Here is a 56,718-nt window from a genome sequence, read left to right as displayed (position 1 = left end):
CTTTAATTCCCATAGCTGAAGCCGTCACGCCACGCGCGAACACTCTCCCCATCGACCAGAGCCCCTGTTAGTGGCTTTAAAAGCGTGGGTGGGGCAGGTGGTGCGATGTTCAGCGCACGCGAGGGCGCCAGCATCGTAGCTCGCGCCAGAACGTCGGCTCCCACGCCTGCGTGAAGCAACTGTGACACCTGCCGACCGAGTGTCGTTCCACCGCCGGCGATGGTCGACGTGCCAGTCAATGTGGCCGTTCCATCGATCATCGTCACCGCCATGCCACCCAGCACGTAGTCGCCGTTCGGCATCCCCGCGCACGCGAGAGCATCGGTCACGAGTGCCGCACCAGGTTCGGTTGGATGGTCCAGGTAGGTGAGCAGATCGGCAACCAGGTCGGTTGCCACATGAATGCCGTCGCCAATGATCTCGACCACGAGGTCGCCCCGCTTGGCGGCGTGGAGGAACTCCCGCACGGGACCGGGTTGACGATGGTTCAGTCCCGGCATCGCATTGAACAGGTGGGTTGCGGTCTGGGCCGGCCGATGCCCTGCGGTCTCGACGGCGGATGAGATTGCCGAAGTGGTCTGCTCACTCGACGCGTTCGTATGCCCCCACGAAGGGATCGCACCATTCTCGAGGAGCAGCTCCGCGGCTCTCGATGCGTTCTCACGTTCCGGGGCAAGAGTCATGGTCTTGATCCAGCCACGCCCCTCGCTTAGCCACGCCCGTAGTTCATCCAGGTCGATGGGCCGGATCGCGGCAGGGTTCTGCGCACCCGCCTTACTGGGGCTGATGTAAGGCCCCTCGAGGTGAATGCCGATGAACGTGCCTCGCTCGCACGCCTCCGCGAGCGCCCGAATCGCAGGAATCGGATCAACCGCGGACACGAGGGACGCAACCAGATGGGTTGTTCCTTCCCTGTGGTGGGTGAGAGCCCCACGATCGATGTCGTCGGCATCGAGATCGTCGGGGAAGGAGACTCCCCCACCGCCGTGGCAGTGCAGGTCAACAAATCCCGGGAAGAAAAATGGGGCACACAGCGCGCCCTGACCATGGGGCGGGCCGATCTCGACGACGAGCCCGTTCTCGATCGTGATGCTGGAGCCAATGACGGTGCCGGTAGCGTCCACCACCGTGGCGGTCAGTGTTTCCATTCTTCTCTTCGCCTTCAAAAAAAGGGGATCAGGCCCATGGGTGGTGAGAAAGGATCACGCGCACGTGTTCTTTGCTCTGGCGGAGCAGATTCGGCGTGAAGGAGCGACTATCCGCTGATCGAACGGTAGTAGTCGAGCAGCTCGAGGTTAGCGACTGCCGCTTCGTCCGCGTAGACGGTGACGCTGGAGTGGTGCTGGAGGATGGTGGCGGGCCAGCGCTGGCTGACTCCTCCCTCCATGAGCTGGTGCAGTGCCTCAGCTTTGTTCTCACCGAAGGCGAGGACGACGATGTCCTTGGCTGACATGATCGTGCCCAGTCCCTGCGTGATGCACTGGGTGGGAACCAGGTCCATGTTGTTCTCGAAGAACCGCGCATTGTCCTGTCGTGTGGTGTCGGTCAGGACATCGACGTGAGTGCGGGAGGACAGGGAACTGAGGGGCTCGTTGAACCCAATGTGGCCGTTCTGTCCCACCCCGAGGATCTGAATGTCGACACCCGCGCCGATTTCGCGGTCGTATTCGGCGGCCGCAGCGTCCGAGTGCTCCGCAAGACCGTTCGGGGTGTGGAGATCTTCGTCGAACAATCCGGTTGCTTCGTCTCCAACGAGTTCGCGGTGGAGGACGTTGCGGTAGCGCTCGGGGTGGTCCTCGGCAATGCCGACGTACTCATCGAGTGCCCACGCGGTGCACCCGCGCAGGGAGAAGGTCTCCGCCTTGCGTGCCTCACGCAGGTACTTGTAGAGCGGGAGCGGGCTGGAGCCGGTGGCCACACCCAGCTTCATGCCCGGGGTGGCGCGCTCGATGATGTGGTCTGCTGCGATCTTCGACGCCTCATCGGCGCTTTCCCGAATAACAATCTTCATAGGTCTTTTCTATCGCCCCAAGCCCCCGCGAACCAAGAGGCGGCCATGCTCGGATCGGCGCGCCTCGTCTGACCCGCCATTCGCAACGCCCCATTACTCGATGCCGAACGCGCTGAGGAACAAGATCCCGCGGTCAGTGAGGTCGGTGACTCCGAGAGTTTCTGTACTCCCTTGTGGGATGCTCGCACCTCTTCTCCGCGCTCTTGCACCACTTCCCTCTGAGCGGAATTGGGTTTTCCAGTTTAATTTTTGTCTCGTCTGGTAAACAATGGAGTCATGAGTATCATCACAGCATTGGCCCGACCCCTACTTGCCGCTCCGTTCATCGCTTCCGGTGTGGACGCTGTTCGCAACGCCCCCGATCACGTCGAAACCGTCGAGCGCGTTAACCCGACTCTCGAGCAGGTCGGAGTTGGCGCTCTATCTGCCGGCACGATCACGACCCTGACACGTGCAGTTGGCGCCGTCCGCATTGTCGCGGGCGTCGGCATGGCTCTCGGTAAGAAGCCCCGCGTTGCCGCACTGACGCTGGCCGCAACCGAGCTCGCCATTGGCGCGGTGAAGAACCCCGTGTGGCTTTCCGAGGGTGACGAGCGCAAGCAGCACCTCGCCGGTATCGTTGGTTCCATTGGTCTCGCGGGCGGCGCACTCGTTGCCGCAGGTGACCGCCGCGGCAAGCCGTCACTGGGATGGCGCCTCGAGAACAACCGTGCACACAAGGAAGACCTCCACGCTCTCGCGGATGACTACGAACTCCGCCTCGATGAGCAAAAGGCTAAACTTGAGGAAAAGATTGCCAAGGCCAAGGAGAAGGCAAAGTCCTAAGCACCAATTCTTCACTGCACGACCCGTGGCCGGCCCCTCACAGGGAATCACCGGTTCACGGGCTCGTTGCTGTTCCCGGGTCTAAGTCGCTGACGGCCCGACAGCTTGTGATCTCAGCACTTGCAGCGGAGCCCTCCACGATCGAGGGCGCGTTGCGCTCACGCGACACCGATCTCATGATCACAGCCTTGCAGAGCATGGGAGTGGAGATCGCGGGTGACAGCAGCACCCTGTCGATCACTCCCGGCCCCCTGCACGGAACAAGCATCGATGTTGGTCTCGCCGGCACCGTCTATCGGTTCCTTGTGGCGGCCTCCGTGCTTGCCGATTGTCCCGTCAGCTTCGATGGCGACAAGGCCATGTACGCGCGCCCGATTGAGCCCGTGCTTGACGCTCTTGAGCAACTCGGCGCCACCATCGAGGCGGGCCAGGGCTCGAAGGGCCGCACCCTGCCGCTCACGGTCACGGGTCCCGTCACAGGCAACTCCGTCACGATCGACTCCTCGGGTTCGTCCCAGTTCATCACGGCACTCCTGCTCGTCGGATCCCAGCTCCCCGCGGGGCTGACCATCAACCTGACGGGCAACGAGGTCCCCTCGCTGCCGCACGTGGAGATGACGATCGGTGCTCTGCGCCGCGCTGGCGCCACCATCGAGACCACGTCGGATCCCATCTCGTTCACGGTCGCTCCCGCCAGCTTGCACCCCGGTCACGTCGTGATCGAACCGGATCTGTCGAACGCCTCCCCGTTCCTCGCGGCCGCAGCCGTGACGGGTGGTAGCGTGTCCGTTCCTCACTGGCCCAACACAACCACTCAGGGCGGTGCACACATCATTCCGATTCTGGAGCAGATGGGTGCCACGAGTTCCCTCGAGGATGGTGTCATGACCGTGACTGGAACCGGCAAGCTGCGCGGCATCGACCTGGACATGTCGGAATGTGGCGAGCTAGCTCCCACGGTTGCGGCCATCGCCGCGCTCGCGGATAGCCCGACCCGCCTCAGCGGGATCGCGCACCTGCGCGGGCACGAGACCGACCGCCTTGCCGCCATCTCCACCGAGATCACCAAGCTCGGTGGCAGGTGCGTTGAGACCCGCGACGGACTCTACATTGAGCCCGCCCCGTTGCACGGTGGCGTTGTCGAATCCTACGAGGACCACCGGATGGCGACCTTCGGCGCGATCCTGGGTTTGAAGGTCCCGGGCATCTCCGTCCGCGACATCGCCTGCACCTCAAAGACCCTTCCCGAGTTCCCGACCATGTGGGCTGACCTCGTATGAGAGATACCGGAACGGATGATCCTCGGGTCAAGGTCCGCCCCAACAGGCGCGGCTCTCGACCCCGGACAAAGATTCGTCCCGACTTTGGGAACGCCCTCACCGCTCGCGTCTATCGGGTCGACCGCGGCCGCTATCACCTCGTTCTTGAGGAGGCAGGTACGGCCGTGGTCGCGGTCAAGGCACGCGAGCTTGGTCGTGGCGCCATCGCCGTTGGCGACCGCGTCTCGGTCGTCGGTGACACCTCCGGCAAGAAGGACACCCTCGCCCGCATCGTCCGCGTTCTCGACCGCACCTCCTCGCTGAGAAGAACCGCTGAGGAAGGCGAAGCCGCCGGAAATGAGCGGGTCATCGTTGCGAACGCCGACAAGCTCCTCATCATTACGGCTCTGGCGCAGCCGGAGCCCCGCACCGGCATGATCGACCGGTGCCTCGTCGCGGCCTACGACGGCGGGATGGAGCCGGTCCTGGTGCTGACGAAGTCGGATCTGGCCGACCCCGCTCCCCTGCTCGACCACTACCGGGACCTCAACCTCAAGGTGCTTGCCACCTCGATCAACGAGGAAACCGGCCACGATGGCGTCGACATCGTGGCCGAGGAGGTCACCGACTCCATTTCCGTTCTCGTTGGCCACTCGGGAGTTGGCAAGTCCACCCTCATCAACGCCCTCGTGCCCGACGCCGATCGCGCAACCGGTTCCGTCAATGCCGTGACCGGCCGGGGCCGCCACACGTCCTCCTCCGCGATCGCCTTCGATCTTGAGGACGGCGGAATCATTGTTGACACCCCGGGCGTGCGTTCCTTCGGGCTCGCCCACGTTGAACCCAACACCCTGATCAAGGCGTTCCCGGATCTCATGGAGCTCGCCGAGGAGTGCCCGCGCGGGTGCACCCACGCTGAAACGGAACCCGAGTGCGAGCTCGACACCGCTACTGGTAGCACCGCACTTCGAGTCGCCTCCTACCGCAGGCTTCTCGAGGCCCGCCACAACGCCGAGCAGTTCTAGCTCGAAGGTCCGCGTCACGTGCGGGCCTTTGCCTCATCCCTTTCTTTAGTCGCGCCACCGGGCCGCATATCGCTCACAGTCGGGCCACATCCTTTCGTGCGCGACCGGGGCGTTTCACGACCCTTCTGATCTTGGTATGGCGCATTGGCTCGTGTTCTGCACCTTCGTGTTTCGTCCCTTGGCGTTGGGCTCTGCTGGCGGGTTTCTGACGTAATGTAGTGGCATGCCATCTCTTAACCGCATCGGCGACGATCTGAGTTTCGCCACCGCCATCATCGATCAGGTGGATGCACTGACGCTCCCCCGGTTCCAGGCTCAGGACTTCACGGTCCGCACGAAGCCGGACAACACGGAAGTAACCGAGATCGATGTTGCTGCCGAACAGATGATTCGTTCCATGCTTGGTCGCTCCCGGTCCCGGGACGCCATCCTCGGTGAGGAGGAGGGTGAGTCCGGCACGGCGTCGAGGCGCTGGATCATTGACCCGATTGACGGGACCCGCAACTTCGTTCGTGGCGTGCCCGTGTGGGCAACCCTCCTGGCCCTGGAGGAAGAGGGCGAGATCGTCATGGGTATCGTCTCAGCCCCCGCTCTGCACAGGCGCTGGTGGGCCGGCAAGGGACTTGGCGCCTTCACGGGCCGCAACTGGACGAACGCGAAACAGATCCACGTGTCCGAAGTCAGCAAGGTCGAGGATGCGTCCCTGTCCTACTCGTCGATGAGCGGATGGGCGGAACGAGGCCAGCTGCGCGGTTTCCTTCGCCTCGCACAAGAATGCTGGAGGAACAGGGCCTACGGTGACTTCTGGTCCTACATGCTCCTCGCCGAGGGCGCAGTCGACATTGCCTGCGAGCCCGATCTTGAACTGTACGACATGGCGGCGCTGGTGCCGATCGTCCAGGAGGCCGGAGGCACGTTCACCTCGGTTGATGGCGCACCCGGCCCCGGCGGCGGCAACGCCTTCGCTACCAATGGCATGCTTCACGACGAGGCACTATCGCTCCTCCACTCTGTGACCGATGGTGAGGGCGAGGCACGAGCCTAGGCCCTGGCGACTCCCCAAATCCCAATCCCTTGATTCCGCCCCAGTGGGTCACGGCCAGAACGGGATTCACAGACTAAACGAGGATCACGGACTAAGCGGGGATCACAAACTGAGCACTGATCACAGACTGAAGGTGTGGCGACTTCGAGGCCGCCACACCTTTCCTTTTAACCATCGCCCCGAGCGTTAGCCTCCCCCTACGGGTAGCTCGACGCGGGCCAATTCCTACCGATAGCTACTCAGAACAGTTCGACCGGGAACTATGCGAGATCCTCTGCTAGCTTCGTGCGCTCGCTAGGGTGGTACCAGAGCATCTCCCAGCCCGCACAAGCGTCCCAGGCCGCCTCGTCGCCCGTACGTGCCCTCAGGACATCATCTGCAGCCTCCGGCGCGTCAGCAAAGATCGCAGCAACCTTCGCCCACGCGATTGGTTCACGGACTGTGACAAGCGATGGATCCTCATCGCTGCCCGCGGGTTCGACTTCGGCATCTGCCGCGACCACGAGTCGCGACCGCTCGTTGCTCACGGTGCGGAGGTTGTCGTCCGCGGCTGCGAGCTGGACAATGAGGTCGAGCTCCTCATCCCCCTCATCAGCAAACGCCGCTGTCAGTCCCGCCGTCACGGCGTGGGCGAGTAGCGGGGAGAGCTGAGGTTCGATAAGGTTTTGCCGTTCGATTGAAAAGAAGACTCGGCTCGTTGCCATTTTGCCCCGCTTTGGTCAAGGTTTGGCAATCGACGCACATAAAACCTTAATCGACCCTGTTAGTTGCATGCCATACAATTTACTCCGATACTAGCAAGATGTACTGTTAAGTATCCGAATGCACTTTGCCGACCATCCAGGTCGGCAAATTCAAAGAAAATAATCTCTTCAGTGCCTTTGAACCAGCCAGGCTTAAAGTGTGCATGAGGGTAACGAAGCGGAGATCGCATACTATGGCCACAAAATTTATGACGATTGCCGATGTCGCTGAAACACTCAACGTTTCGACGGCTCAGGTCAGATCACTTATTCATACGGGCACACTCCCAGCAATCCAGGTCGGTGGACGCGGGCAGTGGCGTATTGAGCAGTCAATCCTCGATAAGTACATTGAGGAAGGCTACGAAGCTACCCGGCGACGGGTTCAAGGTCAGTAACGACACTGACTACATGGGGTCACCATTGGTGGCCCCATCTTTTTGTCCACAAGACCGGTTGTAACCGGTTGATGACTCTCTCACATGCACTAATAATGACGTGAACAACATCAATACTTGAGAACACAGACAATATCGGACAAATAACTATCGGTAGCTCATCATGAATAAGATACTCGACAAAACGACACTGAGAGAACCAATGATCGCTTCTCCCGCCCCGAACGAGGTTGAAGATGAGGCTGCACCATTGCCCGACCCCCAACCCATCGCCGAACGCATTGCCCTTGCGGCTGTCGAGGTTCTCTCGGGGCACCGGTCCGTCCGCCAATTGCAACGCTGGCTCGCTCCCCACATCTACATGGAACTCGCTCAGGCCGCGGGCATGAGAGCACGGATGAAGAAGGTGACGGGGCTTCCCGGGCGGATCATGAGTTCCCGGACCTGCGCTCCCGCGCACGGCGTGTGCGAAGCCAGTGTCGTCGTGTGGGACATGACTCGGCCCCGAGCATGTGCCGTGAGGCTGGAAATGCATCGGGGCCGGTGGCGGGCGAACGCGCTCGACGTCATCTGACGGACGGGCGGCTCACCCGTTGAGTGTTGGTTAGCGGTTGCGCTTCTTGGCTGCGCGGCGCTGTGCACGGTTCTGGCCGGTCGCAGCGGGCTTCACGGCACCGGACTCGTCCTTGTTCGTGCGGATCTTGGACTGCGGGCGCTGGATGGAGAGCACCTTGTCGGCGGCCTCCTGCCTGCGGGCCATCGCCACAACATCATCGTCGGATTCGACGGATGAGATCGCGGCCTTGGCTTCCTCCTCCTGCTGGGAGGGGAGCTTCAGTCCGAAGAGGTAACGGACGGTCTCTTCCTTGATGGAGACGGACATGGCCTTGAACATGTCGTAGCCCTCGCGCTTGTACTCGACGAGCGGGTTGCGCTGGGCCATGGCGCGCAGGCCGATGCCTTCCTTCAGGTAGTCCATCTCGTACAGGTGCTCACGCCACTTGCGGTCGAGAACCGTGAGGAGGACGCGACGCTCAATCTCCCGCATCTGCTCCTCGCCGAACTCTTCTTCGCGATCCTCGTACTGGGCGTGAATGTCGTCGTCGAACTCCGCTTCGAGACGCTCCACGGTCAGCCTGTTTTTCGCGCCAACGTCTTCGAGGAGTTCATCGGCGGTGAAGGAGGGGCGGAACACGGTCTTCATGTCGTTCCACAGCTCGTCCAGGTCCCAGTCGGTTGGGTCGCCCGCGGTGTGGCCGGCAACGACATCCGACACGACCTGGGTGAGGTAGGACTGAATCGAATCGGCCAGATCCTCCCCCTCCAGGATCTCGCGGCGTTCCTTGTAGACGGCGGTGCGCTGATCGTTCATGACGTCGTCGTACTTGAGGACGTTCTTACGAATGTCGGCGTTGCGTGCCTCGAGAGTGGTCTGAGCGGACTCGATGGACTTGGCGAGGTTGCGGAACTCGAGCGGCTGATCATCAGGCTGGCTGTCGGAGTTCAGGAGCCTCGTGGCCGCGTTGTTCGCGAACAGACGCATGAGCTCATCGTCGAGGGACAGGTAGAACCTGGACTCGCCCGGGTCGCCCTGACGTCCGGAACGACCACGCAGCTGATTGTCGATACGGCGCGACTCGTGACGCTCAGAACCGAGCACGTAAAGCCCACCCAGTTCCTTCACCTCGTCGTGCTCGAGAGCAACGGCTTCCTTCGCGGCCTCAAGAACCTTGGGCCACGCCTCCTCGTAGGCCTCCGCGTTCTCGTTCGGGTCGAGACCCTTCTGCTCCATCTGCTCGACGGCGAGGAACTCGGCGTTGCCGCCGAGCATGATGTCGGTACCACGACCGGCCATGTTCGTTGCGACCGTGACGGCGCCCTTGCGGCCCGCCATGGCAACCACGGCGGCCTCACGCTTGTGCTGCTTCGCGTTGAGGACCTCGTGCTTGATCTTCGCCTTCGTCAGGAGGCGGGAGATCACCTCGGACTTCTCCACGGACGTGGTGCCAACGAGGACGGGCTGCCCCTTCTCGTGCCGCTCCTGAATGTCCTTGATGATGGCTTTGAGCTTGCCCTGCTCCGAGGGGTACACGACGTCGATCTGGTCGATGCGGATCATGTCGCGGTTCGTGGGGATGGGGACCACGCCAATGTCGTAGGTGGAGGCGAACTCCTCGGCCTCGGTCTCTGCCGTACCGGTCATGCCCGAGATCTTCTCGTACAGGCGGAAGTAGTTCTGGAGGGTGATGGTGGCGAGAGTCTGGTTCTCGGCCTTGATCTTCACGCCTTCCTTCGCCTCGATGGCCTGGTGCATGCCCTCGTTGTACCGACGGCCAGGAAGCACACGACCCGTGTGCTCATCGACGATGAGGACCTCCCCGTCCATGACGATGTAGTCCTTGTCGCGCTTGAACAGTTCCTTCGCCTTGATCGCGTTGTTGATGTAACCAATGAGGGGTGTATTCGAGGTCTCGTAGAGGTTCTCGATGCCGAGCTGATCCTCGATCTTGTCGATGCCGGGCTCGAGGATGCCGACGTTGCGCTTCTTCTCGTCGACCTCGTAGTCGGTGTCGCGGTGCAGGGAGTTGATGATGCGGGCGAACTCCGTGTACCACTTGTTCGCATCCCCCTCGGCGGGGCCGGAAATGATGAGCGGGGTACGGGCCTCGTCAATGAGGATCGAGTCGACCTCATCGATGATGGTGAAGTAGTGATCGCGCTGCACGAGCTCGTCGACCTTCCATGCCATGTTGTCGCGCAGGTAGTCGAAACCGAACTCGTTGTTCGTGCCGTAGGTGATGTCGGCGGCGTACTGCTCGCGGCGCTGGGCAGGAGTCATGCCGGAGGTGATACAGCCCGTCGTCATTCCGAGGAAACGGAACACGCGTCCCATGAGGTCGGACTGGTAGGTCGCCAGGTAGTCGTTCACGGTGATGACGTGGACGCCCTTGCCGGTGAGTGCGTTGAGGTAGGCCGGGAGCGTCGCAACAAGGGTCTTGCCTTCACCGGTCTTCATTTCGGCGATGTTCCCCATGTGCAGGGCCGCACCACCCATGATCTGAACCGGGTAGTGGCGCTGTCCGAGGGTGCGCCTCGATGCCTCGCGGACCACCGCGAAAGCTTCCGGGAGGAGTGCGTCGAGAGTCTCGCCGTCTTCCAAACGCGCCTTGAACTCGTCGGTCATGCCGCGCAGTTCATCATCGGAGAGTTCGAGGAACGAATCCTCCAGCTCGTCGACGTGCTTAGCAATCGACTGCAACTTCTTCAGCGTGCGGCCTTCACCGGCACGAAGAATCTTATTGAGAAACTTTGACACGAAACTTATCTCCTGCGAATGGACAACTGAAAACATTGTACGGCGTAAATAGTAATCCGCCCGTGTTCGCGTAGAACCCGGGCGGATATTCGGCGCTCAGCTTATGCGATCAACCATGAGCCGCGCGAAGGCGATAAGACCGTCTTTCACTTCCCCATCGGGAATGACCTCGAGGGAGGCAACCGCGTCTTCGGACCAGTCGTGAGCGAGCTGACGGACGTCGTCCATGACCCCGTGTCCACGGAGCAGCTGGACCGACCTCTCGACCTGTGCATCGTCGCGCTCTCCGGCAAGCAGATCGAGGATCTCCTGGCCTTCGGCGTCGATCGTGCCCGCGTCCTTCCGCTCCTTCAGGAGCAGGATCGGCATGGTCTCCACGCCCTCACGAAGGTCCGTGCCGGGAGTCTTGCCCGTAACGTCGCCATCGGACATGATGTCGATGACATCGTCGGCAAGCTGGAAGGCAACGCCCACCTTCTCGCCAAAGTCGGCGACGGCCTCGGCAATGTCGGGGGCTCCCCCGGACGCGTTGACGCCGTAGCGCGCCGAGGCGGCAATGAGGGAACCGGTCTTCTCGGCGAGGACGTGAATGTAGTTGTCACGCGGGCTCACGTTGTCCGGAGCGCCCAGGGTCTCCCGGAGCTGACCGAAGCAGAGCCTCTCGAAGGTGACGGCGTGGAGGCGGACTGCCTCCGGTCCGAGGCCTGCGACCATTGCGGAGGCCTTTGCGAAGAGAACGTCACCGGCGAGGATGGCGGCCGAGTTCCCAGCGATCTGCTGGGCCGAAGGCACTCCCCTCCTCATCGGCGCATCGTCCATGACATCGTCGTGGTACAGGGTTGCCAGGTGGGTGAGCTCAACAACTGTTGCTGAGATCTCTGCCTCCTCGTTGCCCGGGTTGGGACCCAGGAACGAGGTGAGGAGGCACAGGGCAGGCCGGAGGCGCTTACCGCCAGCAGCCGCCAAGTGCTTCGTCAAGGCATCAATGTCTGGCTCAGGTGAGCGCACGGCGTCCTGGAGACGGTCCTCCACGGACACCATGAGCTCGTTTAGCCTCTCGTTGAGGCTACCCGTAGCGTTGACGAGTTCTTCGATCACGGGAGAAGCACCGCCGCCTGTTCAAATAGTTCGAGTACGGGGCCGGGAACGACACCGAGAGCAATAGTAGCAACTGCACACAGGACAATGGCAACCAGGCTCATGCCCTCGGAGCCAACCGTGGTCGTACCCTCCGCGGGCTCCTCGAAGAACATGAGGACGATGAGACGGAAGTAGAAGAACGCGGTGGCAGCGGATGCGAGAACCGCGATGAGAACCAGCGGCCATGCTCCGCCCTCGATACCGGCTGCGAAGGCCGAGAACTTACCGACGAAACCACCCGTGAGCGGGATGCCGGCGAAGGAGAGGAGGAAGATGAGCATCGCAACAGCGAGACCGGGGTTGGTCTTGCCGAGTCCGGCCCACGCCTTGAGGTTCGTTGCCTCACCGGTCACGTTGCCAAGGCTGTCCTTCTCGCGAACGAGGGTGACAACCGCGAAGGCGCCGATCGTGGCGACCGCGTACGCGAGCAGGTAGAACAGGGTGGCGGAGATGCCGGAGGCCTCAAACGAGGTGACCGCGATGAGGACGAAGCCCGCGTGCGCGATCGACGAGTAGGCCAGCATGCGCTTGATGTCGGTCTGGACGATACCCATGACGGTACCAACCAGCATCGTGAGAATGATGATGGTCCAGAGCAGGACCTCCAGGTCCGCCTCCATGCCCGGGGCGATGACGTAGAGGAACCGGATCATTGCGGCGAAGGCCGCAACCTTGGTGCCCGCTGCCATGAAGCCCGTGATCGGGGTCGGGGCGCCCTGGTAGACGTCCGGGGTCCACGCGTGGAACGGAACGGCACCCACCTTGAACAGGAGGCCGATGAGGACGAGGACGATGCCGCCAATGAGGAGCCAGTCCATGCCCACCGTCTGCGTCGTGACGGACGCAACCTCGGAGAAGCGTACCGAGCCGGAGAATCCGTACAGGAGCACGAGGCCCATGAGGAAGAACGCGGACGAGAACGCACCAAGCAGGAAGTACTTGAGTGCAGCTTCCTGGGAGATGAGGCGCTTGCGGCGTGCCATTCCCGACAGGATGTAGAGCGGCAGGGAAAGAACTTCGAGCGCGATGAACAGGGTCAGCAGATCGCCCGCTGCCGGGAAGGCCAGCATGCCGGTGACGGAGAACAGGACGAGGGGGTAGACCTCTGTCTGTGCGATACCTGCGCGGGTCAGCTCGCGTTCCTCGGGGGAACCGGGGCGTGCCGCAGCGGAGGACGCGAACGCGCCCTCCTTCGTCTGGGTGCGATCCGCGATGACGAAGATGGCGAGCAGGGCGGCCACGAGGACCACGCCCTGCGCGATCAGGGTGAAGGGGTCCTCGATGAACTGTCCGCCCACGACCTCCTGGGCGCCGTCGCTATCGACAACGGTCCAGCGCCACACGACCGCCACGAGCGCGCCAGAGAGAGCCAGCGACGTGATGGTCACCTGGGTGGCGCGGCGTGTGCTACGGGGCGCGAAGGCCTCAACGAGGACACCGAGTACGGCTGCTCCCATGACCACGAGGATCGGGGTGAGCGCAGCCCAGTCAATATCTGGGGTCACAAAGTTTGTCACGCGAGGTTCCCTTCGATGAGCGCGGGCGCAGCCGAGATGGTCTCGGATACGAACGCGACGGACTGCTGAGCAACCGGCTCAACCAGCTCGATGATCGGGCCGGGGAAGAAACCGAGTGCCAGCATGGCTGCCACGAGAACACCGGCAACGGTCTTCTCAGCGCCAGTCAGGTCGGGAACCTGGATGGCGGGGCGAGGTCCGGTGAAGACCCGCTGGTAGGGCAGCAGAATGTAGAGAGCTGCAAGAATCACGCCAATGACGGCGATTCCGGCAATGACCTTCGATACTTCGAAAGTGCCGACCAGGACCATGAACTCTGGGACGAAGCCCGACAGGCCCGGGAGGGACAGGGTGGCGAGACCCGCGATGAGGAACGTGCCAGCAAGGAGCGGGGTGACCCGCTGCCAGCCACCGTAGCCGGTGACGAGCTGGCTGCCGCCCCTCTTGGCGAGGTAGCCAACAACGAGGAACAGGGCCGCGGTGCCAACACCGTGGGCAACCATGTAGAGGATTGCGCCGGTCATGGCGGTCTCGGATCCGGAGAAGATACCCATGACCATGAAGCCGAAGTGCGACACGGAGGTGAAGGCGATGAGGCGCATGAGGTCGCGCGAAGCGATCGCCATGAAGCCGCCCCAGATGATCGAGACGAGAGCAAGAACCATGATAACGGTGCCCGCGCTCTGGATGGCGCCCGGGAAGAGTGGCAGACACAGCGCAATCATGCCGTAGGTGCCGACTTTGTCGAGAACGCCAACGAGCAGAGCGGAGGTGCCTGCGGGTGCCTGTTCCGTGGTGTCCGGGAGCCACGTGTGGACCGGGAACATCGGGGCCTTGACCGCGAACGCGATGAAGAACGACAGGAACATGAGCATCTGTGCCGTCTCGGAACCGGTGACTGCTCCCGCGAGGTTCGCGATGAGGAAGCCTTCCGGTCCGCCGGGACCCGCCACGTAAACCGCGACCACGCCAACGAGCATGATGAGACCACCTGCGAGCGAGTACAGCAGGAACTTCAGTGCAGCCGCCTTGCGGTTCGGACCACCGTAGTTACCGATGAGGAAGTAGACCGGGATAAGCATCGCTTCGAACAGCACATAGAACAGGAACACGTCCTGTGCCGCGAAGATCGCGATCATGACGGACTCGAGTGCGAGCACCCAGGTCACGTAACCAGCATCCCTGCGGCCGCTCTCGGCCTCGTGGGGACGCAGGTAGCGGTCGGAGTCGGCGGTCAGGATGACGAGCGGGACAAGCAGGACGGACAGTCCGATCATGACCGCGCTCATGCCGTTCGCGCCCCACGCGATGGACACGCCAATGGACGGGATCCACGAGTAGGTCTCTGCCAGCTGAACCGTGCCGGCCGAAGCCGCATCGAATTCGCTGGCGAACGCGACAACTGCGCCGATGAGAACCAGGACAGAAACGATGACGCCGTACGCCTTCGCTTGACGGTGCAACGACTTGGTGAAAGCCAGAATGATGGCTGCTACCAGCGGCACCAGGATTAGGACAGTCAGCCAGGGAAAGGCTGCCGTTTGTGGGGTATCCATGTAACCTCTATTCCTCCAGTCCCGGTCAGATCCGCGCCAAGAAGGCGAGTGCGATGACGACGACGACACCGAGGGTCATGAGACCCGCGTAGCTTCGTGCGTAACCGTTCTGGATCTTACCGACGCTCCGTCCCACGGCGCCGAAGCCCCGTGCGATAGCCATGACGAGGCCATCGATGATGCCCCGGTCGGTGCCGTCCACTCCGCGCGTCAGCCACTGGCCGGGGCGCATGAACAGGCTTTCGTTGATGGTGTCCTGGTGCAGGTCGTTGCGAGCCGCAGTGACCAGAACATTTGCGGCGGGTGCCTCGACGGGCACGTCACGACGGACGTACATGAGGTAGGCAACTGCCACGCCCACGGCCACGAGGGTCAGGGTGAGGGCGATGATCACGGGGACCGGGATCACCGGGTCGTGATGCTCGACTGCGCCAGTGACGGGCTCGAGGAACGTGATGAAGCGGTCACCCGAATCCAGGAAGAAGCCGAGTCCGACTGAACCGATCGCGAGGATGATCATCGGGATGGTCATGAGGGAAGGCGACTCGTGCGGATGCTTCGCGTCCGGTCCTTCACTTGACCAGCGGGGCTTGCCGTGAAAGATCATGAAGAACATGCGGGACATGTAGAACGCGGTCAGGCCCGCAACGAGCAGAGTTGCGGTACCGAACACCCAGGGCTGCCAGCCCTCGCCAACGAACGCGGCCTCGATGATGTAGTCCTTCGAGTAGAAGCCCGAGAGGAACGGGAAGCCGATGATCGCGAGGAAGCCAAGACCGAACGTGACCCACGTGATCTTCATGTGCTTCCACAGGCCACCAAACTTGCGCATGTCGACTTCGTCGCCCATGGCGTGCATGACCGAACCTGCTCCGAGGAACATGCCGGCCTTGAAGAAGCCGTGGGTGACGAGGTGGAAGATGGCGAAGGCTGCACCGACCGGGCCGAGGCCCGCTGCCAGCATCATGTAACCGATCTGGGACATGGTCGAAGCTGCGAGCACCTTCTTCATGTCGTCCTTCGCGGCACCGACAATGGCACCGAAGATCAGGGTGATGACACCGATGATCGCGACTATGAGCTGAGCGGTGGGGGCACCCTCGTAGATGAAGCCGGAGCGCACCATGAGGTAGACGCCGGCGGTCACCATGGTGGCGGCGTGGATGAGGGCCGAGACCGGGGTCGGGCCCGCCATGGCGTCACCGAGCCATGCCTGCAACGGGAACTGCGCGGACTTACCGCAGGCAGCGAGAAGCAGGAACAGGCCGATCGCGGTGAGGATGCCCTCGGATGCCCCGCTTGCTCCAGCGGCAACACCATCGAAAGTGACGGTGCCGAAGGAGGCAAACATGACCATCATGGCGAGCAGCATGCCCATGTCACCGACACGGTTCATGACGAAGGCCTTCTTGCCCGCGGTGGCGTTCTCGGGAACCTGGTTCCAGAAACCGATGAGCAGGTAGGAAGCAAGACCCACGCCTTCCCAGCCCACGAACAGGACCAGGTAGGAGTTGCCCAGCACGAGGAGCAGCATCGCTGCGACGAACAGGTTGAGGTAGGCGAAGAACCGACGACGATCCTGGTCCTTCTCCATGTAGCTCACCGAGTACAGGTGAATGAGTGTGCCGACGAAGGTGACAAGCAGAACGAAGGTGATGGACAGCGGGTCAACCCGGAAGCCCAAGGACACGTTCAGGTCGGATCCGGGGATCCACTCGTACAGGTTCAGATTCTGAACTCGCTCAGAAGCGTCACGACCAAGCAGCTCGAGGGCGGCAAGAATACCGATCGCGAGGGAGCTCGTGGAGGCGAGGATGCCGAGCCAGTGGCCCCACTTGTTCGCGGACTTGCCGAGAAGCAGGAGGAAGCCGGCGGAAACCAGCGGGATAGCTACGGCGAGCCAAATCAACGACACGTTGCCGGTCGCTTCGATTGCGCTTGTGTTCACAATCTACCCCCGTCAGTTCTTGAGCAGGTTCGGTGCGTCAATCGACGCGGACCTGCGGGTTCGGAAGATGGACACGATGATGGCGAGGCCGATAACAACTTCGGCTGCCGCCACAACCATGACGAAGAAGGCCACGGTCTGTCCCGTGATATCCCCGTGCATGCGGGCGAACGTCACGATCGCAAGGTTGCATGAGTTGAGCATGAGCTCGACACCCATGAGGGCGATGATGGCGTTACGCCGTGTCAGGACCGCTACTGCACCGATGGCAAACAGGATGAATGCCAACAGCACGTAGTTCATGAGGCTCACTTGTTCTCCTCCTTAGAAGAATCTGGCTTGACCTCTTCGGCAGCCTGAGTTTCAGCGGCGGTGGGCACGTCGTCAGACTGTGCCTCCTCATCGAAGGCAGGGGCGGGCTTCACAGCCTCAGTCGACTGGGTGGGCGCGAGCGGCGCAGGAGTGCCGGGCATGCCCGGGAGTCCAGCTGTACCGGTCTTGCCGTACGTGGTGGGTCCGTCCAGACCGGGGCTGGTCTCGCTGGCGCGAGCAATTCGCTCGACGGTCTTGGGCGAGATCTCGCCGACGGTGCGGGCCTGACCACGGATGCGAAGAATGCGGGACACGGACTCCTCGACGGGCTTGCCTCCAGCCGTGAGAGCCGGGTTGGTCGACGAATTCGACTCGGCGTACACACCGGCGTTGGGCAGCTGGCCCGGGTGCGCGCCGGACTCGGCGTACGCCATCATCTTCTCGTTCGCCACATCGAGCTGCGTCTTGCGCGGCTTCAGGCGTTCGCGGTGCGTCAACACCATCGCGCCCATGGCGGCCGTGATGAGCAGGGCGCCGGATAGCTCCATGCCAAGCACGTGGTTGCCGAAGATGTCGGAGGCGACCGCAACGGGGTTCGACTCCGCGTTGACCTGCTCCATACCAACCGGGGTCGGCATGTCGGTGGAGGCGAACAGTGCGCCACCGAGGACGATGAGGAGGCCGAGTCCGCCGAGGCCCGCGATCCAGCGCTGACCCCTGATCGACTCGACGTTCGAGTCGGAGGAGTCGACGCCCACGAGCATGAGGACGAACAGGAACAGCATCATGATGGCGCCCGTGTACACGATCACCTGTACGACACCGAGGAACGGTGCCTCGAGAGCGACGTAGAGGAACGCGAGCATGATCATGACGGCCACGACCGAGACCGTGGCGAACACGGCCTTCTTAGCGAAGAGCAGTCCGAGGGCAGCGATCACCATGAGCGGTGCGAGCACCCAGAAAAGAATGGTCTCTCCCGTGGTCACTGTCCCGGTAACCGGATCAATTCCGGTGCTCAGGAACGGGTTCACTTCCTTGCCTCCTCAACGGGACGGACCGACTGCAGGGTCGGATCTTCGGGGCGACGTGCCGAAACCCAGTCGATCTGCTCCTTGGTGGGGCCGGTGACTTCGTTCCGGTAGTAGTCATCATCCGTGGTGCCTTCCACCATCGGGTGGGGTGCGGCCAGCATGCCGTCCAGCATCGGAGCAAGCAGATCCTGCTTCTCGAAGATGAGGGATTCGCGAGTGGGACCCACGAGGGAATCGAACTCGTTCGTCATCGTCAGCGCGCGCGTCGGGCACGCTTGGATGCACAGGCCGCAGAGAATGCAGCGCAGGTAGTTGATCTGGTACACCTTGCCGTAGCGTTCACCCGGTGCGTACTGCTCATCCGGAGTGTTGGCACCGGCCTCGACGTAAATGGCGTCGGCCGGGCACGCCCACGCGCACAGCTCGCAGCCAATGCATCGCTCCAGGCCGTCCGCGTAGCGATTCAGCTGGTGGCGGCCGTGGAAGCGCGGCTGGGTTGGTGTGCGCTTGAACGGGTACTCTTCGGTCACGTGCGGACGGAACATTGTCGAGAACGTGACACCGAAGCCGGCGACGGGTGCGAAGAACTTGCCAATGGCACCTTTCTTCTTCGGGGTGTAGAGTGCCGGGTCAATCGGGCGGCGTTCCTTCGAGTTCTCACTCATCAGAATCTGCCTCCTTTGCGGTAGACGAGTAGGCGGGTGCGCGCTTGGCTCTGGGCGACGGCGGGAGCTGTTGTCCCGGCAGCGGCGGGACGGGGAAGCCGCCCGCGTATGCATCGAAGTCGTCCTTCGGATCGGAGATGCTGCCATCGGCGGCAACTTCCTTCGGATCCGACTTGTCCTCGATGAACCAGAGGACGGCGAAGATGACGAGGAAGATCGCTGCGAGAACGATGAGGATCATCTGGGTGTCGATGTCGGTGAAGGAACCGATGCCCTGGATGATGGCGACGGCAACGAGCCAACCAAGAGCAACCGGGATCAGAACCTTCCAACCCAGCTTCATGAAGTGGTCGTAGCGCATGCGCAGCAGGGTGCCGCGGATCCAGACGAGGCAGAACATGAGGACCCAGGTCTTGAGGAAGAACCAGAGCATGGGCCACCAGCCCTCGTTGAACATGCCGTCGTTGATGGCGGACAGAGGCCACGGGGTGCGCCAGCCGCCGAGGAACACGACGACGGCCACGGACGACACGTTCAGCATGTTGATGTACTCAGACAGGTAGAACCAGCCGAACTTCATGGCGGAGTACTCGGTCGTGTGACCGGCAACGAGCTCGCCCTCAGCCTCGGGAAGGTCGAAGGGCAGGCGGTTGACTTCGCCCACCATGGAGATGAAGTAGGTGACGAACGCGGGGAGGCAGATGAAGACGTTCCACAGGTCCGTCTGTCCCTCCACCAGCGACGAGGTCGACATGGTGCCGGCCACGAGGAACACGGACAGGAGGGAAAGACCCATCGCGAGTTCGTAGGAGATGACCTGGGCTGCGGAGCGAACGCCACCGAGCAGCGGGTAGGTCGAGTTCGAAGCCCAACCACCGAGCACGAGACCGTACACACCGAGCGAAGCAACCGCGAGGATGTAGAGCAGTGCAACCGAGGAGTCGGCCAGCTGCAACGGCGTCTCGATGCCGAACATCGACACCTGCGGACCGAAGGGCATGACCGCGTAGATCGAGAACGCACACAGTGCGGAGATCGCGGGAGCAACGAAGTAAATGACCTTCTCTGCTCCCTTGAGGGAAATATCTTCCTTCAGCATGAGCTTGATGGCGTCGGCGAATGCCTGACCGAAACCGAGGAAACCAACAACGTTGGGGCCGAGGCGGTTCTGCATGCGACCGAGCGCGCGACGCTCCACCCAGAGGGCAAGGATCACGGAAAGGATGAGGTACAGGACAATGAAGACGGCCTTAATGAGCCAGATCCACCAGGTGTCCTGCGAGAAGTCCGCTACCGGTTCCGCCATGGCGGCAGGAAATGAGGTGAGCATTAGTTAACCTCCGCTGCTAGTGACACGATGCCGCCGGGAGCGGCACCCAGGTCTGCCACGTGGCAGGCCGGGGACTTCTTGGGAAGCCACACGACACGATCGGGCATGTGCGAAAGCACAACCGGGACCGTGATGGAACCGGCGGGACCCGTGACGGTGATCTTCGAATCCCTGCCAACACCGAGAGCCTCGGCGGTGGCGGGAGAGATGCGTGCGATGGCGCGGTGCGCAGTACCGGCCAGGTGCGGCTCGAAGTCCTGCAGGCGACCATCGTCGATCATGAGGTTCCAGGTCGACAGAACAGCTTCCGTCTCCCCCGGTGCCGGAGTCTCGCCTGCGGCTACGCGCGGGCGCTCGATCCGGGCACCATCCCAGTCGACCAGCTCACGGTATTCCGCGTGCACGGCCTCGAGGGTGGGCAGGCCAAGGTCGACACCGAGTTCCTCGGCGATTTCGGCAAGGACCTGGCGGTCGGTGAGAGCGGTCGAGGTGAGAACCTGACCGAAGGGGCGTTCGCGACCCTCCCAGTTAATGAAGGTGCCGCCCTTCTCAACAGGAGGAGCAACCGGGAACACAACATCGGCCTGGGCCGTGATGTTGGAGCGGCGCACCTCAAGGGAGATGACGACCGGTGCGTTCTCGAACGCTTCCTTGGCTCCGGCCGGAAGATCGGCTAGTTCCACGCCGGCGGTGATGAGTGCGAGCTGACCGGCGCGGGCCTGCTCGAGCATGCCGACCGTGTTGAGGCCAGGTTCGTCAGCCTTCGAATCCGTCCACGTGATGCCAAGGTCAACGCGTGCCTGGCTGTCGGTGACGGGGCGACCTGCGGGAAGCAGGAACGGCAGTGCGCCAACCTCGACGGCTGCGCGGTCACCTGCTCGCCTCGGAACCCAAGCAATGCGTGCGTTCGTGCGCTCCGCGAGATCCAGGACAGCGGACAGCGTGCCCGGGGTTTCGGCGGCGCGTTCGCCCACGAGGATGACACCATCGGTGAGGCGCTCGTGCAGTGCCTTGAGGTGCTCGGCGGGGGAATCTGCTGTGACGGCGGCGAGGACCGAGGGTTCGGTACCCGGTGCTGCGGTCACAAGCGTTCCCGACATCTTCAGCGTGCCGCGGGTTGCGAACGGCGCGAGGACCGAGACCGAGGTGGTCTTGGCCAGGACGCCCTTGCGCAGGCGGAGGAAGATGGAGCCGCATTCCTCTTCCGGCTCGAGGCCGACGAGGAGAACGTGGTTTGCCTTCTCAATTTCCTTGTAGGTGACACCAAGGCCCGTGCCAACCACGCTGGAGGCAAGGAACTGGTCCTCTTCCTCGGTGGTGACGCGGGTGCGGAAGTCAATGTTGTTGGTCTTAAGGACGGTGCGGGCGAACTTCGAGTACGCGTACACATCCTCAAGGGGAAGGCGGCCACCGGTGAGGACGCCGGTGGCGCCCGCGGCCTCGAGGCCGCGGGCCGCAACGTCAACGGCGTCCGCCCAGGAGGTGGGAACCAGCTGACCGGACTCGTCACGTACGTGGGGAACGGTGATGCGATCGTCGCCGTTCTGCCAGCGGAACGCGAAACGGTCCTTGTCGGTGATCCACTCTTCGTTGACCTCGGGGTCGTTGCCTGCGAGCCGGCGAAGGACGGTGCCGCGGCGGAAGTCGACGCGAATGTCGGAGCCGGAGGCATCGTGCTCGGTCACGGACGGGACGGACACCAGGTCGAAGGGGCGCGAACGGAACCGGTAGGTTGCCGAAGTGAGCGCACCGACGGGGCAGATCTGGATGGTGTTGCCGGAGAAGTAGGAGGAGAAGGGGCGACCCGACTCGTCCAGTTCGGCCTCACCGATCGGTCCGGGAGTCATGCCAACAACGAGGCCGGCTTCGCCGTGGGGTCCGGAGTTCTCGAAGTCCTCGACCTGGGTGGTCACACCCTCGCCGGAATCGAATCCGAGAACCGCAGCATCGAAGTTGCCGATCTGGGAGCCGTGGAGGCCGTGCACGTCGTAGCCGACGCTACCGCCGCCACGACCCTGGAGCTGGATGAACGCGTCACCGGCGATCTCCGACTGGAAGCGCGTGCAGCGCTGGCAGAGGATGCAACGGTCGCGGTCGAGCAGGATCTGGGAGGAGACCTTGATCGGCTTCGGGAAGGTGCGCTTGATGTCGGTGAAGCGGGAGGTGCCGCGACCCTCCGACATTGCCTGGTTCTGGAGGGGGCATTCGCCACCCTTATCGCAGATGGGGCAGTCGAGCGGGTGGTTAATCAGCAGGAACTCCATGATTCCGTGCTGCGCCTTCTCGGACACCTCGGAGGTGTTCTGGGTGTAGACCTCCATGCCGGGGCTGACTGCCTCAGCGCAGGACGCCACGGGCTTCGGGCCCTTCGCTAGGTTGCCGTCGCGTCCGGGGCGAGCCACCTCGACGAGGCACTGGCGGCAGGCGCCAGCGGGCTTCAGGAGGGGGTGGTCGCAGAAGCGAGGAATGCGGATGCCGGCCTGCTCGGCGGCACGGATGATGAGCGTTCCCTGCGGAACAGCTACATCCTGACCGTCAACCTTGATGTTGACAAGATCGGTTTCGGTCGCTGTCATGAGACACCTACTTCAGTGAAGAGTGCGGACTTTTCGTACGGGAACAGTTCCCAAGCGGGCGTCGTGAGACCTGCTTCGAATTCCTCCCGGAACTTCGTGATTCCGGACTGGACCGGAGTTGCGGCGGCGTCGCCGAGTGCGCAGAACGAGCGGCCGGCAATGTTGCCTGCGATCTCGTACAGCATGTCGACGTCGGTGGGCAGGCCCTTACCGGCTTCGAGGCGGTGCATGACTTGACGCATCCAGAACGTGCCCTCGCGGCACGGGGTGCACTTGCCGCACGACTCGTGCTGGTAGAAGTCAATCCAGCCGCGGATGACGCGCACAACGGAGGTGGTTTCGTCGAAGACCTGGAGCGCACGGGTTGCAAGCATGGAACCGGCCTGGACGATCTCCTCGTAGCCGAGGGGCACATCAAGGTGCTCGGGGCCAAGGAGCGGAGTGGAGGAACCGCCGGGGGTCCAGAACTTCAGTTCGTGACCCTCGCGGACACCGCCCGCCATCTCCAGAAGCTCGCGCATGGTGATGCCGAAGGGAGCCTCGTACTGGCCCGGGTTCTTGACGTGACCCGAGATCGAGAAGAAGCCATGTCCCTTCGAACGTTCGGTGCCCATGGAGGAGAACCACTCGGCGCCGTTCTTCACGATCGTGGGAACGGAGGAAATGGTCTCAACGTTGTTGATAACGGTGGGGCGTGCCAGGTAACCCTTCGCTGCCGGGAACGGCGGCTTCAGGCGGGGCTGGCCGCGGCGTCCCTCGAGGGAGTCGAGGAGCGCGGTCTCCTCACCACAGATGTAGGCGCCCGCACCGGCGTGAACCGTGATGTCGATGTCGTAGTCGCCGTTCGGGCCAAGTCCCTTGCCGAGCAGACCGGCGTCGTAGGCTTCGCGCACCGCTGCCATGAGTCGGCGGTACACGTGGACGACCTCGCCACGCAGGTAGACGAAGCCGTGATGCCCACCGATTGCACGCAGACAGATCGCCATGCCCTCAACGAGGGCGTGCGGGTTCGCCATGAGAGTCGGGATGTCCTTGCAGGTACCCGGCTCGGACTCGTCGGCATTGACCACGAGGTAGCGGGGTCCACCATCGGCGGGTGGCAGGAACGACCACTTGAGGCCGGTTGGGAAGCCGGCGCCACCACGGCCGCGCAGGCCGGAGGCCTTGACGAGTTCCGTGAGTTCACCATCTCCGTAGTCCCACGCCTTTGCGAGACCTTCGTAACCACCGTGCTGGCGGTACGTGTCGAGCTTCCATGACTGCGGAACATCCCAAAGGTTTGAGATGACCGGAGCCAGTGTCACAGCGTGTGCTTGCTCAGTCATCGTGACTCCTCCCCTGCTTGAGGTGCGGTCCAGCCGTTCTGACGCGCGAGATTGAGACCCACGAGAGATTCCGGACCTGCACCGATGCCTTCATCGACAAGGCCGTCCTCGAAACCAGCGAGGGTTCGGGAGACCTCTTTAAACGTGTGGACCTTGTTGGGGCCACGGGTGGGCTTGATATCCTCGCCGTTCGTAATCTTCGTAACGATGTCGATGGCGGAGGCCGGTGTCTGGTTGTCGAAGAACTCCCAGTTCACCATGATAACCGGTGCGTAATCGCAGGCGGCGTTGCACTCGAGCTGCTCGAGCGTGATCTTGCCATCCGCGGTGGTCTGGTCGTGACCGATACCCAGGTGCTCGGAGAGCTTGTCCCAGATGATGTCACCACCCATGACTGCGCACAGCGCGTTCGTGCACACGCCAACGTTGTATTCACCGTTGGGGCGGCGTCGGTACTGCGAGTAGAAGGTGGCAACAGCCGACACCTCTGCACGGGTGAGGCCGAGGACGTCGGCGCACAGGCCGATGCCGCGGGGCGACACGTAGCCGTCTTCGGACTGGACCAGGTGCAGCATCGGGAGAAGCGCGGACCTGTCATCCGGGTACCTGGCAATAATCTGTGCCATGTCATCGCGGAGTCGGGACTCGACTTCCGGCTCAAAACGTTCGGACATTAGCGATCAACGCCTCCCATCACCGGGTCGATTGATGCGAGGGCAATGATGACGTCGGAGAGCATGCCGCCCTCGCTCATCATCCCCAGCGACTGTAGGTTGGAGAATCCCGGGTCACGGAAGTGCGCACGGTAGGGCCGTGTGCCACCTGCGGACACGAGGTGCACGCCGAGGGTGCCCTTGGCGTGCTCGACGAGCTGGTAGGTCTGGCCCGGGGGAACCGAGAAGCCTTCCGTCACGAGCTTGAAGTGGTGGATGAGCGACTCCATGGAGTCGTTCATGATCTCCTTGATGTGCTCGTACGACTGGCCCTGGCCGTCGTTACCAATCGACATCTTCGACGGCCACGCAATCTTCGGATTCTCGACCATGACAGGTTCGCCTTCGCTCTCCTCCAGGTCCTCGAGAACCTGGTAGACGATGTGAAGCGACTCGTATGCTTCCGCGAAGCGGATGACTGCACGGTTGTAGGCATCCGACTTGTCTGCCGTGGGAACCTCGAACTCGTAGTTCTCGTAGCCGCAGTACGGCTGAGTCTTACGCAGGTCGAAGGGCAGGCCGGCTGCGCGGAGGTTCGGTCCGGTCATGCCGAGTGCCAGCATGCCAGCAATCGGCATGGTGGCGATATCAACGTGGCGGGCCTTGAAGATCGGGTTCTGCACGACAACGTCCTGCATCTCTTCCAGAGTCTTCTTGACGTTCGGGAGGAGCTCACGAATGTACTCAATCGTGCCCTCGGGGAAATCGTCGGGAAGGCCGCCGGGGCGGACGTAGGAGTGGTTCATGCGAAGGCCGGTGATGCGTTCGAAGATGCGCAGGATGTCTTCACGACCGCGGAAGCCCAGGGTCATCATCGTGGTTGCGCCGAGCTCGTTGTTGCTCGATGCGATGGCGACCAGGTGGGAGGCGATGCGGTTGAGCTCCATGAGGAGCACGCGGATCTGAGAGGCGCGGCGCGGAACCTGGTCCGTGATGCCGAGAAGCTTCTCAACGGCGAGGGCGTAACCGACCTCCTGGAAGAAGGGGGCCACGTAGTCCATGCGGGTACAGAAGGCAACGCCCTGAACCCAGGTGCGGTACTCCATGTTCTTCTCGATGCCGGTGTGGAGGTAGCCGGTGGAGGAGCGCAACTCGCGCACGTACTCACCGTCAAGCTCCAGGAGCAGGCGGAACACGCCGTGGGTGGAGGGGTGGACTGGGCCCATGTTGACGACGATGCGCTCTTCGCCCAGGCGTTCAGCCTCAGCCGTCAGGTCCGACCAGTCGCCGCCCTCTGCGTGGTGCTGGGGTGCCGAATTCAGGTCCTCTTCGGTAGCGCCGGAGGTGGCGTGGAACCGGGAATCTGTAGTCATCAGTTGTAGCTCCTGCGAGTATCCGGCGGCGGTACGACCGCGCCCTTGTATTCGACCGGGATGCCGCCGAGCGGGTAGTCCTTGCGCTGCGGGTGGCCCTGCCAGTCGTCCGGCATGGCGGTGCGGGTGAGACCCGGGTGATCATCGAACACGATGCCCATGAGGTCCCAAGCTTCGCGCTCGTGCCAGTCGTTACCGGGGTAAACAGCCGTCAGTGTCGGCATGTGCGGATCCTCGTCGGAGCACACGACCTCGATCGCGATCTGGCGGTTGTGAGTAATGGAGAACAGTGCCGTGTAGGCGTGCAGCTCCCTGCCCGGATCTGACGGGTAGTGAACGGCGGACGAGCCGAGGCACAGTTCGAAACGAAGATCCTGGTCGTCGCGGAGCATCTTCGCCACCATCGGCGAATGTTCCTTGACGATGAAGAGGATGAGCTGGCCGCGGTCGATGACGACCTTCTCGATCACGGACTCGGGGTTGAGTCCCTCAGCTGTAATGAGTTCGACAAGAATATCGACGGCCTCATCAAACCAGGAGCCGTAGGGGCGCTGAGCTGCCGGGGAAATCGTGACCGTCTGCTCGAGGGTCCCGAATCCGGAGGTGTCACCGGATCCCTTCACTCCCCACTGGCGCTGGGAGGTGGCGATGACTTCCAGGTTTGGGCGTCCGCCACGCGCTAGTTCGTTCTCGGTCACGCGAGCAGTCCCTTCATCTCGTGGGTGGGTGTGGCTTCAAGAGCTGCCTGCTCTGCGCGGCGAGCAATCGCCTTGCGGTGTCCGAAGAACTTCTCGTCCGCAATGAGCTTGCGTAGCTCGAGCACGGAGTTGATGAGCATCTCGGGACGCGGCGGGCATCCGGGCAGGTAGATGTCGACCGGAACAATGTGGTCGACACCCTGAACGATGGCGTAGTTGTTGAACATGCCGCCCGAGGAGGCGCAGACACCCATGGAGATAACCCACTTGGGCTCCGCCATCTGGTCGTAGATGTTGCGTACAACCGGTGCCATGCGGTGGCTGACGCGACCGGACACGATCATGAGGTCAGCGTGGCGGGGCGAGGCGCGGAACACTTCGAGACCGAAGCGGGCCATGTCGAAGCGCGGGGTACCCGCGGCCATCATCTCGATGGCGCAGCACGCAAGTCCCATTGTGACCGGCCACTGGGAACGGGAACGTCCCCAACCTGCCAGGCCCTCAATGGTGGTGAGCATGATGCCCGGCGATCCATCATCGTCATGCGAATGTGCCATGATTTATCTCCTCAGTCCCATTCCAGGCCGCCGCGGCGCCACTCGTAAACGAACGGCACGGTGATCAGGAAAATGAATGTCAAAACTGCAATGAGCCCGAAGGCTCCCAGCTTGTCGAACGACACCGCCCACGGGTACAGGAACACCACTTCAATATCGAAGATGATGAACGTCATGGCGGTTAGGTAGTACTTGATGGGGAAACGTCCCGCTGTTCCCGCATTCGGGGTCGCCTCAACGCCGCATTCGTAATTCGCGACCTTGACGCGGTTGTACCGTTTGGTACCAAGAAAGCCGGTCGCGACAAGACCGCCGATGGCGACCACAAGCGCCACGACGATCATGAGGAGTATCGGGGTATAGGGGTTCATTTCGCCTCCATTGCGCAAACGACCCGCAGGCAACCATCGCCTGCCAGGTTCACACTTCTAGGGTAGTCGGTAAATTCGTGGCGTGTTGCAGTACTGATAATCGGGATCAAGCGGACGGCACCAACTTCGTGAGCGTGGTGATGAGCTTGTCCATCCAGTCGCCATCCCTGCGGTCGTACCCGTCGGACAGCAGCTTCATGACAAGCCTCATGAGGGTCGGCCTGGGCAGCCCGTAGTGCACGCACAGGTGCATGATCTCGGGCCGCTCAATGAGCGAAGCGAAGACGCGACCAAGCGTGTAGTAGCCGCCCAGTTCCTCGCGAAGTTCAGCGCTGTACTGGTGCATGACCCGGTCCTGCTGGCCGAGGGTGCGGCGGGCGAGAGCCTGGTTGATGAAATCGGCAGCGAGCCTGCCCGACTGCATCGCGTACGCGATGCCCTCACCGTTGAAGGGAGAGACCATGCCGCCGGCGTCACCAACGAGGAGGAGGCCCTTGTCGTAGTGGGGCTTACGGTTGAACGCCATGGGGAGAGCGGCTCCCCTGACTTTGCCAACCTGGTTCTCCTTCGTGAATCCCCATTCCTCAGGAACGTTCTGCATCCACGTGTCGAATAGCTTGCGGTAGTCGATGCCCGTGGGCTTCGCGGTGGAGGACAGGGAACCAAGCCCAACGTTGACGAGGCCGTTGCCGAGGGGGAACACCCAGCCGTATCCGGGCATCAGGTTGGACTTGCCGGGTTCACCCTCCCACAGCTCGAGGTGGGATTCCATGATCGGCTCATCGGCGCGCGGGGACTTGAAGTACGTGCGGGTCGCGACACCCATCGGGCGATTGAAGGTCTTCTCGCGACCAACGGAGGTGGCGAGGCGAGCGGAGACACCACCGGCATCGATGACGAAGGGCGCGTAGAAGCGCAGGAGCGGAGCGTTCTTGTCAGCACCTTTGGGGCGTGCCTCCACACCGATGACCCGGCCAGAGCGTTCGTGAATGATGGGACCGGTCACGGTCATGTTCTGGCGCAGGTCAGCACCGGACTCGACGGCCTTCATGGCGAGGTCGTGGTCGAGATCGCCGCGTGCGCGTGCCATGCCGTAGGAGGGCATGGAGCTCAGCTCGGGCCACGGAACCTCAATGCGGTGGCCGCCGCCGTGTGCGACGAGAGAGTAGTTTCGGATCCAGCCATCGGTGTTGACACCCATGCGGATGATCTCCGCAACGGAGCGAGGGGTGAGGCCGTCACCGCAGATCTTGTCGCGCGGGAACTCGCCTTTTTCGAGTAGCAGAACGTGACGACCGGCTTGCGCGAGATAGTGCGCTGCCGCAGAGCCACCCGGCCCCGCACCGACAACGATGGCGTCTACCTCACCGTCGAAGCTGTTTCCTGACACAGTTGTCCTTTCGCTACCGCGTTATCCTATCAGCGGATTTGTTCAAACAATCCATTCGCAAGTGTGGTCATTTACCAAAGGGGAACGTTGCTAAATTACCGTTCCCCTTTGGTCTGTTCACTCTGGCTTCGTTGCCCGATGGAGGGCGACGATGCCGCCGCTCAAATTGCGATACTGGACGCCCCGCCATCCCGCACCCTGGACGCGCTTCGCGAAGTCCTTCTGGTTTGGCCACGCGACAATCGACTCAGCCAGGTAGTCGTACGCCTCGGAGTCCGATGACACGAGGGAGGACATGAACGGCAGAGCGGTGCCCAGGTAGAAGTTGTAGAGGGCCCTGAACGGCTTCCACGTGGGAGTGGAGAACTCGTTCACGACAAGGGTGCCGCCGGGACGGACCACGCGCAGCATCTCGCGAAGGGCAAGATCCGGATCGTTCACGTTCCGCAGTCCGTAGGAGATCGTCACGGCATCAAACGTGTTGTCGGCAAAGGGTAGCGCGGTCGCATCGCCGGCGATGAAGTCCATGTCGGGCTGGCGTTCCTTGCCCACCTGCACCATGCCGATTGAAAAGTCGAGAGCAACGACATCGGCTCCCGCCTCCGCGTACACCTGCGAGGAGGTGCCGGTGCCGGCAGCGATGTCCAACACCTTCATGCCCGGGGTGATGTTCAGGGCATCCCGCACAGCGGCACGCCAAATGTAGACCTGGCCCAGGCTCAACACGGTGTTGGTGATATCGTAGCGCTTCGCAACGTCATCAAACATTCCCGCGACTTCGCGCGGGTCTTTCTTTAGGGTGGCTCGACTCATAGCTCCATTATGACCCCATACCAAGTATGCTTTTTGCTTGTGTCCGACCTAACGCCACTTTTTGTTACCACTGGGCTGGCCGCATCCAAGCCAGCTCCAGGGGATATCCCCCACCCGCGAAACAACCTCATGTGGGTGAGCGAACATTCCGGACTTATCGGATGGGGCGAGGCCACGCGAGCCACCTTTGCTGGACCCGACCGCTTTACGCAGGCACAACAGTGGTTCGACGAGCTCGTGAAACTGGCTCAGATCTCCGATTCCGTTACCCGACCCGGCACCGGCCTCACCGCCTTTGGCACGTTCTCCTTCGCGAACGAATCTCGTGACTCCTCCACCATCATCGTTCCCGAGAGGATCCTCGGATGGGACGAGCGCGGAGCATGGGAAACAGTTATTTCCACGGAAGAATCCGCTACTACCACAGCGGAGACCATCGAAGCAATTAGTGATGTTGGCCACGTGCACCTGTCGGCGGGTGAATTGGACGAGGATGGGTTCACCTCAGCGGTCGAAGAAACCGTCGAACTCCTCTCCCGCGGGGAGGCGAAAAAGGTCGTTCTAGCTCGCGACCTGGACATTCGCACCGAGTACCCGATGGACGAGAGGCTCCTCATCGCCAAGCTCGCCCACGCCTTCCCCACCTGCTGGACCTACTGCATTGACGGGATGATCGGGGCAACACCGGAGATGCTTGCCTCAGTACGCGCCGGACACCTCTCGACCAGGGTCCTGGCCGGCTCCTGGCCCACGACTCAGGGTCAGGACGCTGCCGAGCACGCGCTCCGCACCTCAGCAAAGGACATTGCAGAGCACAGGTACGCTTCCGATTCCGTGCTCCACGCCCTCGATCTTCAAGCTTCCGGGCCGGTCCGCACCAACGGCCCCACGATCCTGCACCTGCCCAACGTCGTCCACCTCTCGACGGACTTCGAGGCGGACCTCGCTCCGGGATGGACGGGACTGACAGCAGCGGGAGCCATACACCCCACCGCAGCGGTCGGTGGCACGCCAACGGACGCAGCTCTCGAGATCATCGATCGCATCGAGGGACTCGACCGAGGACGCTACGCCGCCCCCGTGGGCTGGATGGACTCCGCAGGCAACAGTGACTGGGCGCTCGCACTTCGCTGCGCTCAGCTCAGCCCCACAGATCCCAACCGGGCGCGAGCGTTTGCAGGCGGCGGAATCATGGACCGCTCCGTCCCAGCACAGGAGCTGTCCGAGACCGAGGCAAAGTTCTCCGCCATCCTCAAGGCCTTCGAGTAAGGCTTCTCAGAAGGGCGTTCCAGTAGGGCCCTGAGTAGAGCCCTGAGTAACGACGATGTTCCTGGTTCTGGAAGCAGCTTCTACCCGCGAGCCCAGCTTAGGAGATTCCCACGTCCGCCCCACCTCACGTCTGAATGACATGACGTGAGCGAGGTAAGGACCCGAAGAAAAAGGACCTGAAGCGATGAGGACCCGAAGAAAAGGGACCTGAAGAGATGTGGGAGGGGCCCGAGCCGCCGTTCGGTGCCTCGGGCCCCTCCTTTTCTCACGTGTCGCTCGAGCGGATGCTACCTGGCCGAGCAGAATGGCGAGGACTCGACTGCGTTTTACTCCTCGCGCTTGCCAAGCACGAGCTCGACCTGGCGAACGGTTCCTTCGCGGTAAACCTCGAGGACAACGGTTTCACCCGGCGAGTACTGACGGACGTACCCGGTCAGAGCAGTGTTCGATGCGAGCTGATCACCATTGATCGAAAGGATGGTGTCGCCGGATTCGAGTCCGTACTCCTCTGCCGGAGAACCGGGAGAGACCTCAACGACGGTGGTTCCAACTCGGGTGCCGGTGTCAGTTGCGACGGCTTCGGAGGTGGTCGTGACACCGATGAAGGCGTGATCAACGGTTCCATCATCCATCAGATCATCAACCACGCGGGTGACGAGGTCGATCGGGATGGCGAAGCCAAGACCAATCGAGCCGGTCGAACCGCCATCGGAGGACGAGAGTGAGGCGATCGAAGAGTTGATGCCAATGACCTCGCCGCTGGCGTTAAAGAGCGGGCCGCCGGAGTTACCAGGGTTGATCGCAGCGTCGATCTGGATTGCGTTGGTGACAACAGCGGAAGAGGTGTCGCCTTCCGTGACAACGGGACGATCGAGAGCGGAGATGATGCCCGTGGTGACGGTCGAGGACAGGCCAAGCGGGTTACCGATGGCGACAACGGGTTCGCCCACGACGAGGTCATCGGAGGTGCCCAGTGTAGCCGGAGTCAGTCCCTCGGGAACCTCATCGAGCTGGATGACTGCGAGGTCGGTCGAGGAGTCGGAACCAACGATGCTGGCATTGATGATCTGACCATCCGAGAGGGTGACCTGGATCTGTTGTGCGCCAGCAATCACGTGATGATTCGTCACGATGTGTCCGTCAGTGTCGATGATGACACCGGAACCCGTAGACGAGGAGCCCTGGCTCCGCACATCAATCGCAACGACGGAGGGTTGGACTTCCTGAGCGATCTGAGCCCAGTTCACTCCCTCGTCGGAAGCCACGGTACGGATCTCCGTAGTGGTTTCGCTCGAGACCGCGGCATCGGTGTGGGGTTCGGTGAGGCCGTAGACCAGTCCGGCACCACCCGCACCACCGACGAGACCAGCCACGAGGGCGATTGCGGCCATGCCGGCCACTCCCCGCTTCCTCTTCGTCGGCTGCGTCGGGGCGTGGTAGGGGCCGCCGTAGTTTCGCGGACCCTCGGGCCCCTGGCCCGCATGGGGGCCGAAGCTGGCACCAGCACGAGGACCACCGTAGGAGGGAGCGCCAGCCGCGGGAGCAGATCCCGCCATCGGTGCAGAACCGGCCTGAGGAGAAGTACCGGCATGAGGAGAAGTACCGGCATGAGGAGCAGAACCACCGAGCGGCGGATTGCCTGCCTGCGGGGCCGAACCCGCCTCCGGGGAGCCACCAGGCTGCGAGGGCTGAGAAGAGTAGATGCGCTGCGGCGATACTCCCTGGTATCCGCCCGGGTAGGCGGGGTACGCGTTGGAGGAGCCATCGCTCGACTTGCCCACTCCGGAGGCGTTGTTGGCCTGCGCATTCGCCGAGGGGCTGAACCTGCGAGTGTCGCTTATCGGATTGGTCGAGTTGCTTGAGCCGGTGCCATCAGAGGGCTGACCGTAGGGGTAACGATCGGTCGGGTTGGTATCGGGGGTGCCCGTGGCACCTGCCTCGAAACCAGTGTTGTGCGCGTGGAGCTCGCCCGTCTGGTTGGCGTCCAGTGCGTTCGCCTCGCCGTCGCCCAGGTTGCCCTTGGCACTCCATCGGGAATAGTCGTTCTCGTTCACCGCTCTCGGTCCCTTCTCTTGTCGTGAAACCATGCGGGTTCACTTCTCTGGTTCGACATTAGTAAACCGAGTCGTTCTGCTAAATGTCTTCATGGATTCTGAGCGGATGCTGGAACCCTACTCTTCTTCCTGCAACGCACACTCAGGCCGGAGTATGCCCGGCAAGTTCCTGACGTGCGGCTTCGATCATGATCGACGTCAGTTCACGGCGGCGCTGGCGAACATGGTGAATTTCCTGGGCGCAGTTCACGACAATCACTCGGCCCGCCGGCTTTGCTGCCAGAATCTCCCTCAGCTCGCCGGTCGATGTCACGACAACCGGTTCCCACCCACATGCTCTTGCAAGAGTTGGTATATCGAGGTTCTTCGCGGTACGGAACACCCGGTCGAAGGTGTCGGAGAAGCGCGGATCACCATGCTCGAGGGTGGCGAAGATGCCGCCACCGGAATCGTCGATGATCACGATGTCGAGTGCCGGTTCGTCCTGACCTCTCGTGAGAATGAGCCCACCCAGATCGTGGATGAAGGTGAGGTCGCCAACCACGACCTTCATGGGGCCCAGGTGGTGGGCCATGCCCCGCGCGGTCGACATGGTGCCATCGATGCCAGCAAGGCCCCTGTTCGCATGGAAGGTTGCCTTTGGACTCCCGGCAAGCAAGTCAATGTCGCGGATGACATTGGAGGCGCCAACGAACCAGTTACCTTCAGCATCAGCGACCTGAGCCGCCACCTGCAATGCGTCCAGCTCATCGCCCAGGTAACTCCGTCCGGCTTCGTAGGCGCGCTGACCGGCCGCAGAGAGCCGCTTCAACCACGCGGTCTGGTCCGGCACGTCAGGCATCACCGGTGCCGTGCGAGCAATGCGACCGGGATCGGTCGGAACCGGCTCGGTCGTGACCGAGATGATGTCGATGTCGGTGCGGCACACGAGGGATGTGATGGGGCGGGACAGGGTGGGATGACCCGTGATGACGACACGCTCGATCTCGTCGTTCACGCAGTCAGCAACGATACGAGCCGCGGGAATGGCCTCGGCATAGTTCCGCTCGATACTTGCGGGTTCGGCAAGAACGGGAACCTGCCCGTGCCCTGTCCTCCTCAGAACCTCGGAGTAGGGAGTTCCGGGGCCGGCGACGATGACCGTTCTCGCGTTATCCAGCGCGCTGGGCGTCAAACCGCTCTCGACTTCGGACACCAGATCACTGCCAGCCTCAAGCACCGGCTCGCTGTCACCCTCGGGCACCGGGACACTGACATCCTTGAACCCGATCAGACCGGCAACCAGATCATCAGCTGGTCCGGTTGGTGCGGGGAAAGAACCGACCTCTGGCGTGACCGGGAAGGATGGCTCTGTTGGGTGGAGGGGGTTTTCAAAGGACGCGTTCAGGTGGACGGGACCGCGCCACACGTCCTGCAGGGCTCGATCAATGAGTTCCGGATCTTCGACCACGTCTTCGGCCGAGACATCGATCTGATTGACAAGGTTTGGTCCAAGCATGCCGACCTGATTGGTTGTCTGATTGGCTCCGCTCCCCCGCATCCACTCAGGACGGTCCGCGGTCAGAGCAATGAACGGAACACCCGAATGGAAGGCCTCGACCGTGGCTGGGTGCAGGTTGGCAACAGCCGAACCCGAGGTGGTGATGACAGGGGCTGGGATGCCGGATGCCTTACCGAGTCCGAGGGCCACGAAACCAGCGACCCGCTCATCTGTTTCCACGTGCAGAGTGATGATGCCTCGCATCTCCAATTCCCGCAGTGCGTACGCAAAAGGTGCGGAACGGGATCCCGGGCAGAGCACGAAGTGGGTTATGCCGAGTCCGAGCAGGCGCGATAGTGCCGCTTCGGCTCCCGCCTGTGAGCTCACAGAACTCCCCCGGTCAGTGCCGACAGATCACGATTTTCCCTAAGGAATTGCCACATGCGGTCTAGTCTCTCACCCCAGCGGGCCGCAACCTCATCGGACACGGGAGCCACATCGTCGGCAGTGACGGGCCGAACGGGCAGGCTCCCGTCCGTCGGGAGCAGGCTCGAGGTCGTCACGTCCCGTTCAAAGAGCTGAACGGTGGCGAGGCCGCACGCATGGTCGAGGGTGGGCAGGCTGGCCGCGAGTGCAACCCCCGCGGCGATGCCGACGGAGGATTCGAGTGCGGAGGACACCACGACCGGCATGTTCAACTCCCGTGCAAGGTTGAGGTAAGCGTTGACGCCACCGAGGGGCTGGACCTTGGCAATGATGAGGTCCGCAGCGTCCTGGCGTGCCACTTCGTAGGGGTCTTCTGCTCGCCTGATCGATTCGTCTGCCGCAATCGGAACGTTGATCGCCATTCGCACGCGCGCGAGACCTTCGACCGTTGGGACGGGCTGTTCAGCGTATTCGAGCCCGCCCGCGGCACGATCCAGGATGGGGAGGTTGTGGATTGCGGTTTCCTCATCCCAGCCGCCGTTGGCGTCGATGCGGATCTTGCCGTCAAAGATCTCACGCACTGCCCTGATGCGGTCGACATCGTCGGAGAGGGACTGCCCCTTTTCTGCGACCTTGATCTTGGCTGTATTGCATCCACCCCTGCGGTTGATGATGCCCTGTGCCTTCTCGGGGGTTATGGCGGGAACCGTGACGTTGACGGGAATGGACTCGCGTACCGGTTCGGGATATCCGATGCAGGCGGCTTCGAGAGCGGCTGCCAACCAGTTTGAGGATTCCGGGATGTCATAGTCCCAGAAGGGAGAGACCTCCGCCCACCCTGCGGGTCCTTCGATAAGCACGCCGTCTCGTTCGTCAATCCTGCGGAAACGAGTGGTCATGGGAGTCGAGTAGACGCGGTACGGGAGAGGGAAGGAAGATGCCGTCATGGCTTAAGCCTAGCGAAGTGGCACAATAGCGCCATGACGCTTTCTCTTCCCACATCCGTGTCGCAAACCTTTGATCCCACCCGGTGGCGAGTCGTTGAGGGCTTCGAGTTCACCGACATCACCTACCACCGTGCAGTGGAGCGCGAGTTTGACGGTGATGAGATCGTGAGCGAGAAGGACCTCCCCATCGTTCGCATAGCCTTCGACCGTCCAGAGGTGCGCAACGCATTCCGACCCGAGACCGTTGATGAGCTGTATCGCGCCCTTGATCACGCTCGCCTCACCTCCAACGTGGGTGCTGTGATCCTCACGGGCAACGGCCCGTCGGAGAAGGATGGTGGATGGGCGTTCTGCTCGGGTGGCGATCAACGCATCCGCGGCAACGACGGCTACCGGTACGACGGTGGCGAAACCACCGAGGAACACGCCCTTACCCGCGACACGATCCACCCCGAGAAGGCTGGCCGCCTCCACATTCTTGAGGTGCAGCGCCTCATTCGCACGATGCCGAAGGTCGTCATTGCGGCCGTGTCGGGCTGGGCTGCCGGTGGCGGCCACTCCCTCAACGTTGTCTGCGACCTGTCAATTGCCTCGATCGAGCACGGCAAGTTCAAGCAGACCGATGCCAACGTGGGTTCGTTCGATGCTGGCTACGGTTCCGCTCTCCTCGCTCGCCAGGTGGGCGACAAGAGGGCCCGCGAGATCTTCCTCCTTGCTCGCGAGTACTCGGCTGAGGATGCCGCCCAGTGGGGCGTTGTCAACGAGGCCGTGCCCCACGCAGAGCTCGAGGAGAAGGCCTGGGAGTACGCACAGATCGTGCTCTCGAAGTCGCCTCAGGCCATCCGCATGCTGAAGTTTGCCTTCAACCTGGCCGACGATGGCATCGCCGGCCAGCAGGTGTTTGCTGGCGAGGCAACCCGATTGGCTTACATGACCGACGAGGCAGCTGAGGGCAGGGACTCGTTCCTTGAGAAGCGCGCCCCGGACTGGTCTGACTTCCCGTACTACGCATGATCGTTCCCAGCGGAACGGATCCGGCAAACATTCACCGCCTCGCGGAGGCGGCACGGCAGTCCTACCTGCTCCACCTTGACGGGCAGGAGCCGGAACCGATCTTTCTCGTTGAGCCGGGTGCCACCCGTGTCGAGGATGTGACGCCGCGGCCCGGAACTGCGTTCCTGCTCCGTACCTCGGGTTCCACCACGGGCACGGGCAAGCTCGTTGAGCTTCCCTGGGAGTCGATCCTCGCCTCAGGCGATGCCACGAACGAGTTTCTGGGCGGGCCGGGTCGCTGGCTGACCTCCCTGCCCGTCCATCACGTGGCCGGACTGCAGACCGTGTTGAGATCAGTCGCGGCCGGCCTGGATCCCCTCCCCTATTCCGTAGGTGCCGTCTTGCCGGATGAGAGAGTGTATCTGTCGCTCGTTCCCACCCAGCTCACCCGCGCGCTCAAGAACGAGGCCGTGACAGACCAACTGCGTTCCGTGGCGGCGATCCTCGTCGGTGGCCAGGCCACTCCCCAGGCGCTGCTTGATGCTGGGCAGGAGGCGGGACTCAACCTGGTCACCACGTACGGAATGACCGAGACTTGCGGTGGTTGCGTCTACAACGGCACCCCCATCGGCAACACCAACGCGTCCATCGAGAATGGTCGGATCGTCATCGAATCCCCCGTCGTCGCACTTGGTTACGTGGGTGGCGAGAACTTCGCGGGACGGTTCGAAACGAGCGACGCTGGGACGTTCACGGACAAGCTCACGGTCCTGGGCAGGATCGACGATGCCATCACCACGGGCGGCATGACCATCATGCCGGCACTACTCGAGGACCTGGTCGCAGAACTGTTCAAGCAGACCACGATCGCCACCAGCGTTCCCGATCCCGAGTGGGGTGAGAGGCTCATTCTCGTGGCAGAGCACGATCTCGATCTGGAGCTCTTGCGTAGCTCTGCCAAGGCCCGCCTCGGGGCGGAGTACGCACCAAAGGAGATCCGCACCTTGCGTCGGTTGGGGCTCACATCTTTTCCGCTCAAGGACTCCGGTAAGATAGATCGTCGCCAAGTTTCGCGACTCGTGAAAGGACTGTAGTGGCTTCGTTTAAGGACTGGATGGAGGGGGCGCGGGTTCGCACCCTCCCCGCCGCAATTGCGCCCGTGCTCGTCGGAACGGGCGCAGCACTTCAGGTGGGCTCCGGTTCCCTCATTCGAGCACTCCTCGCGGGTGGTGTGGCACTTGCCTTCCAGATTGGCGTCAACTTCGCCAACGACTATTCCGATGGCATTCGCGGCACCGATGACGTACGTACCGGCCCTCCGAGACTCACCGGTGGCGGCATGGCAAGCCCCAAGACTGTCAAGTACGCGGCCTTCTTGAGCTTCGCCGTGGGTGCACTCCTCGGCCTCATCCTCATCGCAGTCTCCGGCACCTGGTGGCTGCTGGCGGCCGGCGCTGTCGCCATTGTTGCGGCCTGGTTCTACACGGGCGGCAAGTACCCCTACGGCTACATGGGCCTGGGCGAGCTCTTTGTCTTCATCTTCTTCGGACTGTTCGCCACCCTCGGCACCACCTGGACCCAGGCGGGACAGCTTCCCGCATCGTCCTGGCTCGGAGCCATCGGCGTCGGCCTCATCGCGTGCGCTCTCCTCATGATCAACAACATCCGTGACATCCCCACGGACTCTCAGGTCGGGAAGAAGACCCTCGCCGTCCGCATGGGAGACAGGATCGCCCGCCTCACGTTCGTCGCGATGCTCGTCATCCCGATGATCCTGGCCATCATCATCGCTCTGGACGCACCCTGGGGCCTGCTGTCCCTCATCCTCCTGCCCGTCATTGCTCTGCAGGCACGCCGAGTCCTCGGCGGAGCACAGGGTCGCGAACTCATCATCGTTCTGCGTGACACGGGCCTGATCGAGCTCGGATACGGCATCACCCTGCTCATCGGCCTCGCCATCTAGATATCACCACCAACAGCTAGGCAGGCTCGAACCCTCAGGGCGCCCTCTCCAGACAGAGACACAAGAACAATAAAGATCAACCCCAGCGGTCATACCGCTGGGGTTGCTTATTGATCCCGCGTTTCTGATCCCGTACTTATCGATCTCGTCGTTCTCTGAAGAATCTTCGGATGCGTCCTGGGAGGAAACGGGGTCTGTTTATGACGTCTGCGAGTTGCCCTGGTCGAGGTCCGAGTTCAGATCGGTTACGTCCGAGTGCTCGAGCTCGTCGTCAACGAGGGAGTCCTCGATGTCCTCATCTGAGACTTCCTTGGGATCCTTGGGCTTGGAGTTCTTGTGAGTCACGAGCTTTTCGACGGTTCCGGCCGCCTCCTGGCCTTGCCTGGGGAAGAACAGGAATCCCGCCATGGCGCCGCAGATGATCGCGGTGAATGCCAGCAGGTAAGACCTCATGCCGAGGAAATAGAGGACCACGCCAAATGCCACCACGAGGAGGACGCGGATCAGGGTGTATTTCAGGATGCTCACTGGATAAGCCTACCGTGACCCTGACCAGGCTCATCGCCTATAGTGAGGGGGTGCCTAGATTGATTCTCGTAATTGTGCTCGTAGCCATTGTGGTCTACGCGTTCGTTGTCGCGGTTCGCATGAATCCCAAGAACACCCCGGCGGGAATCAATAAATGGGTCTGGGTGATCTTCACCATCGTCCCGCCCATCGTCGGCTCCATTATTTTCCTGGTGGCCAACTACGTCAACAACTCGCGTAACAGCCCCAAGGGCACCGGCCCCGACTACCTCGGTCCGCTCGCCCGAGATAAGGGACCCCGCCCCGGCCCGATGGCTCCGGATGATGATCCGGACTTCCTCCGAGAGCTCGAAGAGGAACTGCGCCGCGCCCAGTACGACAAGAAGCTGAGGGACCACGAGGATGACAGCGACTCGTCCTCGCAGTAGTCCCCTCGAGGTATCAACCATTGTCGGCGCCCCCGTGGCGGCGTACTTTGCCGTTCTCATCGCGGCCGCCCTCGCCACCGGCATAGCGGGCACCATCCCAGCAATCAGCGAGGCCACGGGACAGCCCATCCCCTTCACCCTGGGTGCATTACTCGTGTCCCTGGCAGCCTTCGGTGGGCTCACGGCAGGTGAGGTCGATCTGGCAGTCGGTACAGTGGGCTTCACCTTTGTCGCCATCCCCTTCATCTTCACCGCCCTCGCAGCCATCATTCTCTTCAAGTGCCACAAGGCATCCGAGCAGAAGAATCCCTGCATCAACAACGCGGACCGGCTGGTTGCTGGCGCCTCCTCCGGCATCGTTCTTCTACTTACCTGCGGCATCGCATGGTTCGTTGCGAGCCTCCTCAACCCCGAAACGTCAAGGGCTGACCTCACCTCGAACGTGTTCTTGTTGGCGGCGGGTGCGCTCCTGATCGGAACCGTTTTTTCCGCGATGGGCCGTTACTCGGCCCACCATCAGCGGCCCGCCTGGCTGTTTGCGATGCGGTACGCGCTCGCAACCGGCCTACCAATTGCTCTCGTCACCTGCATCGTCCTCACTGTGTCCTACGATTGGGGACCCTCGTCATGGTTGCTGCTGGGTAACCTCGCAAGCGGAGTCTGGTCCGCCATCCACGCCGGCATCCTCACGTGGAGCGTTGACCTGGGTCCCCTGGGTGGTCCCGATACCTCCGGCACGGGCCTTCTCGCGGCCCTCCAGACCGGTCCCTGGACGGCGATCGCTCTGCCACTCGGAGCCATCTCCATCGTCTTTGCCACGCTCGCGTGGCGCAAGGAATGCCTGCAATCAAGTAAGTGGGATCTGCCCTGCGCATTTGTCGTGCTCACGGCCGTCACGCTCGTGGCGGGAACCTGGTTCTCCGGTTACGTGAAGGTCGCTTCCGACACGTCACGGCTCTCTGCCATGCTCCTGCTCTCCCCGATCAACATCGTGATCATGGGAGCTGTTGGTCTGCTCATTGATCGGTTGGCGAGGCTGATGGCTACAGGTCGTCCAGCGCAACCCAACCGCAGCGGTAATCCGTCCATCGGTTAATATCCCCTCCATCGGCCAGGAAGATAACCTGCGCGTATCCCGATGAGATGAGAGTGTTCGTCTCGAGCGGATCGATCGGCACCTCAAAGAGTGCAAACTCTTCGTATCCCGCGACCTCCCCCACGCCGGGGTAAGGGTGGATGGAGTCCCGTTCAAACGGCTCCTGCTCTTGAGCAAGTCTGATCTCGTCGATGTCGTCAACGCACTGAACAGATCCGCCCTCGGAGTCGATGCGGACGGGCACTCCCTCCGGCATGCCAACCTCGATCGTGTCCGAAAGCCCATCCTTACGTGCGGTCATGGAGAAGCCGCCGTCGATGGCGGAAATCGAGGTGACGGGACCGGGATTGAAATAGTAGGTGCTGCCCACTCCCCCGTCGTAGGAGATCAGTAGCAGTCCCATACCAGAGGAATCCTCAAGGCTCGAATCCCTGTAGGTGACGGTTTGGTCGAACACGATCATGGCATCCTGGAATCCGTCGACGTTCATGTCCGAGTAGTAGATGTCCTCAGGACCGAACGAGATCTCCAACGTGGCGGTCCCGTCTCGCACTGCCTCGCTCCCAAGCTCGAGAGCAGCGCTGCCGTTTTCGAAATCAAGCTGGTACCCACCATCGGGTGTGAGGCCAGCCGCGAACGTGCGTTCCGGAAACACGCCACGATCAAACGGTTCCATGAACTCGATGTCGCTCAGCGCGAAGCTGGTGTTGAGCAGGTCGATCTCGGTAACCTCGGGACTACCCGGGCCCGTGTTGGTCAGCGTGTGCGGTGGGGACGGCAGGACCAGCCAGCGCGCTCTCAGATCGTCCGCGCCACCGCACCCGGCCAGAGCTAGTGCGGCAAGAAGTGCGACTGCCTTAGACCCCCGCATAGGAGTGCAGGGAGTCGACAAAGAAGTTGATGACGTAGTAGTTAACCATGAGGGCGAGAATGCCGATGATGTTCAACCAGGCTGCTCGCTTGCCCTCCCACCCGCGGGTGGTGCGTGCGTGAAGGTAGGCGGCGTAGAAGCCCCACACGACGAGAGACATGGTCTCCTTCGGATCCCAGTTCCAGGGGCGGCCCCAGGCGTGCTCAGCCCAGATCGCGCCAGCGATCAGGGTGAAGGTCCACAGGAGGAAGCCAACAACCGTCACCCACATGGCACCCGACTCGAGTTCCTTAGCCGACGGCAGGGAACGCCAACGCGACGCCTTCTCCTGAGTCTCGCCACTCGTGACTGGTTCGGAGCCACCGGCGCCAACATTGGCAACAACGCTGTCCTTGGCCTTGGCATTGGCCATCTCCTTCGCCTTTTCTTCCTTGCGGAGCTGGACGAGTTGAAGGGCGGACATGAGGGCGGCGAACGCGAATAGGCCCATGGCGAGGGTCGCGGTGGAGACGTGGATGACGAGCCAGTAGTGGTCCAGGATCGGGGGCGTGCCCTGAACCCGCACGTACAGCACGGCGACGGCGATGCCGAGGGAGAGAAGCGCGAGACCGTTGACGAACGTTCCGAGCACCCTCAGGTCGTGCTTGCGAGCAAGCACGAGGTAGGTGCCGACGGCAACGCACGTGAAGGTCAGGGTGAACTCGTACATGTTTGCCCACGGAACGCGCGAGCCTGCAATACCGCGCAGGATCGTACCGGCCAGGTGCAGGAAGAAGCCGAGAACCGTGACGGACATGCCGATGTTGGCGGCCCTACGCACCTCTTGCTTGCGGTCAGCGGTCGTGAGATCGATGCTGAACGCGATCATTGCGATCGTGTACGCGGCCATGGCCCCGTACACCAGCGTGAGGCTGACTTCTTCCAAGTTCATGAGTTCTCCTTGAGCCCAAGAGTAGTGGACACGACTGCATCGAGTCCTTCGTCGCTGCGCTTACCGATCGCCGCGGCGTGCAACGTGCCCTCCTCGTAGCGTACCCACACGCGGCGGGTCGGGATAAGGAGGGAACCGGCGAGGCTGGACAGCCCCAGCACCGCGAAGAACAGCATCCATCCAAGAGTGGGATCATACCGCATGTCGAATGCGGCGAACCGGGCGAGATCGACGAACTCGATCGTTCCGTGCCCGCCGGGGATCTCAGCGCTCTGCCCAACACCGAGCGTCGTGAGCACACCAACCTCGGTCTTACCAACGGGTTCGGTCACGAGCTCCATGTTCTCCGTATCAAGGAAGTACACGTTCTGGGGGATGCCCTCATCCAATCCCAAATCACCCGTCCACGTGGTCGTGACAAGGACAGGGTTAAGAGCATCCGGGTTAACCGAGATGATCACCCCGTCCATCTCCTGCGCCGTCGGGAACAGGGTTGCCTGGAAGCCCAGCTGCGGGCCGGAGGTCACGTCGGGAACCTTGATGACACCCGTGGAGATGTAGTCCTGGGTGATGTCGGGAAGGACCACATACTCATCGAGAGCGATGTTGCCATCGGCGTCCGTGATCCTGATGTGGGGGGCGTAGCCGTTGCCCGAGAGGTACATGTTGGCGCCACCCACAACGATGGGTTCGTTCGGGCGGACCACCTCGGAGCGTTCCTCGCCGTTCTCCGACACGGTGACCGTGGCACGGAAGGCCGAGGGTGCACCGTCCTCGTAAAACTCTGGAACCATCTCGTCCAGCGTCACCCGATAGGGCGGCAGCGAGTCCTCCGATACGAGGATGCCGCGGTTAAACGTGTCGTAGGAGAGCACCGAGTTCGCGAACGTGCCGCCCTCCACGATGATGGCCTGACCGCGGTACGACACGGCCTGCGAGAGACCAAAGACGATGAGGAGCCCCAGGAGGGACATGTGGAACAGGAGGTTCCCTGCCTCCCTAAGGTAGCCCTTCTGAGCGGACAGCGTGTTGCCCCGGATCACGGTGCGGAACCCGCGCAGGTTCCCCCTCACCATCTCCAATGCTTCTTCCTCGCCCAGGTCCGTTTCCACGGACTGGTAGGAGTCGTAGCGGGTGAGGCGGTGCGGCACCTTGCCGGGGCCAGCCTTCAGGTCCTTCACGAGCTGGATGCTGCGAGGCACGATGCAACCGACGAGAGAAATGAAGAGCAGGATGTAGATGGCGGCGAACCAGGGCGCGGTCAGGAGATTGAAGAACCCGAGTGCGTCGAGGATCTTGCCCCACACCCCACTGTCATCGATCCACTGCTGGGCAAGGAGAGGATCCTGGCGCTTCTGGGGCAGGATCGAGGCGGGGATCAGAGCGATCACCAGCAGGAGCAGCATGATGATGGCGTTGCGCATCGAGGTGAGCTGGCGCCACCCCCACCGGAGCCACCCCCGCCACCCAAATCCCTTGGGGGCGGTCATTTCCGTGTCCTGCTTGCTACGAACGGTTTCCATCACACCACCAGCTCTGTCTGGCCGGACAGGTTCGCGATCCAGTTGATGAGGTCGGTCCACCAGCCCGTCACCATGAGTACGCCAATCGCAATGAGGATGACGCCACCGAAGATCTGAACGTTGCGCATGTTCTTGCGCAGCCAGGTCAGGATCTTCGGGGACCGATCAACCATGAGTGCGGCAAAGATAAAGGGCAGCCCGAGCCCCAGGCAGTAGAAGACCGTGAGGATCGTGCCTCGCTCGACGCTACCCGTGGAGAACGACATCGACAGGACCGCCGCAAGGGTGGGGCCGATGCAGGGGGTCCAGCCCAGGCCAAATACGGCACCAAGCAGCACTGCCCCAAGTGGGCCTGCCCTGCGTTGCAGGTTGAGCCTGGTCGTGCGCTGCAGGAACGGGAAACCGCCAATGAAGGCGATGCCCATGACGATGATGATGATTCCCGCAATGACCATGACGGCGTCCTGGTACTGGGTGAACCTGGCACCGGCCGCCGAGAACACGACCCCCAGCAGCACGAAGACCGCGGAGAATCCGGCAACGAACAGGGAGACGAGACCCGCCATGCGCAGTCCCTTCTTCCCGTCCGTCGATTCGGGTGCGATCGACGAGAAGTACCCCATGTATCCGGGTAGGAGGGGAAGCACGCAGGGGGAAGCGAACGAGACGAGTCCCGCCACCATCGCGGCCCCCAGGGCAATGATCATGGGACCAGCGGTGACCGCCTGAACAAAGGAGTCAGCCACGGACATCGACATCATAGGGTGTCGTCAATCATGCCTCGCACGATCTCCGGATTGATCTGGCCGATGTAGCGCGCTGCCGGCCTGCCCTCGGCGTCAAGAATGAGAGTCGTGGGCACCGCCTGAAGCGGCACCGTTCCTTCGAGATCGGCAATGAAGCTTCCGTCGGTTCCGTCAATCGATTCGTACGGGGTCGCGAACGATCGCTCGAACGCCTGGGCGGTGGCGGCGTTGTCGCGCACGTTGACGCCGATGACGGTCACGTCACCCGCGTAGTCCTCCGCGATCGCGTTGAGGTCGGCCGCTTCCGCACGGCACGGCGGGCACGCCGCGTACCACGTGTTGATGATGACGACGTCACCACGCAGATCCTCGAGGTTGATGTCGTCTCCCTCGAAGGTGGTGCCGCTGGCGGATACGGGGTCTTGGCGTTCCGACTCGTCCCACATGACGTAGTTCGCGTCTCCACCGTCGTACTGCTGACCAGCATCAAGCGTTGATGAGCAGGCGGCGAGGAGGGGTACGAGGAGCAGGAGGGAAGCTTTCCTCAATTGTTGCCTCTCGCTTCTGCCGCAGCTGAGGTGCCGGGAACCATGTCGGATGCCTTGTTCAATAGCCCTGCCGCGGGCTCCCAGTAGTCCAGCGCGAGGAGCTGGGAGTCGGCAAAGGTCAGGGACGTGACGGAGGCAAGGGAGCACTGACGCTTGCGCGGATCGTGCGCGAGCCACTTGCGTTCCACGAATCTTCTCATCGTCCAGATTGGCAGCTGGTGACTGAACAGGACAGCCTCACCGCCGCGGGCCTCAACCAGGGCGGTGGCGACAGCTCCGCTCATGCGTCGCACAACGTTCGTGTAGGGCTCGCCCCAGGAGGGCTCAAACGGGTTCGTGTACCAGGACCAGTAGCGGGGGTGCGCAAGGACGAGACGGTTCTTGTTGACCGCCACTCCCTCAAAGTTGTTTCCCGCCTCGATCAGTCTTTCGTCGACCTCGATCGGCAGTCCGGTTGCCTCGGCCGTGGGTGCTGCCGTTTCCTGAGCGCGTTCAAGCGGGGAGGCCGCTACGTAGCGAACATCGTGCCCCGTCGAGAATGCCTTACCCACTTCTTCACCCATGGCCCTGCCGAGCTCAGTGAGGTGAAATCCTGGACGGCGACCGTAAAGAATTCCGGTAGGGTTGTCGACTTCGCCGTGGCGAACAAGGTGAATGGTCGTCAGTTCCATAGGTCAACAGTGCCACATCAGTCTGGGAAAAAGGTACCGTCAGCTCTCCGGAGTGGCCGGATCCTCGAGAAGAGTGGACATGATTCTGCCGAGAACAAGGAGATCGTCGTGACCTATCTTCTCTAGCAGATGCTTGCGCACGGACTTGACGTGATCGGGTGCGAGGCTGGACAGCAGGTCGTAACCGGCACTGGTCATGCGACAGTTGCGCCCACGACCATCGATCGCGCACGTCTCACGTACCACGAATCCGTCCTCCTCCAGGGAGGCCACGGTGCGGGTGAGGCGGCTACGGGAGTGAACGAGATCGTCGGCAAGGTCGGACATGCGCAAGGTCCAGTCCGGCGACTCGGAAAGCCTGACGAGAACCTCGTACTTGTTGAGGGTCAGACCGTTGTTCTCGAACATGTCGTGTCCGATTTGAGCATTGAGTCGCGCCGATCCACGCAAATAGTTTCGCCAGGCCGCCTGCTCATCGGCCGCCAGCCAGATATTGTCCTCCGACATGTACCACTCCTTCTACAAGGAGCAATCCTACCAAAATTAGTTCAAATGTAAACTACTTTTGATTCTGCCCAGGAGAGTTGGGCGTGTCGCTTTCGCTAGGGCCGCCTTTGATGACGTGAGGATCGCCTTAACCTTGCCGCCCTCGAGGAGGACGGGCAGGTCGTTCGTGTACTTTGCGAGCGCGGGATCCGAATCGATGTCGACGGTCTGCCACGCCAGTCCCGTTTCTGATTCCAATTGCGCGAGCGAGATCTCGGCCTGCTCGCAGAGGTGGCATCCTTGCCTAACAATCAGCGTGTACATTGCGGTTCCTAAAAGCTGTGGGTCCGGACATTCCGGACCCACGATGCTTACTTCTTGTTGCGACGCTGGTGGCGCGTCTTACGAAGCAGCTTACGGTGCTTCTTCTTGGACATGCGCTTACGACGCTTCTTAACTACGGAACCCAATGGTTACCTCCAATGTCGGGACGGCGAATACTCCTTCGCCAATGGTCACCCGGAGATCTTACCGCTTCTTGCGCCTAGGCGTGACGTTCGTCAGCCTCGTAGGCAGTTTTTGAGAACAATTCATCAACAGCATCGGTCGGAACCCGATATGAGTTACCAACCCGCACTGCGGGCAGTTCGCCGGAATGAACCATGCGGTACACCGTCATTCTTGATACGCGTGCGAGCTCCGCAACTTCAGCGACCGTCATGAATTGCGGCGCTGAGGAAGGTCCTTGCGACATACGTTTCCGATCTCGTGTGTGGAGTCGCGTAGAGGTGTGCGGCGACTGGGAGTTATGCTCTTGTGACATCATAGGCGACAACTGGCAACTTTGCCGACTAATTTCCCTGTGTTATGCGAATCATTCCAAAGTTTTCTCAGCGAGGGAGTAGCCTTCGTATAGCTCAACTTTGGTGAAGGAGGTGCCAGTGCCAACCTCAGGCCACGATAAATCCCGTGCTCAGGGCCTACGCTCCTATGTCGATCAGCTCGCACAGGAGCGTCCAGCAAGGCTCGCAATCTTTGTGTTCGCGGGAATTATTGCAGTAGCAACTCTCCTTTTGTCCCTGCCTTTTGCCTACTCGGGTCCCGGTGGCGCCTCCATCATCAACGCCTTCTTCACGGCAACATCGGCAGTCTCGGTCACTGGACTCACGGTTGAGGAAACCGCGACGGCGTGGACCGGGTTTGGGCACGTGGTCATCATGATCTCGATGATGATCGGTGGCCTCGGTGTCATGACCCTCGCCTCGATCCTCGGTCGAGCTGTCTCTCACCGGATCGGCCTCACCCAGCGCCTCCTCGCAGCCTCGGAAACAAAGTCCCGCCTCGGCGAGGTTGGTTCGCTCCTCACCGCCGTCCTCGTGGCCTCCCTTTCGATCGAGGTCCTGCTGACGCTCATGATGCTCCCCTCGTTCCTGAACATGGGAGAGCCGCTCCTGGAGGCGGTGTGGCATTCGATGTTTATGGCGGTCTCCATCTTCAACAACGGTGGCTTCGTCATCGTCAACGGCGGCATCGAGCACCTGGTCGGCGACTGGCTATTCTGCATCCCGATCATCTTCGGCACGATGGCCGGTGCTATCGGCTTCCCCGTGATCCGGGACGTCTACCACAACTGGAGAAAGCCCCGCTTCCTCACACTTCACTCGAAGCTCACGATCAGCACCTATTTGATTCTGTGGGTGGGTGGCATTGCCGCCATCTTTCTCTTCGAATGGGGCAATCCGAACAGCCTCGGAAGCCTCCAGGGCGACGACAAGATCCTGGCCGGGATCGTGCAGGGCACGACGATTCGTTCCTCCGGCCTGTCCACCATCGACCTCGTGGGAGTCAGCAGCTCTACCCTGTTTATCTTCGATGCCCTCATGTTCGTCGGTGGCGGCTCCGCATCGACCGCCGGTGGCATCAAGGTCGCGACCTTCGCTGTGCTCGTTCTCGCCATCGTGGCAGAGGCACGAGGCGATCGCGACATGGTGGCGTTCGGTAAGCGCATCCCAAACTCGACACTGAGGCTGGCGGTCTCCTCCGCCTTCCTCGGGGCAACTCTCGTCGGCATCGGAGCGCTCGCCCTCATGTACATCACCGACCTGCCCCTGGAGACCGTTCTGTTCGAGGCGATCTCTGCGTTCGCAACCAGCGGTCTCTCCCTCGGCATCACCCCCGGCCTGCCCACCGCGGCCAAGCTTGTTCTCATTGCCCTCATGTTCACCGGCCGCGTCGGAACCATGACCCTGGCGGCCGCTTTGGCCATGAGGGAACGTCAGCGCCAAATCCGGTTCACGGAGGAAAGCCCAATCATCGGCTAGCCCCTATGATTGGGGACGGAGGTACAACATGGCACGTAAATCTCAGGGTCGGCTCGGCGCTGTTCTCGTGATCGGCCTGGGCCGTTTCGGCTCCGCCGTGGCGCTCACGCTTGCCGATCAGGGCCGAGAGGTCCTTGCGGTTGAGAAGGACCCTCAGCTCGCCAATCAGTGGTCGCACCGCTTTGCCGTGATCGAGGCTGACGCCACATCCAAGGACGCCCTCGAGCAGCTTGGTGCGCGCGACTTCAACGTTGCCGTGGTCGGCATCGGTTCCAGCCTCGAGGCCTCCGTGCTCACGGCAGCGAACCTTGTCGAGATGGGGATCCCGGAGATCTGGGCGAAGGCCACCTCCCGCGACCACGGTCGCATCCTCGAGAAGATCGGCGCCCACCGGCGCGTGTTCCCCGAGTACGACGCCGGCAGACGCGTTGCCCACATGGTAGCCGGTCGGATGATCGACTACATCGAGATGGAGGACAACTTCACGATCGTGAAGATGCGTCCCCCTCTGGAACTGCGCGGCTTCAGCATTGGCGAGTCGAAGGTCCGCGAGCGCTACGGGGTCAACATCCTTGGCGTGAAGTCTCCCCAGGAGCCCTTCGAGTACGCGACCGCCGAGACCCGCATCGGAGAGGACGACCTCATCATCGTGTCAGGAAACGTTGAGCTTCTCGACGAGTTCGCGGCGCGACAGTAGCCCGAAACCCATCTACTGCGCTGCCCGTGGTAGTAAAGCCTTCAGATCACAGCCCCTCTCCCCACTCACGGCCATTCAGCCGTCGCAGTTTCGTCACCACGATTGGATAACCTCTCTTCATGGCAAAAGTACGTTCCTCGTTCGTGTGCTCTGAATGCGGATGGGAGACCAGCAAGTGGGTAGGTAGGTGTGCTCAGTGCAACGACTGGGGCACCATGGTGGAGAACCGTCCCATCCCCACGACCTCGGCTAAGTCTCTCGCCCCCACATCCCCTGCCGTTCCGATCACGGAAGTGGAAGGAACCACGAGCGAACGTGCCACGACCGGTGTTGGTGAGCTCGACCGTGTTCTCGGTGGCGGGCTGGTCCCCGGTGCTGTCATTCTCTTGGCCGGTGAACCCGGTGTCGGTAAGTCAACCCTGCTTCTCGATGTTGCCGCCCAGATTTCTCGCATCAATACCCAACCCGTTCTCTACATCTCGGGGGAGGAATCGGCCTCCCAGGTCAGGCTCCGCGCAGAACGCATCGGCGCGATGTCACCCGGGCTGCACCTGGCCGCGGAGGCTGACCTGTCCACCATCATCGGCCACGTGGAGGCTGCCCGCCCCTCCATGCTTGTCGTCGACTCCGTTCAAACAATCATGGATACGAGCGTCGATGGTGCCGCAGGTGGCGTCTCCCAGGTTCGTGCCGTTACTGCCGGTCTCGTTCACCTCGCCAAGACCAAGAACCTGCCCGTGCTTCTTGTTGGTCACGTGACCAAGGACGGCTCGATTGCGGGACCACGAGTTCTCGAGCATCTCGTCGATGTCGTGTGCCAGTTCGATGGCGACCGGCACTCCCGCCTGCGCATGGTCCGAGCCGTCAAGAACCGGTACGGCCCCACCGATGAGGTGGGCTGCTTCGAGCTCGTCGATGATGGCATCAAGGAGCTTCCCGACCCCTCGGGGCTCTTCCTATCCGACCGTGCCCGCACAGTTCCCGGCACCTGCGTCACCATCACCCTTGAGGGCAGGCGCCCCATGCCGGTGGAGATTCAGTCCCTTGCCGTGGCACCGGCCGGTCCCCCGCGCCGCACCACCTCGGGTGTCGATTCCTCCCGTGTCGCCATGACCGTTGCTGTCCTCCAGTCCCGTCTTGGCGTGGACTTGGATCGTAAGGACATCTTCGTGTCCACCATCGGTGGCGCCCGCGCGACCGAACCATCAACCGATCTTGCCGCGGCTCTCTCCCTTGCGTCCGCCGTAGCCGACCTGCCGCTCGCACCCGGAGTCATTGCACTCGGCGAGGTCGCACTCACGGGCGAGGTTAGGCCCGTCGTCGGTCTCGAGCAGCGTCTCGGAGAGGCGGTCCGACTCGGCTTCACCAAGGCCCTGATCCCGGCCGGTGCCGAGGTCAAGATCCCGAACGGCATGGCAGTGGCCCAGGTCCCCGACGTTGCGGCAGCCGTCAGGCAGGTCCTACCCGAGGTCTAGGAAAGTCCTTCCTCAAGCAAGCCAACACCAGCTGACTGGTTCGTTCCCTGCTTAAGCACTCATCTGCCTACCAACCCAGCGTGCTCAAAAGAACTTATGAACCCAGCGTGCTCAAGAACGCTGAAAGCAAGCACGCGCTGTTCAACCACGCTGGGCTCACGATCAGCCAACCCGACAGACAGGCGGCCATTACGCAAGAAATGCCTCTGCCCCGCCAGTGGCGGGGCAGAATCTTTGGATCAGTCCGGAACGTATTCGTGGTCCTCCGGTGGCGGCTCGATCGTGGTCGCTTCCTCTGTGGGCTCGTCGGATGTGGGCTGGTCGGATTCTTCCTCCGAGGTGGCCTCTTCATCAGTGGTCGTTTCCTCGGCGGGAGCAATACCGTTCGAGTCGGTCAGAACAAACGATTCTCTCAGCTCTGGGAATTCGACGCCGTCGATGTAGCCCGTCACGACGTACGTTCCCGGGTTGGGTGAGGGCAGTCCGCTGTCGCAGTTCGCGTTCGATCTGGCTCCCGACCAGTGCACGTCAACTGTCGCTGATACTCCGGGGCCGAACACGTACATGGTGGAGCCACCCGTGGCGCAGTGGTTGGATGCCCAGATTTCGTCGTTGCCGGAGGTGACCTCAAGAACGAGATGCTCCGAACCAGCATCCAGCGAGCAGGGCTGTTCACCGTTGTTGGTCATGGTGATCCCGAACGAGACAGGGGAACCCGCCACGCTACCCGTGCGGCTCACCGTCATGTCCAGCATTCCTGGCTCGCAGGGCACGACCTCGAAGTTATCCTGCTGAGTCTCGGCCACGATCTGCTCGCTGCGCTTATTCAGCTGCGCATAAAGGTAGATACCTGCGCCAACAACGAGGATGGCGATAAGTGCGATGACAATGGCCGTGACGATGAGACGCCTGCGCTTTGCCTGCTCCGGAGTGCGCTCCGTGGCATCTGCCTTACGCGATAGGAAAGGCACACGTGAGGCGAGAGAAGCCTTCTCTTTCGTGGCCTTGGCCGATTTCTTGCTCGGGGCTGGCCTGGTGGCTCTGGTGGAACTGGGGGAACGTGAGCCACTGGGGCGCGTACTCGCGCTTCGCGACTTGCCGGACTGCTGACCACCCGTGGAACGAGCAGGTGCTTTCTTGCCCTGCGAAGTGGACTCGGTGCGAGGCTTGGTTGCGTGCGGGGTTGCCGCCGAAGTTGCTTTGCTTGTCCCTGCACCCGAGAGAGTTGCTGGTATCGCTCCGCCAGCGGCACTCTTGCTAGCGGAGGTCTTGCGGGCAGGCTTCGCTTTCCCGCCTTCCTTTGGCAGGGTCCCGGGAATGGGACCGCTCTGCCTACGACGCCCCTGGGAGCTCTTGCCGGTGCCTTGGCCACCCCGACGAGGTGTTTCACCGGTTGAGCCCTTGCGCGGCTGGTCCTCAGAATCCTTCACCCAACCAATTTACGGCCCATCAGCGACAAAGTGCTGGATTAGCGCGCCCCTGTGACACACTAGGGTCGATGTTTAACGAAATGGCGTGGTGGTTTGACCAAAACGGCAGGGACCTGCCGTGGCGTGAGGAGGGAACCCCTCCCTGGCACATCCTCCTGTGCGAGGTCATGAGCCAGCAGACCCCCATTCCCCGGGTGCTCCCCGCCTGGCTCGAGTGGACACGCACGTGGCCCACCCCAGCTGATCTGGCCGAAGCCACACCCGAGGACGTGCTTCGGGCGTGGAAGTCCCTCGGTTATCCGCGCAGGGCTCTGCGGCTCCGCGAGTGCGCCCTGGCAATCGTTGAGAGACACGAGGGTGAGGTGCCGGATTCCGAGGAGGAACTTCTCGCCCTACCCGGAATCGGAAGCTACACGGCCGCGGCCGTCATGGCCTTTGGCTTCCATAAGCGTGCCCTAGTTCTCGACACCAACATTCGCAGAGTCATTGGCCGCCTCCACGGAGAGGCCCTACCCTCCCCCACTCTCACCAAGCCGGAACGCCTGCGCGCACTCGACATGCTCCCGGAAGACGAGGCCGAGTCTGTCGTGTGGAATGCTGCGGTCATGGAGTTAGGTGCTCTCGTGTGCACCGCCCGTTCGCCTCGGTGTGGCGAATGCCCGGTCGTGGACGGGTGCGGATGGCGGGAGCGTGGTTATCCGGCAGACGCTCATGCACATCGGAGGAAGACGCAGGCGTGGGAGGGAACGATGCGTCAGGCCCGTGGCCTCATCATGGGCGCGCTCCGCTCCACCAACACGTCCGTTCACGTTGCCGACCTCATTGCCGTCGATCCGTCCCGCGCCGAGGAGGCCCTGAGCGGTCTCGTGGCAGATGGTCTGGTGGAGCGAATGGGTGATCGGGTGGCTCTTCCCGGTAGCCTTAAGTCATGAACCGTAACCCGAACCAACGCATCATTCTCTGGTCGACTGGCCTCGTTGTCTTTGGCCTGATCCTCTCAGTCATCGGATTGGTTCTTTACGAGTTCACCCCGGCAGGCAGTCGCAACTGGTCTGCCGCGATACCGTCGGTGGCCACACTCGGTCTCACCCTCGGCGGAGTCATCATCATTACTCGCGCCCAGGATCCCGAGCTTGGCGACTTCGCCTCCAACATGTGGAAGACCATCTCGTATGCCACGGCCGCCATCATCGCCGTTGTTCTCGTGATCGCCGCAATCACTCTCGACCCGGTCACGGCCCTGATCCTCGGCCTCGTTGCAGTCCAGGGCCCCATTGCTGCCTGGTTCGTTTCGGACCAGCTCGGCAAGTCCACCTAACGAATCACATACCGAACTTAGGCAAAGAATCAAGTAGTGATTCAAACAAGGAGAACCCACCAGCAGACTCGCAGGTTGCGACTACTGGCGGGTTCTTTCAATATCTCCCCCGCAACTTCTGTTTGGGCAATGCGCCAGCTGACGGACAGTTTCATTCCGCCTACTGGCGGGCCCCGTACCACAGATTGACAGTTCTCGACCTTCAGATTGGGGCTTTGGACGTCGGACTGGCAGTTTTTGACTTTCAGAGCTCACTGATGGGGCGATGAAGCTCCTTGAGCATGCGGGTGTTGCCGAGGGTGTTGGGCTTGACCCGCGCCAGGTCGAGGAACTCTGCCATGCCATCGTCGTGGGAGCGAAGCATCTCCGCGTACACGTTCTCACCAACTGGAGTTCCCTGAATCTCCACAAACCCGAGACCACCAAAGAAGCTCGTCTCGAAGGTCAGGCAGAACAGCCTGCGAAGTTCCAGTTCGTAGGCCCTCGCCTCAAGAGCAAGGTAGAGATCCCTGCCGACACCCTTCTTCTGGTAATCGGGATTGACGGCAAGGGTGCGGATCTCGGCAATGTCCTCCCACAGAACATGCAGTGCACCGCAACCAATGACGCGGTCACCATCGAGAGCCACCATGAACTCTTGAACATCCTCGAAGTAGTCGATGAGGTCCTTCGAGATAAGCACCCGCTCGTGTGCGAGGGGTTCAATGAGCTTCGCAATCTCGCGAACATGACTGGGAAGCGCAGGGATGATGTTGATCATCGCTCTAGTCTAGTCCGCGTTCCTGAAGAGGAACGCAATGGGACACCTGACCCAAAAATGGGACCGCTCAGCTATTTACAAGAACCAAAACCACCGCCCCACGGACTCAGCTGCAGGAAAGGAAAGTCCCGAGTCGTTTGACTCGGGACGGAGCAATGGTGCGATGTGGGTTTAGTGCTTCCCGGAGGCGCCGCGGCCGTTGCGGTCACCGCGCTGGCGGTGGCCGGCCGCGAGGTCGAGGAGCTTCCAGGCAGCGCCCTCGTCGATGATCAGGTCGGTCACCGCACCGGCAAGGAGAGCGCCGTGCAGGGGAAGAACCTTCGAGGCACCCGCGACAACGCAGATCCTGCGCGGGATCTTCCTCAGCTCACCGGGGGTCGGGCCGGTCGCGCGCTTGTTGATCTCAATATCCTCGTACGAGCCGTCGGGGCGCAGGAGAACCGTACAGACATCGCCAACCACTCCCTCAGCACGAAGGACCGAGATGTCCTGGGGTGAGAGGTAGCCGCCCACGTACACATGGGAGGCGAGGGGCGAGTTGAAGGAACCAACACCGAAGACTGCGATGTCGGTAGTCTGCTGCAGTTCACGGACAGCAGAGAGGGAACGTTCGCGCCACATGGCCTCACGGGTTTCCGCGAAATCGAAGAACGCGGGAACCGGGAAGTGCCGAACAGTTGAACCGAACGCCTTGCCGAAGGAATCGATGATCTGGCCGGCGTAGGGGATGCCGGTGGTGGAGGAGTTTGCCGCACCGTTGAGCTGAACGACGATCGAACCCGGAGCTGGGCGCGGGGACAGGTGGTCGGTCACTGCGGAGATCGTGGTGCCCCAGGCGACACCAATGGTGTGGCCCGGCTTGACCAGATCGGAGATGATCGCACCGGCCACGGTCGCCACGGCATCGAGGCGCCTCACATCGGTGGACGTGGGTGACACGGGAACAACGTGAGCGGTGATTCCGAAGATCTCGGAGATCCGGGCCGAGAGCGAGTCGGAGTTCTCCGTGGGCGGGTGCAGGCTGATGCGGACCAGCCCCTCATCGCGCGCCAGGGAAATAAGTCTCGACACGGTCGAGCGCGACACTCCTAGTCGGCGGGCCACCGTCTCCATTGTTTCTCCCTGCACGTAGTGCAGCACGGCCGCCTCATAGGCAATTCTCCGACGATCCTCGGACAAACCTGACTCTCCTCTGACAATGTTCCGAACGAGATCATTTCTGTTCCGTCCGCATTAGCATACTGCCTGCTGGGAGAGCTCTTCGACGAGCCCTTGCCCACTACCAGCTTTCCGCAACAAACCGCACCCAAACACGACGTTGCGACAACCTGGAAACTGCATGCACGTACGTTCATAGCATATGCGATCTAGTGCATGGCTGGCACACTTTTTGCAGTATGATGTGATCACACCCACCCTGGGTGCTGGCCGCAACGTCGCGCTCCGGTTTCCACTGGTGCCAACGATCACCACTTACTACCCACACACGTGATTACGGCTCGCCGTGATTACAACGGCACGTAGTGTCGGCCTTCACCACCATGAAAGGAACTCGTCAAAGATGACCGAGAAGAAGTACGTAATGGCAATTGACCAGGGAACAACCTCTTCCCGCGCGATTATCTTTAATCACGCAGGTGAAATCGTTTCCGTTGGCCAGCTTGAGCACGAGCAGATTTTCCCGAGGCCGGGCTGGGTTGAGCACGACCCGATCGAGATCCGCGACAACATCCGTGAAGTTATCGGTATTGCGCTCTCCAAGGCAGACATCAACCGCCACGAGATCGCATCCGTTGGCATCACCAACCAGCGGGAGACTGCTGTTGTGTGGGACAAGAACACTGCGTGCGGGCAATCTTGAGCGGCCCTGAGCAACG

At 62.0% G+C, this 56,718-nt stretch carries 55 protein-coding genes and 1 pseudogene; 18 read left to right on the top strand and 38 right to left on the bottom strand.

Annotated features, from left to right (window positions below; genetic code table 11):
- Positions 1–2: 2 nt before the first annotated feature.
- Both QMB98_RS06755 and QMB98_RS06750 read right to left on the bottom strand, forming a co-directional pair.
- Positions 3–1,148 (bottom strand): N-acetylglucosamine-6-phosphate deacetylase, encoded by a 1,146-nt coding sequence (locus tag QMB98_RS06755; RefSeq protein WP_371684916.1) that lies wholly within the window; start codon positions 1,146–1,148, stop codon positions 3–5.
- A 107-nt stretch (positions 1,149–1,255) separates the two neighbouring features.
- Positions 1,256–2,011 (bottom strand): glucosamine-6-phosphate deaminase, encoded by a 756-nt coding sequence (locus tag QMB98_RS06750; protein ID WP_371684915.1) that lies wholly within the window; start codon positions 2,009–2,011, stop codon positions 1,256–1,258.
- A 276-nt stretch (positions 2,012–2,287) separates the two neighbouring features.
- Here QMB98_RS06750 and QMB98_RS06745 point away from each other — a divergent pair, with 276 nt between their 5' ends.
- From QMB98_RS06745 to QMB98_RS06730, 4 genes are all read left to right on the top strand, one after another.
- Positions 2,288–2,836, top strand: coding sequence for a DoxX family protein (locus tag QMB98_RS06745; protein ID WP_371684914.1), 549 nt, complete (start codon positions 2,288–2,290; stop codon positions 2,834–2,836).
- Positions 2,837–2,850: 14 nt separating this feature from the next.
- Positions 2,851–4,116, top strand: a complete 1,266-nt coding sequence (aroA, locus tag QMB98_RS06740) for a 3-phosphoshikimate 1-carboxyvinyltransferase (protein ID WP_371684929.1) — start codon at positions 2,851–2,853, stop codon at positions 4,114–4,116.
- The gene (gene rsgA, locus QMB98_RS06735) at positions 4,113–5,120 is read left to right on the top strand and encodes a ribosome small subunit-dependent GTPase A (RefSeq protein ID WP_371684913.1); all 1,008 of its coding nucleotides are present in this window, start codon (positions 4,113–4,115) and stop codon (positions 5,118–5,120) included. Before aroA ends, rsgA begins: the two co-directional genes overlap by 4 nt.
- 223 nt (positions 5,121–5,343) lie before the next feature.
- Positions 5,344–6,165, top strand: coding sequence for an inositol monophosphatase (locus QMB98_RS06730; RefSeq protein ID WP_371684912.1), 822 nt, complete (start codon positions 5,344–5,346; stop codon positions 6,163–6,165).
- Between the two features lie 260 nt (positions 6,166–6,425).
- Here the strand turns inward: QMB98_RS06730 and QMB98_RS06725 are convergent, their stop codons facing one another.
- On the bottom strand, positions 6,426–6,869 hold the full coding sequence (locus tag QMB98_RS06725) for a hypothetical protein (RefSeq protein WP_371684911.1): 444 nt from the start codon (positions 6,867–6,869) through the stop codon (positions 6,426–6,428).
- A gap of 203 nt (positions 6,870–7,072) precedes the next feature.
- Between QMB98_RS06725 and QMB98_RS06720 the strand changes: the two genes are divergently transcribed.
- Positions 7,073–7,306: a helix-turn-helix domain-containing protein gene (locus QMB98_RS06720; protein ID WP_371684928.1), complete on the top strand. Its 234-nt coding sequence runs from the start codon at positions 7,073–7,075 to the stop codon at positions 7,304–7,306.
- 202 nt (positions 7,307–7,508) lie between these two features.
- A complete protein-coding gene (locus tag QMB98_RS06715) occupies positions 7,509–7,880 on the top strand; it encodes an Rv3235 family protein (RefSeq protein WP_371684910.1) in 372 nt (123 codons plus the stop codon).
- Between the two features lie 30 nt (positions 7,881–7,910).
- Here QMB98_RS06715 and secA read toward each other — a convergent pair whose 3' ends face one another.
- The 18 genes from secA to QMB98_RS06625 all read right to left on the bottom strand — a co-directional run bounded on the left by secA (position 7,911) and on the right by QMB98_RS06625 (position 29,880).
- Positions 7,911–10,622 (bottom strand): preprotein translocase subunit SecA, encoded by a 2,712-nt coding sequence (gene secA, locus QMB98_RS06710; RefSeq protein ID WP_371684909.1) that lies wholly within the window; start codon positions 10,620–10,622, stop codon positions 7,911–7,913.
- Between the two features lie 96 nt (positions 10,623–10,718).
- Positions 10,719–11,663 carry a polyprenyl synthetase family protein gene (locus QMB98_RS06705; RefSeq protein ID WP_371684927.1) on the bottom strand — a complete coding sequence of 315 codons (945 nt, stop codon included), beginning with the start codon at positions 11,661–11,663 and terminating at the stop codon, positions 10,719–10,721.
- 53 nt (positions 11,664–11,716) lie between these two features.
- Positions 11,717–13,219 carry an NADH-quinone oxidoreductase subunit NuoN gene (gene nuoN, locus QMB98_RS06700; protein ID WP_371684926.1) on the bottom strand — a complete coding sequence of 501 codons (1,503 nt, stop codon included), beginning with the start codon at positions 13,217–13,219 and terminating at the stop codon, positions 11,717–11,719.
- A gap of 56 nt (positions 13,220–13,275) precedes the next feature.
- Entirely contained in the window at positions 13,276–14,835 is a 1,560-nt protein-coding gene (locus tag QMB98_RS06695; RefSeq protein WP_371684908.1) for an NADH-quinone oxidoreductase subunit M, read from the bottom strand.
- A 25-nt stretch (positions 14,836–14,860) separates the two neighbouring features.
- Complete coding sequence (gene nuoL, locus QMB98_RS06690) at positions 14,861–16,783, bottom strand: NADH-quinone oxidoreductase subunit L (protein WP_371684907.1); 1,923 nt, start codon at positions 16,781–16,783, stop codon at positions 14,861–14,863.
- 12 nt (positions 16,784–16,795) lie between these two features.
- Positions 16,796–17,086, bottom strand: a complete 291-nt coding sequence (nuoK, locus tag QMB98_RS06685; protein WP_371684925.1) for an NADH-quinone oxidoreductase subunit NuoK — start codon at positions 17,084–17,086, stop codon at positions 16,796–16,798.
- A gap of 5 nt (positions 17,087–17,091) precedes the next feature.
- Positions 17,092–18,129: an NADH-quinone oxidoreductase subunit J gene (locus QMB98_RS06680; RefSeq protein ID WP_371684906.1), complete on the bottom strand. Its 1,038-nt coding sequence runs from the start codon at positions 18,127–18,129 to the stop codon at positions 17,092–17,094.
- Positions 18,126–18,794, bottom strand: a complete 669-nt coding sequence (gene nuoI, locus QMB98_RS06675) for an NADH-quinone oxidoreductase subunit NuoI (RefSeq protein ID WP_371684905.1) — start codon at positions 18,792–18,794, stop codon at positions 18,126–18,128. The genes QMB98_RS06680 and nuoI overlap by 4 nt, the downstream gene beginning before the upstream one ends.
- The gene (nuoH, locus tag QMB98_RS06670) at positions 18,787–20,124 is read right to left on the bottom strand and encodes an NADH-quinone oxidoreductase subunit NuoH (RefSeq protein ID WP_371684904.1); all 1,338 of its coding nucleotides are present in this window, start codon (positions 20,122–20,124) and stop codon (positions 18,787–18,789) included. Before nuoH ends, nuoI begins: the two co-directional genes overlap by 8 nt.
- On the bottom strand, positions 20,124–22,700 hold the full coding sequence (locus tag QMB98_RS06665) for an NADH-quinone oxidoreductase subunit G (RefSeq protein WP_371684903.1): 2,577 nt from the start codon (positions 22,698–22,700) through the stop codon (positions 20,124–20,126). The genes nuoH and QMB98_RS06665 overlap by 1 nt, the downstream gene beginning before the upstream one ends.
- Positions 22,697–24,025 (bottom strand): NADH-quinone oxidoreductase subunit NuoF, encoded by a 1,329-nt coding sequence (nuoF, locus tag QMB98_RS06660; protein WP_371684902.1) that lies wholly within the window; start codon positions 24,023–24,025, stop codon positions 22,697–22,699. Before nuoF ends, QMB98_RS06665 begins: the two co-directional genes overlap by 4 nt.
- The gene (nuoE, locus tag QMB98_RS06655) at positions 24,022–24,699 is read right to left on the bottom strand and encodes an NADH-quinone oxidoreductase subunit NuoE (protein WP_371684901.1); all 678 of its coding nucleotides are present in this window, start codon (positions 24,697–24,699) and stop codon (positions 24,022–24,024) included. The genes nuoF and nuoE overlap by 4 nt, the downstream gene beginning before the upstream one ends.
- A complete protein-coding gene (locus QMB98_RS06650) occupies positions 24,699–26,051 on the bottom strand; it encodes an NADH-quinone oxidoreductase subunit D (protein ID WP_371684900.1) in 1,353 nt (450 codons plus the stop codon). Before QMB98_RS06650 ends, nuoE begins: the two co-directional genes overlap by 1 nt.
- On the bottom strand, positions 26,051–26,749 hold the full coding sequence (locus QMB98_RS06645; protein WP_371684899.1) for an NADH-quinone oxidoreductase subunit C: 699 nt from the start codon (positions 26,747–26,749) through the stop codon (positions 26,051–26,053). Before QMB98_RS06645 ends, QMB98_RS06650 begins: the two co-directional genes overlap by 1 nt.
- A complete protein-coding gene (locus QMB98_RS06640; RefSeq protein ID WP_371684898.1) occupies positions 26,746–27,306 on the bottom strand; it encodes an NADH-quinone oxidoreductase subunit B in 561 nt (186 codons plus the stop codon). Before QMB98_RS06640 ends, QMB98_RS06645 begins: the two co-directional genes overlap by 4 nt.
- A gap of 11 nt (positions 27,307–27,317) precedes the next feature.
- Entirely contained in the window at positions 27,318–27,677 is a 360-nt protein-coding gene (locus QMB98_RS06635) for an NADH-quinone oxidoreductase subunit A (protein WP_371684897.1), read from the bottom strand.
- 106 nt (positions 27,678–27,783) lie between these two features.
- Positions 27,784–29,067: a geranylgeranyl reductase family protein gene (locus QMB98_RS06630; protein ID WP_371684896.1), complete on the bottom strand. Its 1,284-nt coding sequence runs from the start codon at positions 29,065–29,067 to the stop codon at positions 27,784–27,786.
- A gap of 117 nt (positions 29,068–29,184) precedes the next feature.
- Positions 29,185–29,880 carry a demethylmenaquinone methyltransferase gene (locus tag QMB98_RS06625; RefSeq protein ID WP_371684895.1) on the bottom strand — a complete coding sequence of 232 codons (696 nt, stop codon included), beginning with the start codon at positions 29,878–29,880 and terminating at the stop codon, positions 29,185–29,187.
- 135 nt (positions 29,881–30,015) lie between these two features.
- Between QMB98_RS06625 and QMB98_RS06620 the strand changes: the two genes are divergently transcribed.
- On the top strand, positions 30,016–31,149 hold the full coding sequence (locus tag QMB98_RS06620; protein ID WP_371684894.1) for an isochorismate synthase MenF: 1,134 nt from the start codon (positions 30,016–30,018) through the stop codon (positions 31,147–31,149).
- Positions 31,150–31,475: 326 nt separating this feature from the next.
- On the opposite strand, the gene QMB98_RS06615 is transcribed toward QMB98_RS06620, so the two are convergent.
- From QMB98_RS06615 to QMB98_RS06605, 3 genes are all read right to left on the bottom strand, one after another.
- On the bottom strand, positions 31,476–33,236 hold the full coding sequence (locus QMB98_RS06615; protein ID WP_371684893.1) for a trypsin-like peptidase domain-containing protein: 1,761 nt from the start codon (positions 33,234–33,236) through the stop codon (positions 31,476–31,478).
- 109 nt (positions 33,237–33,345) lie between these two features.
- Positions 33,346–35,070, bottom strand: a complete 1,725-nt coding sequence (gene menD, locus QMB98_RS06610; protein WP_371684892.1) for a 2-succinyl-5-enolpyruvyl-6-hydroxy-3-cyclohexene-1-carboxylic-acid synthase — start codon at positions 35,068–35,070, stop codon at positions 33,346–33,348.
- The gene (locus tag QMB98_RS06605) at positions 35,067–36,056 is read right to left on the bottom strand and encodes an o-succinylbenzoate synthase (RefSeq protein WP_371684891.1); all 990 of its coding nucleotides are present in this window, start codon (positions 36,054–36,056) and stop codon (positions 35,067–35,069) included. The genes menD and QMB98_RS06605 overlap by 4 nt, the downstream gene beginning before the upstream one ends.
- A 33-nt stretch (positions 36,057–36,089) precedes the next feature.
- Here QMB98_RS06605 and QMB98_RS06600 point away from each other — a divergent pair, with 33 nt between their 5' ends.
- From QMB98_RS06600 to QMB98_RS06590, 3 genes are read left to right on the top strand one after another with little or no spacing between them, the layout of a single operon-like run.
- Positions 36,090–37,070, top strand: a complete 981-nt coding sequence (locus QMB98_RS06600; protein ID WP_371684890.1) for a 1,4-dihydroxy-2-naphthoyl-CoA synthase — start codon at positions 36,090–36,092, stop codon at positions 37,068–37,070.
- Positions 37,067–38,143, top strand: a complete 1,077-nt coding sequence (locus QMB98_RS06595; RefSeq protein WP_371684889.1) for an AMP-binding protein — start codon at positions 37,067–37,069, stop codon at positions 38,141–38,143. The genes QMB98_RS06600 and QMB98_RS06595 overlap by 4 nt, the downstream gene beginning before the upstream one ends.
- Before the next feature lie 20 nt (positions 38,144–38,163).
- Positions 38,164–39,012: a 1,4-dihydroxy-2-naphthoate polyprenyltransferase gene (locus QMB98_RS06590; RefSeq protein WP_371684924.1), complete on the top strand. Its 849-nt coding sequence runs from the start codon at positions 38,164–38,166 to the stop codon at positions 39,010–39,012.
- Positions 39,013–39,210: 198 nt separating this feature from the next.
- Here the strand turns inward: QMB98_RS06590 and QMB98_RS06585 are convergent, their stop codons facing one another.
- Positions 39,211–39,540: a hypothetical protein gene (locus QMB98_RS06585; RefSeq protein WP_371684888.1), complete on the bottom strand. Its 330-nt coding sequence runs from the start codon at positions 39,538–39,540 to the stop codon at positions 39,211–39,213.
- Positions 39,541–39,590: 50 nt separating this feature from the next.
- Here QMB98_RS06585 and QMB98_RS06580 point away from each other — a divergent pair, with 50 nt between their 5' ends.
- Positions 39,591–39,968 (top strand): PLDc N-terminal domain-containing protein, encoded by a 378-nt coding sequence (locus tag QMB98_RS06580; RefSeq protein WP_371684887.1) that lies wholly within the window; start codon positions 39,591–39,593, stop codon positions 39,966–39,968.
- The gene (locus QMB98_RS06575; RefSeq protein WP_371684886.1) at positions 39,943–41,064 is read left to right on the top strand and encodes a hypothetical protein; all 1,122 of its coding nucleotides are present in this window, start codon (positions 39,943–39,945) and stop codon (positions 41,062–41,064) included. The genes QMB98_RS06580 and QMB98_RS06575 overlap by 26 nt, the downstream gene beginning before the upstream one ends.
- Here the strand turns inward: QMB98_RS06575 and QMB98_RS06570 are convergent.
- The 10 genes from QMB98_RS06570 to QMB98_RS06525 form a co-directional block, all read right to left on the bottom strand.
- Positions 41,012–41,935, bottom strand: coding sequence for a hypothetical protein (locus QMB98_RS06570; protein ID WP_371684885.1), 924 nt, complete (start codon positions 41,933–41,935; stop codon positions 41,012–41,014). The two genes, QMB98_RS06575 and QMB98_RS06570, sit on opposite strands and share 53 nt — an antisense overlap.
- The gene (gene ccsB, locus QMB98_RS06565; protein ID WP_371684884.1) at positions 41,922–42,866 is read right to left on the bottom strand and encodes a c-type cytochrome biogenesis protein CcsB; all 945 of its coding nucleotides are present in this window, start codon (positions 42,864–42,866) and stop codon (positions 41,922–41,924) included. The genes QMB98_RS06570 and ccsB overlap by 14 nt, the downstream gene beginning before the upstream one ends.
- Entirely contained in the window at positions 42,863–44,389 is a 1,527-nt protein-coding gene (locus tag QMB98_RS06560; protein WP_371684883.1) for a cytochrome c biogenesis protein ResB, read from the bottom strand. The genes ccsB and QMB98_RS06560 overlap by 4 nt, the downstream gene beginning before the upstream one ends.
- Positions 44,389–45,135 carry a cytochrome c biogenesis CcdA family protein gene (locus tag QMB98_RS06555; protein WP_371684882.1) on the bottom strand — a complete coding sequence of 249 codons (747 nt, stop codon included), beginning with the start codon at positions 45,133–45,135 and terminating at the stop codon, positions 44,389–44,391. Before QMB98_RS06555 ends, QMB98_RS06560 begins: the two co-directional genes overlap by 1 nt.
- An 11-nt stretch (positions 45,136–45,146) precedes the next feature.
- Positions 45,147–45,683, bottom strand: coding sequence for a TlpA family protein disulfide reductase (locus QMB98_RS06550; RefSeq protein WP_371684881.1), 537 nt, complete (start codon positions 45,681–45,683; stop codon positions 45,147–45,149).
- Complete coding sequence (locus QMB98_RS06545; RefSeq protein WP_371684880.1) at positions 45,680–46,354, bottom strand: histidine phosphatase family protein; 675 nt, start codon at positions 46,352–46,354, stop codon at positions 45,680–45,682. Before QMB98_RS06545 ends, QMB98_RS06550 begins: the two co-directional genes overlap by 4 nt.
- A gap of 39 nt (positions 46,355–46,393) precedes the next feature.
- On the bottom strand, positions 46,394–46,861 hold the full coding sequence (locus QMB98_RS06540) for a MarR family winged helix-turn-helix transcriptional regulator (protein ID WP_371684879.1): 468 nt from the start codon (positions 46,859–46,861) through the stop codon (positions 46,394–46,396).
- Between the two features lie 36 nt (positions 46,862–46,897).
- Positions 46,898–47,164, bottom strand: a complete 267-nt coding sequence (locus tag QMB98_RS06535; protein ID WP_371684878.1) for a glutaredoxin family protein — start codon at positions 47,162–47,164, stop codon at positions 46,898–46,900.
- A gap of 47 nt (positions 47,165–47,211) precedes the next feature.
- Positions 47,212–47,310, bottom strand: a complete 99-nt coding sequence (locus tag QMB98_RS06530; protein ID WP_019174583.1) for a 30S ribosomal protein bS22 — start codon at positions 47,308–47,310, stop codon at positions 47,212–47,214.
- A 74-nt stretch (positions 47,311–47,384) separates the two neighbouring features.
- On the bottom strand, positions 47,385–47,594 hold the full coding sequence (locus tag QMB98_RS06525) for a helix-turn-helix domain-containing protein (protein WP_371684877.1): 210 nt from the start codon (positions 47,592–47,594) through the stop codon (positions 47,385–47,387).
- Positions 47,595–47,781: 187 nt separating this feature from the next.
- Between QMB98_RS06525 and QMB98_RS06520 the strand changes: the two genes are divergently transcribed.
- From QMB98_RS06520 to radA, 3 genes are all read left to right on the top strand, one after another.
- On the top strand, positions 47,782–49,161 hold the full coding sequence (locus tag QMB98_RS06520) for a TrkH family potassium uptake protein (RefSeq protein WP_371684876.1): 1,380 nt from the start codon (positions 47,782–47,784) through the stop codon (positions 49,159–49,161).
- A 28-nt stretch (positions 49,162–49,189) separates the two neighbouring features.
- Entirely contained in the window at positions 49,190–49,858 is a 669-nt protein-coding gene (locus tag QMB98_RS06515; protein WP_371684875.1) for a TrkA family potassium uptake protein, read from the top strand.
- Positions 49,859–49,977: 119 nt separating this feature from the next.
- Positions 49,978–51,333, top strand: a complete 1,356-nt coding sequence (radA, locus tag QMB98_RS06510; RefSeq protein ID WP_371684874.1) for a DNA repair protein RadA — start codon at positions 49,978–49,980, stop codon at positions 51,331–51,333.
- A 239-nt stretch (positions 51,334–51,572) separates the two neighbouring features.
- Here the strand turns inward: radA and QMB98_RS06505 are convergent, their stop codons facing one another.
- Positions 51,573–52,763, bottom strand: coding sequence for a hypothetical protein (locus QMB98_RS06505; protein ID WP_371684873.1), 1,191 nt, complete (start codon positions 52,761–52,763; stop codon positions 51,573–51,575).
- Between the two features lie 68 nt (positions 52,764–52,831).
- Here QMB98_RS06505 and QMB98_RS06500 point away from each other — a divergent pair, with 68 nt between their 5' ends.
- Together QMB98_RS06500 and QMB98_RS06495 are read left to right on the top strand one after the other, a co-directional pair.
- On the top strand, positions 52,832–53,695 hold the full coding sequence (locus QMB98_RS06500) for an A/G-specific adenine glycosylase (protein WP_371684872.1): 864 nt from the start codon (positions 52,832–52,834) through the stop codon (positions 53,693–53,695).
- On the top strand, positions 53,692–54,081 hold the full coding sequence (locus tag QMB98_RS06495; RefSeq protein ID WP_371684871.1) for a hypothetical protein: 390 nt from the start codon (positions 53,692–53,694) through the stop codon (positions 54,079–54,081). The genes QMB98_RS06500 and QMB98_RS06495 overlap by 4 nt, the downstream gene beginning before the upstream one ends.
- A 244-nt stretch (positions 54,082–54,325) precedes the next feature.
- On the opposite strand, the gene QMB98_RS06490 is transcribed toward QMB98_RS06495, so the two are convergent.
- Positions 54,326–54,841 (bottom strand): amino-acid N-acetyltransferase, encoded by a 516-nt coding sequence (locus tag QMB98_RS06490; RefSeq protein WP_371684870.1) that lies wholly within the window; start codon positions 54,839–54,841, stop codon positions 54,326–54,328.
- Positions 54,842–55,012: 171 nt separating this feature from the next.
- On the bottom strand, positions 55,013–56,020 hold the full coding sequence (locus QMB98_RS06485; protein ID WP_371684869.1) for a sugar-binding transcriptional regulator: 1,008 nt from the start codon (positions 56,018–56,020) through the stop codon (positions 55,013–55,015).
- 382 nt (positions 56,021–56,402) lie between these two features.
- Between QMB98_RS06485 and QMB98_RS06480 the strand changes: the two are divergent.
- A pseudogene (locus QMB98_RS06480) lies at positions 56,403–56,718 on the top strand (FGGY family carbohydrate kinase); the annotation flags it as partial.

It is taken from the genome of Flaviflexus sp. (genome assembly GCF_041440645.1).
Lineage (GTDB): Bacteria > Actinomycetota > Actinomycetes > Actinomycetales > Actinomycetaceae > Flaviflexus.
This window is presented reverse-complemented; position numbering and strand designations above follow the sequence as displayed.

Excerpts from the sequence above, each read along its gene's own strand:
- QMB98_RS06755 (WP_371684916.1), bottom strand. The coding sequence starts at position 1,148 with ATGGAAACACTGACCGCCACGGTGGTGGACGCTACCGGCACCGTCATT.
- QMB98_RS06750 (WP_371684915.1), bottom strand. The coding sequence starts at position 2,011 with ATGAAGATTGTTATTCGGGAAAGCGCCGATGAGGCGTCGAAGATCGCA.
- QMB98_RS06745 (WP_371684914.1), top strand. The coding sequence starts at position 2,288 with ATGAGTATCATCACAGCATTGGCCCGACCCCTACTTGCCGCTCCGTTC.
- rsgA (WP_371684913.1), top strand. The coding sequence starts at position 4,113 with ATGAGAGATACCGGAACGGATGATCCTCGGGTCAAGGTCCGCCCCAAC.
- QMB98_RS06730 (WP_371684912.1), top strand. The coding sequence starts at position 5,344 with ATGCCATCTCTTAACCGCATCGGCGACGATCTGAGTTTCGCCACCGCC.
- QMB98_RS06725 (WP_371684911.1), bottom strand. The coding sequence starts at position 6,869 with ATGGCAACGAGCCGAGTCTTCTTTTCAATCGAACGGCAAAACCTTATC.
- QMB98_RS06720 (WP_371684928.1), top strand. The coding sequence starts at position 7,073 with ATGAGGGTAACGAAGCGGAGATCGCATACTATGGCCACAAAATTTATG.
- QMB98_RS06715 (WP_371684910.1), top strand. The coding sequence starts at position 7,509 with ATGATCGCTTCTCCCGCCCCGAACGAGGTTGAAGATGAGGCTGCACCA.
- QMB98_RS06705 (WP_371684927.1), bottom strand. The coding sequence starts at position 11,663 with ATGGTGTCCGTGGAGGACCGTCTCCAGGACGCCGTGCGCTCACCTGAG.
- nuoN (WP_371684926.1), bottom strand. The coding sequence starts at position 13,219 with ATGGGAGCAGCCGTACTCGGTGTCCTCGTTGAGGCCTTCGCGCCCCGT.
- QMB98_RS06695 (WP_371684908.1), bottom strand. The coding sequence starts at position 14,835 with ATGGATACCCCACAAACGGCAGCCTTTCCCTGGCTGACTGTCCTAATC.
- nuoK (WP_371684925.1), bottom strand. The coding sequence starts at position 17,086 with ATGAACTACGTGCTGTTGGCATTCATCCTGTTTGCCATCGGTGCAGTA.
- nuoI (WP_371684905.1), bottom strand. The coding sequence starts at position 18,794 with ATGAGTGAGAACTCGAAGGAACGCCGCCCGATTGACCCGGCACTCTAC.
- nuoH (WP_371684904.1), bottom strand. The coding sequence starts at position 20,124 with ATGCTCACCTCATTTCCTGCCGCCATGGCGGAACCGGTAGCGGACTTC.
- QMB98_RS06665 (WP_371684903.1), bottom strand. The coding sequence starts at position 22,700 with ATGACAGCGACCGAAACCGATCTTGTCAACATCAAGGTTGACGGTCAG.
- nuoF (WP_371684902.1), bottom strand. The coding sequence starts at position 24,025 with ATGACTGAGCAAGCACACGCTGTGACACTGGCTCCGGTCATCTCAAAC.
- nuoE (WP_371684901.1), bottom strand. The coding sequence starts at position 24,699 with ATGTCCGAACGTTTTGAGCCGGAAGTCGAGTCCCGACTCCGCGATGAC.
- QMB98_RS06650 (WP_371684900.1), bottom strand. The coding sequence starts at position 26,051 with ATGACTACAGATTCCCGGTTCCACGCCACCTCCGGCGCTACCGAAGAG.
- QMB98_RS06640 (WP_371684898.1), bottom strand. The coding sequence starts at position 27,306 with ATGGCACATTCGCATGACGATGATGGATCGCCGGGCATCATGCTCACC.
- QMB98_RS06635 (WP_371684897.1), bottom strand. The coding sequence starts at position 27,677 with ATGAACCCCTATACCCCGATACTCCTCATGATCGTCGTGGCGCTTGTG.
- QMB98_RS06625 (WP_371684895.1), bottom strand. The coding sequence starts at position 29,880 with ATGAGTCGAGCCACCCTAAAGAAAGACCCGCGCGAAGTCGCGGGAATG.
- QMB98_RS06615 (WP_371684893.1), bottom strand. The coding sequence starts at position 33,236 with ATGGTTTCACGACAAGAGAAGGGACCGAGAGCGGTGAACGAGAACGAC.
- QMB98_RS06605 (WP_371684891.1), bottom strand. The coding sequence starts at position 36,056 with ATGACGGCATCTTCCTTCCCTCTCCCGTACCGCGTCTACTCGACTCCC.
- QMB98_RS06600 (WP_371684890.1), top strand. The coding sequence starts at position 36,090 with ATGACGCTTTCTCTTCCCACATCCGTGTCGCAAACCTTTGATCCCACC.
- QMB98_RS06595 (WP_371684889.1), top strand. The coding sequence starts at position 37,067 with ATGATCGTTCCCAGCGGAACGGATCCGGCAAACATTCACCGCCTCGCG.
- QMB98_RS06590 (WP_371684924.1), top strand. The coding sequence starts at position 38,164 with ATGGAGGGGGCGCGGGTTCGCACCCTCCCCGCCGCAATTGCGCCCGTG.
- QMB98_RS06575 (WP_371684886.1), top strand. The coding sequence starts at position 39,943 with ATGACAGCGACTCGTCCTCGCAGTAGTCCCCTCGAGGTATCAACCATT.
- QMB98_RS06570 (WP_371684885.1), bottom strand. The coding sequence starts at position 41,935 with ATGCGGGGGTCTAAGGCAGTCGCACTTCTTGCCGCACTAGCTCTGGCC.
- ccsB (WP_371684884.1), bottom strand. The coding sequence starts at position 42,866 with ATGAACTTGGAAGAAGTCAGCCTCACGCTGGTGTACGGGGCCATGGCC.
- QMB98_RS06560 (WP_371684883.1), bottom strand. The coding sequence starts at position 44,389 with ATGGAAACCGTTCGTAGCAAGCAGGACACGGAAATGACCGCCCCCAAG.
- QMB98_RS06545 (WP_371684880.1), bottom strand. The coding sequence starts at position 46,354 with ATGGAACTGACGACCATTCACCTTGTTCGCCACGGCGAAGTCGACAAC.
- QMB98_RS06540 (WP_371684879.1), bottom strand. The coding sequence starts at position 46,861 with ATGTCGGAGGACAATATCTGGCTGGCGGCCGATGAGCAGGCGGCCTGG.
- QMB98_RS06535 (WP_371684878.1), bottom strand. The coding sequence starts at position 47,164 with ATGTACACGCTGATTGTTAGGCAAGGATGCCACCTCTGCGAGCAGGCC.
- QMB98_RS06525 (WP_371684877.1), bottom strand. The coding sequence starts at position 47,594 with ATGTCGCAAGGACCTTCCTCAGCGCCGCAATTCATGACGGTCGCTGAA.
- QMB98_RS06515 (WP_371684875.1), top strand. The coding sequence starts at position 49,190 with ATGGCACGTAAATCTCAGGGTCGGCTCGGCGCTGTTCTCGTGATCGGC.
- radA (WP_371684874.1), top strand. The coding sequence starts at position 49,978 with ATGGCAAAAGTACGTTCCTCGTTCGTGTGCTCTGAATGCGGATGGGAG.
- QMB98_RS06500 (WP_371684872.1), top strand. The coding sequence starts at position 52,832 with ATGTTTAACGAAATGGCGTGGTGGTTTGACCAAAACGGCAGGGACCTG.
- QMB98_RS06495 (WP_371684871.1), top strand. The coding sequence starts at position 53,692 with ATGAACCGTAACCCGAACCAACGCATCATTCTCTGGTCGACTGGCCTC.
- QMB98_RS06490 (WP_371684870.1), bottom strand. The coding sequence starts at position 54,841 with ATGATCAACATCATCCCTGCGCTTCCCAGTCATGTTCGCGAGATTGCG.